Source organism: Halosimplex rubrum, assembly GCF_013415885.1.
Classification (GTDB): domain Archaea; phylum Halobacteriota; class Halobacteria; order Halobacteriales; family Haloarculaceae; genus Halosimplex; species Halosimplex rubrum.
The window spans coordinates 2,622,288-2,677,588 of record NZ_CP058910.1; the positions used below are offsets into that span (position 1 = coordinate 2,622,288).

The window sequence follows — 55,301 nt, forward strand, 5'->3', positions numbered from 1 at the left end:
CGTCAGGCGGGCGCTCGTCTCCGGGCTGCTCGCGCGCGGGTGGCTCGACCGCGAGCGGTCGCTGCTCGTCGTCCGCGGGCTGTCGTACGCGCTCCTGTTCGCGGCGCTGTTCGGGCTGTACCTGTCGGTCAGGTTCGGCGGGATCGCGCTCGAACGCCGGTTCGTCGACATCTCGCCGAAGGTCATCGCCGCGGTACTGTACCCGGTTCTGGCGCTCGGACTCCCCGCGGTCGCCCACGTGTTCGGCCGAGACCTGAACCCGGTCCGGAGCTTCGCGGTCGCGGCCCTCGGTATCGGGGCGGCCATCGTCGTCGACTACCAGTCGCTCGGCGTCACGGTGCTGTCGCTCGACGTGGTGCTCCACCGGGTCGGCGTCGTCGTCGCGATCGGGCTCCTCGCGGCGGGCGCGGTCAGCCCGCGCGCGCCGACCGAGACGATCAACCCCCTCGTCGCCGCGGGCACCCTCCTGTGGGTCGTCCTGCTGCTCGCGCCGCTGGTCGGCTGGCTGTGAACGGAGCGAGGGCCTCGAGCACGCGCCCGAACGGTCACGCCGAGTCGGGCGACCGGGCGGTCACGGCGACCCAGTCGTCCTCGGCGGCGGTACCGCCCCCCTCGGTGTCGGCGTCGGTCCCGTCCGTCGCGACCGAGACGACCTCGAAGCCCGCAGTCTCGAACAGGTCGCGGGCGCGGCCGGGGTCGTAGCGCTCGAAGTGGCGGCGGTCGTCGTCGTACGGGCTCGCGTCGACGCTCTCGCCCGGACGGCCCGCGGCCTTGAGCGAGACGAGCGTGGTCCCGCCGTCGGCGAGCACCCGCTCGAACTCGGCGAGGGTGGCGGGGACTTCGCGCTCGGGGACGTGCAACAGCGACGCGCAGGCCCACAGGCCGTCGAAGCCGTCGTCGGCGACCGGGAGCGCGCGCATGTCCCCGCGGACGGGGGCCGCGTCGGGCACGCGTTCGCGGGCCCGGTCGAGGAACGACCGCGTCAGGTCGAACGGCACAGTATCGAAGCCCGCGTCGTCGAAGGCCGCGGACTCCCAGCCCGGGCCACAACCCACGTCCAGGACGCGGGGCGGATCGGTCGGATCCGTTTGGCCGCCGCGGGTTCGCCGGCGGTCGCCGGTTCGGTCGACCGCGGTCACGAACTCCTCGACGATGCCGGCGACGACCGAGCGGTCGCCGTGACGGTCGGCGTAGTCGTCCGCGACGCGCTCGTAGGTCTCGACCGTGCGTCGGACGCGTTCGTCCATACGAGCGGGCCGTCGGCCGGCGGTGTGGTAAGCCCACCGACGACTCCGCGGGTGGGAGTAGGCGAACCCCGGGCCGCATCCGCCGACGAGAACGACACTATAAAGCGGCGGTGCGCCGAAGCCGGCGGTATGAACCCGAAGATCCTGATTCTCGGTCCGCCAGGTGCCGGCAAAGGAACGCAGAGCGAGCGCCTCGCCGACGAATTCGGCGTCGAGCACGTCACGACGGGCGACGCGCTGCGGGCGAACAAGGAGATGGACATCAGCGACATGGACACCGAATACGACACGCCCGGCGAGTACATGGACCGGGGCGACCTGGTCCCGGACGTGGTCGTCGACGCGATGGTCGGCGAGGCGCTCTCGGACGTCGCGGGGTTCGTCCTCGACGGCTACCCGCGCAACGGCGACCAGGCCGAGGCCCTGCGCGAGATGACCGACCTCGATGTCGTGCTCGTCCTCGACGTACCCGAGGCGGAACTGGTCGACCGGCTCACCGGTCGCCGAGTCTGCGAGGACTGCGGCACCAACTACCACGTCGAGTTCAACCAGCCCGAGGAGGCGGGCGTCTGCGACGAGTGCGGCGGCGACCTCTACCAGCGCGAGGACGACGACGAGGAGTCCGTGCGCAACCGGCTGTCGGTGTATCACGAGAACACCGAGCCCGTGCTGGAGATCTACGCCGACCACGACGGCTACGTCGATATCGACGGCGACCAGACCCCCGATCAGGTCTGGGAAGACGTGCGAGCGGCCGTCGAGGCCGAGGCGTGACCCCCGAAGGCGACCGATCGGGAGAATTAAAGGTTGATAACGACCGAGGACGGAGATAGATAGCAATGGCACGGACGGCAGAAAAGGCGGCGTCGCTGGCCGACGAGAGCCAGTCGATGGCCGACGCGATGGCGCGCGTGCTCGCGGTCGCCGACGACCGGGGCACCGTCCAGTGGAGCGATGTCAGCGACGACATCACCAGCGGCGAATGGGGCCGGCTCATCGAGCAGGGCATCCTCGTCGACGTCGACGGCGAGGGGTTCGTCGTCGACGACCCCGAGGGCGTCCGCGACGCGCTCGGTGACGACGCGCCCGACGACATCGGCTCCTCCGGCACGTCGACCGGCGGTTCGACCTCGGGCGGCTCCGGATCGACGAGTTCGTCGGGCGGGTCTACCGCGGACGACGACGAGGGCGGGTGGTCCCGCTGGGACAAGATGGCGGCGGTCGCGACGATCGCCCTGTTCCTGGGCTACTCGCAGGCGCCGATCCGCAACACCGTCGGCGAAGTGATCGACATCGGCCTCGGACCGCTCGCGGACGTGTTGCCCTTCTACATCATGATCCTCGTGCTCGCGACGTTCACCGGCTTCAGCTCGACGGTGCTGCAGGGCAAGCTGATGAACATGGACAAGATGGGCGAGTACCAGGAGCGCATGCAGGAGATCCAGGAGCGCCGCAAGGATGCCAAAGAGCGCGGCGACGACGAGGCCTTAGAGGAGATCCAGGAGGAGCAGATGGAGGCGATGGGCGACCAGCTCGGCATGTTCAAAGAGCAGTTCCGCCCGATGGTGTGGATCATGCTCGTCAACATCCCCGTGTTCCTCTGGATCTACTTCATGGTCCAGACGCCGGAGATGGTCGCGGGCGCCGGCCCGGTGATGGTCCTCCCGCTCATCGGCGAGATCGCCACGTGGGGCGAGCGCATCGGCCCGATGTGGGCGTGGATCGTCTGGTACTTCGTCTGCTCGATGAGCTTCACCCAGATCGTCCGCAAGGCGCTCGACGTCCAGACGACGCCGTCGACCTCCTGAAACCGTCCGTTCTTTCCCTGCCGCCCGTTCTTTCCCTGTTGCCCGTTCAGCGGTCCACGTCGACCTGTGCGGGGTCGGGGTCCATCTTGAAGACGACGCTGGGCTCCCACAGCAGGCGGTGTTCCTTGTAGGTACCCTTCCCCATGCCGCCGTGTTCTTGGTTGGACTCGGTGACTTCGAGGAAGGCGAGTTCGCTGAGCAGCCCGCGGATGGAGTCGGTGGTCAGGTCGTCGGCGCCCTCCGCTTCACAGACCTTCTGGTAGACGTCGTAGATGACGGTCGTCCGGAACCAGTCCTCCTCGGGGCCGGTGTTGGCGGTGAGGTTCGCCAGCGCGTAGAGGACGTACTTGCTGTGGGGCGGCAGCCCGGCGATGAGCTCCTTGAGCCGCTCGACCTCGGCCTGCTCCTGGGCGCGTTCGAGGTGGTCCTCGGTCACCTCGTCTAACCCGTTGTTCTTGGCGTAGTCGCCGGCGTGTCGGAGGAGTCGGATGGCCTTGCGGGCGTCGCCGTGGCGCTGGGCGGCCAGCGCCGCGGTCTTCGGGATGACGCCCGCGTCGAGCACGTCGTCACAGAAGGCGTCGCGCCGGTTCTCGAGGATCTGGCGGAGCTGTTCGCCGTCGTAGGGGTCGAAGATGAACTCGTTGTGACCGAGACTGCTCTTGACGCGCTCGGTCATCTGCTCGCGGAAGTTCACCTTGTTCGAGATGGAGATGATGCCGATGGGCACGTCGACCTTCCCGGCCTCGCGGGCCCGGGAGAGGAGCATGAGGACGTTGTCGTCGTCGAGTCGGTCGACCTCGTCGAGGGTGATGAGCGCGGCGTCGTACTCGCGGTCAAGGATCTCCCAGAGGCGATTGTAGTACTCGTTGGTCGAGATGCCCCGCGTCGGGATGTCGACGCCGGTTCCGGGCGAGTTGATCCCGGTCGCGATGGTCTGGACGGCGTCGGCCTCGCCCTTGGCCTGGGCGCAGTCGACCGTGACGGTCGCCAGGCGGTTGGAGCGCCGCTGAGACTCCGTCCGCGCCCGTTCCATGACGTGGTTGGCGACGAGGGACTTGCCCGAGCCGGTCTTCCCGTAGAGGATCACCGAGTTGGGCGGCGACCCCGTCACCGCGGGGCCGACCTCGTTGGCGAGGTCGCGGATATGTTCGTCGCGGCCGACGATCCGCGCCTCGTCGGGGACGTGGTCGATGTTGAGCAGCTCGCGGTTCGCGAAGATGGAGTCGCCGCCGCCCTCCTCGACCGCCTGGAACAGCTCGTCACCCGTCTCCGCCGACCCGTCGCCGTGCTCCTGCATGGCTTGTCCGTTCGCGTCCCCGTGGAAAAGCGTTTCCACTGCACTCCGAGTTAGTTGTGGCCCACCAGCCGCTAGATACCGGTCCTGGGACGGTCTATCGTAACTCCGAACGGGGTCGACCCCACTCGATTCCGAGTTATCGGCCGCACCTCGCCGCCGGTCTCCGGTGTGCGGTGAGGAGCTGCCGTCAGCGAGCGGGAAGCTGCGTTCGCAACGATTCCGTTTCGGTGTGACACACCTGATTCCGAGTTAGTTCGCCGGTGGCCATCGAGCGTTCGACCGGACGTTCGATGGTAGGTCCGACCCGCGTCGGTTCACCGTTCGAGTACCGCGTCGAACCGCCCCGATCGCGGCGAACGATGGGCTCGTCTCGCCTCGCGCGAGCGTGTCGACGGCCGGAACCCCGCCGGGACACCTAATTCCGAGTTAGTTCCCGGCGGCGTGGGTCGATCCGCGAACGACGGCGGGGGACACCGGATTCCGAGTTAGTGGGGAGGCGGGTGATTCAGTGGCACACACACCCGATTCCGAGTTAGTCGGCGGGTGAGACCGTTCCGTCGAGACCGCACGTGAACCGTCCGCACTCTTCCGATTCTGCGGCACGTCGAACGGACGATCGGCGTGGCCGACCGCCGCTCTCGAACCCGTCTGTTCGCCTTCTCATTCTCTCTCGTCTCTCGTCGTTCGTTTTCGTTCGTTTTCGTTCTAGAACCTAGTAACTAGACTAGACACACCCGATTCCGAGTTAATTCGGGGGGCGTAGCGACGACCTCTGGCCTCTGGCCCCCCACTAACTCGGAATCGGGTGTGTGTCTCCCCTGAGAAATGATCCCCTGGTGAGACCGGTCCCGAACGCGTGAACTCGCGGGGGCGAAACGGGCGGTTCCGCAACCTCTATTTACGGACCGAACGGAATCGAGGTATGTTGATAACCGTTTCCGGCCCAGCCGGGAGTGGCAAGAGCACGTTCGCCGCCGCGCTGGCGAACGCGCTCGAGGTGGACCACGTCAGCGGCGGCGACATCTTCCGCGAGATGGCCGACGAGCGGGACATGTCGCTGGTCGCGTTCAACGAACTCGCCGAGGAGGACGACCAGGTCGACCGCGATCTCGACCGGCGGCTCCGCGAGATCGCCGACGAGAACGACGACCTCGTCCTCGAATCCCGGCTCGCCGGCTGGATGGCCGGCGACCACGCCGACCTGCGGATCTGGCTCGACGCGCCGATGGGCGTCCGCGCCGAGCGTATCGCCGACCGCGAGGACAAGTCCGTCGAGACCGCCCGCGAAGAGACCACCGCCCGCGCCGAGAGCGAGGCCAAACGCTACGCCGAGTACTACGACATCGAGATCGACGACCGCTCGATCTACGACCTCGTGCTCAACACCTCCCGGTGGAGCCCCGCCGCGGAGCTGGAGATCGTCCTCGCCGCCGTCGAGTCCTACGACCCCGCTGAGGACGAGGGTCGCGCGCCGGTCACCGGCGTGGACTACGATTTCTGATGTCCCTTCGCGGCCCGCCCGACGACCGGTCAGTCGACGATCTGCTGGAGTTCGGGGTCGTCAACCTCGACAAGCCCCCCGGCCCCTCGGCCCACCAGGTCGCCGCCTGGGTCCGGGACATGGCCGGCGTCGACCGCGCCGCCCACGCCGGCACCCTCGACCCGAAGGTCACCGGCTGTCTCCCGATGCTGCTCGGCGACGCGACCCGGATGGCCCAGGTGTTCGACGACAGCGTCAAGGAGTACGTCGCCGTCCTCGAACTCCACGGCCCCGCGCCCGCCGATCTCGAATCCGTCCTCGCGGAGTTCGAGGGCGATATCTACCAGAAGCCGCCCAAGAAGAGCGCCGTCGTCCGACGGCTGCGATCGCGGGAGATCTACGCCCTCGACGCCCTCGAAATCGAAGACCGCCAGGCGCTCCTGCGGGTTCGCTGCGAGAGCGGGACCTACATTCGGAAGCTCTGTCACGACCTGGGGCTGGCGCTCGGGACCGGCGCGCACATGGGCCACCTCCGCCGGACGACGACGGGTTCGTTCGACGATCGGGAGCTGGTGTCGCTGCACGACCTCGTCGACGCGCTCGCGTGGGCCGACGGCGGCGATTCGGACCCGCTTCGCGAGGTCGTCCAGCCCGCCGAGCGGGCGCTCACGGACCTGCCGAGCGCGACCATCGCCGAGAGCGCCGCCCGGGAGGTCGCCGAGGGCGCGCCCGTCTACGCGCCGGGACTGCTCGCCGTCGACGACGTGTTCCGCGGCGACCTGGTCGCCTGCTACACCCCCGACGAGGCGGCGGTCTGTCTCGCGACGCTCGCGGGCGACCCCGAGGCCGACGAGGGTGTGGTACTCGATCTCGAACGCGTGCTCGTCTGACCGACCGAAAGCGAAGGGCTTAATCCGGGTAGGCTCGTCTCCCGATACGCGGGACCGTGGGGTAGCGGTATCCTCGGCGCATGGGGTGCGTCGGACCTGAGTTCGAATCTCGGCGGTCCCACTTCATTAACTGGCTAGCGGCTTCTCTGCGGTCGTTTCGACGGTTCGGCGTCGGAGCTGCGAGTAGCGCGCCCGAGCGCGGCGTCGGGAGCGATCCCCTCGCTCTAAATGGCTCGATAAATTCGGCACTCTACCCGTTTTTGCCGCCACGATAGACAGGAAAACCGGGTGCCGAGACACCTACGACTTCGGCCACTCTCCGCTAGGAATCTCGAAGTCCCGTTTCCGCACACTCCCGTTCCCACGCCGTTCTAGCGCCACCAACTCCTCCTCGGTCTCGACCATCACGGCCTCCCCACCTTCTCCCTCCAGGTTCGCGCGGATCACGTTCTCACAGACGACGTTGCCCTTCTGCACGATCTCCTCTTGGCGCGTGTGGCCCACGATCTGGAGCGGCGCGTCGTCGCTCAGGAACTTGAAGTCGAGCCAGGCGATGCCGGCGCCGAAGGCGCGGCCGCCGCCGCGGCCGATACCGAGCACTTCCCGGTAGTCGTCGACGAGGCGCTTCTGGGTCGGTTCGTCGTCGTCGGTGCCGATCGCGTCGCGGAGCTCTCCGGCGGCCTCGGCGAAGCGGTCGTTCAGTCGGGCGGCGTCGTAGTCGCTGACGCGGCCGGCGTGGGCGTAGGTGAACGCGTAGCCGTCGTAGGCGGCGACGAGGTGGCCGTCTTCGATTATCTCGCAGAGCCGCCTGCGAGCGTCGTCGGACCGACTGCCGGAGAACCAGGCGTCCCAATCGACCAGATCCCGGAAGAGAGCGCCCCACTCGTGGTTGCCGAGCGTGACGCGGACGTGGCCGGGCGGGGCCTCGCGGGCGAGGCGCTCGACGAGTTCGACGACGGCGGCGTTGTCGGGGCCGCGGTCGACGAGGTCGCCGTTGAACACCAGCACCGACTCGTCGTCGCCGGCCCAGTGGAGCCGTCCGTCCGCGTCGGCGTCGACGACCGGGTCGAAGTCGGGGTGGTCGCCGACGGCCGTGAGCGCGGACCAGGCGGCGTCGAGATAGCCGTGGATGTCGCTGATGCTGACGATGCGTGGGCCGTCGGCGTCGAGGGCGCCGACGCCGTCGCGAGCGGCGCGGGGCATCGAGTCGTCGTGGTCGGGAGTGAGATCTATCATGGCGGACGGTGCGGACGGTCTGTCAGCCGAGGGATACACCGCAGGGCATCAAAACGGCTTCGGAGGGATCTCCCGCTCACACTAAACACAAAACTCATAGCGCGGGGCTGAAAGAATATAGACAGATGGACAGAGTGCGGCAGTGGGCGCGCGGTGCGTACGAGCGGGTGCTCGAACTGGAGCTGTCGGGGACGCCCAGTCACGTCGCCGTCATCCAGGACGGAAATCGGCGATACGCGCGACAGCAGGGCGACGACGCCTCCGACGGCCACCGCGCGGGCGCGGAGACGACCGAGCAAGTGCTGGAGTGGTCGCAGGAGGCCGGCGTCGACGAACTGACGCTGTACACCTTCTCGACGGAGAACTTCGATCGTCCGGAGGAGGAGAACGAGGCGCTGTTCGATCTGCTGTGCGAGAAGCTCCGCGAGTTCGCCGACGCCGACCGCGTCCACGATTCGGAGGTCCGCATCCGCGCGATCGGCGAAACGCAGAAGCTGCCCGAGCGAGTGCGCGACGCCGTCGACTACGCCGAGCGCCGCACGGCCGACTACGACGAACTCTACCTGAACATCGCTCTCGCCTACGGCGGTCGCGCCGAGTTGCTCTCGGCTGCCCGCGATGTCGCACGCGAGGTTGAGGACGGCGAACTCGGTACCGAAGATATCGACGTCGAGTCGGTCGAGGAGCGCCTCTACAGGGGACCGACTCGCGATGTCGACCTGATCGTCCGCCCCGGCGGCGACGAGCGCACGTCGAACTTCCTGCCGTGGCACGCCAACGGCAACGAGGCGGCCGTCTACTTCTGCACGCCCTACTGGCCGGAGTTCCGGAAGGTGGACTTCTTGCGGGCGATCCGGACCTACGAACACCGCGAGGAGTCCTGGCGGACGACTCGCGCCCAGCGGGCGCTCGCGCTCGTCCGCGCGCTCGGCGGCGCCGAGGTCAACGACGCCCGGCGCGTCCTCCAGCGGTTCAAGGACGCGCTCCCGAGCGGCGAACGCGAGGCGCTCGAATCCGAGACCGACGCCGAGTTCGAACGCACGGCCGACTGAGAACCCCGTTCCCGCGCTTCGGCCCCGATTCTGGTGACTCGATGGTCCGATAGCCGAGCGTCGCCCTCGACTGCGTGCCACTTGCACCCACGTGACGATACGTTTAAGTAGAGCAGGCGTGTGGCATCATCTATCATGGCACATTCGGGGTCGGACGCCGACGCCTTCGTGACGCACGGCAGGCGGCCGCGCAGCGTGGCGCGGGCGAGTCGCCGGCTGGGACTCGCGCTCCTCGGTGCGGCGGGACCGGCGGTCGTGACGGCGTTTCTGGTCGCGCTGACCCGGCGGGGGACGGGCGGTCCGCTCGCCTGGGTGGGCGAGGCGATGGCGACGCCGCTGGTCGGTGGGAGCGGCCTCACCTGGGCGTTCCACGTCGCCGCGGTCACCGCCCTCGCGGGCGTGTGGGTCGTCGGCTTCGCGCTCGTCGTCGAAGGGTACTTCGGCGTCGAGTAGGTCCCGGAGCGGTCGACGGCGGCGGGAGCGCCGAGCCCCCGGTCAGTCGTTCCCGCGCGCTTCCGCTTCGCCGGCGTTGGCGGCCGGCCCGTCACGGTCGTGGACATGGAAGCCGCCGGCCTCGGCGCGGCCGGTGAGTTCCCGCTGGGGGAAGGGGATCTTGATCCCCTCGTCCTCGAAGGCCGACTTGACGGAGGTGACGACGGCGGAGACGGCCTTCCACTTGCGCGGCGGGGTGGGGTGGTCGATCCAGAAGCGCATCTCGAGGACGACCGCCGAGTCGCCGAACTCCTTGGGGAACACCTGTGGCGGCGGGGCGTCGACGACTTCGCTGCAGTTCGAGATGGCTTCGATGGCGACCTGTTTGGCGCGGTCGGGGTCGGTCTCGTAGTCGACGCTCACGTCGGCGCGGATGCGCAACAGCCCCTTTTGGCTCCGGTTCGTGATCGGCCGGTCGGAGACGCGGTCGTTGGGGATGATGACGAACTCGCCGTCGAAGTTCTCCAGGCGGGTGTGGAAGATGGTGATGTCGGTGACGATGCCCTCCTCGCCGCCGATCTCCACCCAGTCGCCGATGGTGAACGGGCGGGAGAACATCAGGACGAACCCGGCGATGAGCGAGCCCAGCGTCTGTCGGGCGGCGAAGCCGACGACGATGCCGAGGAACCCGGCGCCGACGAGGAGGCCGCCGAGGTTGGTGTCCCAGATCCCCAGGATGACGACCCCGGCGAACCCGAACAGGAACAGCTGGGCGGTCCGCAGGAGGATCTCCTCCTGGTGGTCGGTCAGCCAGTCGGCGTGACGGCTCAGGTTGGCGACGGCGTTCGAGAGGTACCGGGCGACCGCGTACGCGGCGAAGAAGACGACTACCGAACCCAGCGTCCGCCCGAGCGTTTGGAGTTCCGAGTCGTTGGTGACCTCTTCGGAGATGGTCGCCAGCGTCGGCCCGAACCCCCAGAGATACAGCAGCGAGAGGCCGCCGCCGACGAGCAGCAAGAGCTGGGCGGCACGCAGGATCGCACCGCTGACGGCCCACTGCAGCGCGGAGTCCTGGATCCCCTCTACGAGCCGCGGGAGGACCAGCCAGCCGAAGCTCGCGACGACGAGGAGCAGCAACGCGGTGACGCCGATCCGGGCCCCGAGCGTGTCGAACCCGGTGAGGAACGACCGGGCGGCGTCGACCGGCGTCGCCTGTAACATACGTCGGGATTCGTGAGTCGACAGTCTTGGGCGTTGCGCTTGTCGGCCCGACCGGCGCCCCGACGGCGCGGTCGCCGCTCGACGGCGGCCGGCCGACATCGCCCCGTTCGACAGCGAACTTACAAATGCGGTCGAGCCGTCGGGGCCGATATGAGCGACACGAGCGACTCCGGGGCGAGAGCGGGTGGGAGCGGCCGCTCGTCGTCGGCGCCGTCTACGGCACGACGGCGTTCGCGTACACGGCCGCGTACGTGACGTTCGTGAGCCCGTACGGGCTGTTTCTGATCTCCGCCGGGATGCTCGTCGGCTCGGCGACCGTCGCGGCCGTTCTCTCGGGGGTGCTGGTCCAGCGGCTCGCCGACGCGGTGGATCCGGCGTCGCGCGTGCGAAACGACGCGTTCTCGGGGATGTTCGTCGGCTGGCTGACGCTGGTGATCGCCCCGCCGCTAGCCGTGTTCGGGATGATGGCCCCGATGGATCTGGGGTCGCTGGACGTCTCGCTCATCACGCCGCTGCTGATCGCGGCCTACCTCCTCGGGGTCGTCGGCTACGGGCTGATCGGAACGCTGATCGCGCTCGTCGCCACGCTCGGGACGCCGATCCTCGTCGCGGGTGCGGTCGGTGTCGGACTCGGACATCTCCGCCGTCGGTCGGGTTCCGCGTCCGTCGCACCGCCGGACAGCTCCGGGGGCTGACAGGCGCGCCGCTCCCGGTTCGGAAGCTGACAGACCCACCGCTCTCGGTTGGGAACGCGGAGAGAGAGAGAGAGAGAGAGAACTGAAACCGGCCGGTGCTCAGACGCCGCGGCCCTGCATCTTCTCTTCTTCGGGCAGGTCGACGTTGGCGTCGCCCTTCATGCCGGCGCCGATGTTCGAGGTGATCTCGACGAGGGTCTCGGGGTCGTCCCAGTTGTTGACGGCCTCGACGATGGCGGTGCCCATCGCCTCGGGGTCCTCGGCGCCGAAGATACCGGAGCCGACGAAGATGCCGTCGCAGCCGTGGTGCATCATCAGCGCCGCGTCGGCGGGCGTCGCGATGCCGCCGGCGGCGAAGTTGACGACCGGCAGCCGGCCCATCTCGGCGGTCTCGTGGACGAGTTCGGCGGGCGCCTCGTGCTCGCGGGCCCACTTCTCGCGCTCCTCGTGGCTCGCACCTTCCAGTTTCCGGATGGCGCCCTTAATCGACCGCTGGTGGTGGACGGCCTGGTTCACGTCGCCGGTGCCGGCCTCGCCCTTCGTCCGGATCATCGCCGCGCCCTCGTCGATGCGGCGCAGCGCCTCGCCGAGGTTGCGGGCGCCGCAGACGAACGGCGCGGTGAAGTCGCGCTTGTCGATGTGGTACTTGTCGTCGGCGGGGGTGAGCACTTCGCTCTCGTCGACCATGTCGGCGCCGGCGGCCTCGAGGATCTGGGCCTCCTTGGTGTGGCCGATGCGGGCCTTGCCCATGACGGGGATGGAGACTTCGTCGATGACGCCCTCGAGCGAGGCGGGGTCGGCCATGCGGGCGACGCCGCCGCGCTTGCGGATGTCGGCGGGGACGGCTTCGAGGTTCATCACCGCGACGGCGCCCACGTCCTCGGCGATGCGGGCCTGCTCGCGGTTCACGACGTCCATGATGACGCCGCCCTTCTGCATCTTCGCGAACCCGCGCTTGACCAGGTCGGTCCCGCGGCGGAGTTCCTCTAGGTCCGTTTCGTCGGTCATACCCCAGGCTTGGCGACGGACTCACTTAACGAGTATCGTTCGCCCTCGCGACTCCCGTATCCGGGAGCGCGCCGGCGCGCCGACGGCGCCGTGTGTCAACACTCTTGGCGGGGCCGCCCCTCGCCGAACGCATGACCGACGCACAGCCGACGGACGACCCGTTCGCGGCCGAGGTGACGGTCGACACCGGTGACCGGAGCGACTGGACGGTCTCCCCCCGGATCTTCGGCGCCTACGTCGAACACTACGGGCGGGAGATCTACCCCGGTATCTACGCGGAACACGCGACCAACAACTCCTTCGAGCCGTGGCACTTCGACCGGAAGACCGCCGAGCGGAGCCGGCTCGCCTACGACGAAGACGACCTCCCCGAACACGAGGGGGTCGCCTACCCGTGGCAGCCGGTCGGCGACGCGGACTACGAGACGCCCGCCGGCGGCGTCCACGGCGGCGACAGCCGCCGGTTCCAGCGAATCGCGGTCGCCGGCGACGGCACCGCGGGCGGCGTCTCCCAGCGCGTCCCCCTGCCGGACTACCGCACGACCGAGTACGACCTCTCGGTCTCGGTCCGCGGCGAGGGCGTCGACGCCGTCGAGGCGCGACTGACCGACTTCGACGGCGAGACGGTCGCCTCGGAGTCGCTCCCCGTCACCGGCGAGTGGGTCCGCCACGAGGACCGCCGACTCGAACTCGCCGGCGAGAGCGACGTCCGGTATCCCGCCGAAGGGACCGACGGCAACTTCCGCGACATCTCCGCCCCGCACGGCGAGTACCGCCTCCAGTTCGTCGCCGCCGGCGACGGGCACGTCGACCTCGACTGGGTGATGCTCGTGTCCGGCGACGCCGTCGACGGGAGGTGGAACCCCGAGATGCTGGACCGGATGGAAGCGCTTGACGTCCAGTCGATCAAGTGGCCTGGCGGCAACTTCGCGAGCCACTACCGCTGGCGCGACGGCGTCGCCCCGCTCGAAGACCGCCCCGTCAGCGAGGCGCCCGGCTGGAGCGGTCTCGACCCGAACTTCCTCGGGACCGCCGAGTACGTCGAACTCTGCCGGAAGATCGGCGTCGAACCGATGATCACGGTCGGCTGGTGGGAGGAGATCGGCCCCGAGGAGGCCGCCGACTGGGTGGCGTACTGTAACGGCGACCCCGAGGAGACCGAGATGGGGGCGCTTCGGGCCGAACACGGCTACGAGGACCCCTTCGACGTGCGCTACTGGGAGATCGGCAACGAGGTCTGGGGCGACTGGCAGTTCGGTCACACGTCCGACCCCTGGGAGTTCGCGAGCGGGTCCGACGACCGCGCGGGCGCCGACGCCTACTACGACGCGATGACCGCAGTCGACCCGGATATCACGGTCTTTGCCGATCTGCTCGATCCCGGATACACGCGCTTCGAGGCGGACGCCGACGAGTGGGCGGAGGCGCTGTTCGCGGAGGTCGGCGACCGCATCGACGGCGTCGACACCCACCACTACAACTTCGGTATCCGTCGCAGCGACGACGACAGCCCCGAAGAGTGGGTCGCGGAGCACGACGCCGAGCCGCTGGATTACGTCGAGACGCTGGTCGCGTACCCGACGCAGTACGAGGGGCTGTTGGCGGGACTGGCCGCGGACGCCGAGGCGGCGGGCGTCGACCCGTTCGTCGTCAACGTCGGCGAGTGGGGCCTGTACGCCCACCTCGGTGAGGACTGGCCGGACCTCGGGATGGGGACGACCGCCAGCGCCGCCTACACCTCGGGGATGTTCGGCGCGTTCGTCCGGCAGGGCGGGGCCGTCCGCCGCGCCTCCCACACCCACATGCCGGTCAAGCAGTTCCCCGACACCGGCGGGACGAACGCCACGCCGCTGTCCCCCGTCGCGCGGGTCCAGCAGCTCTACGCCGAGGTGATCGCCGACGGCCGCTCGTGGCGCGCCCTCGGCGTCGACGTCGGCGGACCGACGCGGACGCTCCCCGAACTGGGCACCCGGATCGAGCGCATGGAGGGCGTCCCGTACGTCGACGCGACCGCCGTCGTCGACGACGCCGGCGACGAACTCGCGGTCTTCCTGACGAACCGCGACCTCTCACGCGAGGGGACGGTGACCGTCGACCTCGGCGCCGACGCGGCCGGCCGCTCGGTCACCGTCGAGGTGCTGGAGCCGACGGGGAGCCCTCACGACGGCCAGGAGTCCCGGTCGGAACCCGACGCCTACCGGATCGACCGCTCGGCCGAGACGGTGACCGACGACGGAACCGTGGACGTCGCGCTCGCTCCCTCGGCGGTGGCGCGGCTGCGGATCGACTGACGCTCTCCGGACGCGACCGCTCGCCCGCGCGGACCACTACCGTTTTTGCCCGACGGGGCCGTTCCATCCCGCATGTCCGCCTCCGACGGTGTCGGCCGGCGCGTCGAGCAGGTCGTCGCCCGCTACTTCGACGCGCCGCTCCCCGACGGCGAGGGGCTCCCGGCCTCCGTCGCGCCGCTCCCCGACTGGCTGGAGGACTTGGGTCTCCGACTCGCGTGGCCCATCGCGCTGGTCAACCTCGTCGGCACGCTGTTCGGTTTCTGGTACTACGCCGGGCAACCCGTCGACCTCGCGCCGCCGCTCCTCGGGGGCCAACTGGGCGCCGCGCCCCTGGCCGCCTACCCGCTCATCCCCGATTCGCCGGTCGCGACGCTGTTCATCGGCCTCTCGCTGGTCGCCTGGAAGCTCGATATCGACGCCGGGCCGCTGCACATGCTCGCCTTCTTCGGCTGTATCAAGCTCGGCCTGTGGACGCCGTTCGTCCAGCTCGTCCTCAACGGCCCCGGCGGCATCGCCGCCTGGCTCTACTGGTTCCTCATCCTCAGCCACCTCGCGATGGCCGTCGAGGCGTTCCTGATCCACCGCTACGCCGCGTTCTCGGTGGGGTCGGTCGCCGTCGCGCTCGCGTGGTACGGGTTCAACGACGTGGTCGACTACTTCTGGCCGATTCTGGAGGGGCCACACCACACCTGGCTGCGCGCCGAGCCGTTCGTCGCGGCCGGACTCCCCGACCACAGCGTCGCCGCCCACGACCTGGCCGCGGCCTGGGCGGTCGTGCTCACGCTCGTCGCGACCTTCCTCGCGCTGGCGACCCGCGTCGAGAAGGTGAAACGCGGCGCGTCGTGAGGCCGGTATCCCCACCGGCCGGTCGTCGAGAACTCCGGGAAGGAGCTTCCGCGGTCCGAAGCTATACCCCCGGGTCGGCCATGGATGGGGTATGGTATCGTTCAGCGATTCCGAACGCAGGGCGTTCGCGCGCAACGGCTTTCTCGTGCGCGAGGACCTGCTGTCGCCCGGGCTCGTCGACGACGCTCGCGCCGCGGTCGTCGACGCGATGGACGCCGACCCGGACGACCCCGAGGCCCTGATCGGCGCCGGGTACGAGGTGGCGCTGGAGGGCGTCGAGCAGGCGCCGCTGACCGCGATCGCGGAGGCGCTGTTCCCGGCCGCCGAGGCCCTCGTCGGCGAGGGCGTCCTCGCGCCGCCGGGCGCGGGGATGCAGGTCGCCCTGGAGTTCCCCGACGGTGACGCCGCCGACCCGGCCCACGGGCCGAAGACCGTCGACGGCCACCTCGACGGCTACGCCGCCTTCGACGAGAACCCGGAGGTGACGACCTTTCAGCTCGGCGCCGCGGTCTACTTCGACGACGTGCCCCCTCGCGGCGGCGGCTTCACCGTCTGGCCGGGCTCTCACCGGGTCGCCGCCGAGTACTTCGGCGACCACGCGCTCGAATCGGTCGGCGGGAAGCCGACCAACTCGGAGCTCCCGGCGACCGGTGAGGCCCCCGACGAGTGGGACTACGACCGCCGCCTGCACGACCAGCGGGACCCCTACGAGGTCGCGGGGTCGGCGGGCACGGTCGTCCTCTGGCACGGCCTGCTCACCCACGCCGCCGGGATCAACACCGGCGAGCGCGTCCGCATGGCCGGGATCGAGCGATTCGCCCGCGAGGATATCGACGACGTTCGTCGGGACGCCGCTTCCAATCTCTTCGAGTACTGGCCGGCGATGGCCGGCGTCCCCTTCGTCGAGGGCGGCGAGCCGATCGTTTCGGAGTGAGTCGTGGGTGGCCCAGTAACCGGGGAGTTCGTCGAACGTCAGCCGGTTCGTGGTTCGCGTCGGCGTAGGTGGTCGCTCAGATTTCGGTCGCGCACGAGTGTGTGGAGCGCCGTGGCGGTCGTATTGTCGGCCATGCAGTCGACGTAGCCCCAGCGAATGCCGAGACTCTCGCGCTCCAGTTGGGAGAGGACGTACTTCGCGATCGTCGTCTTCCCGGCGCCGTTCGGACCGAAGATTGTGATATTTTCAGCGTGGTCGAACTGGATGGGGGCTAAGACGGACGAGAGATGGTCGATCTGCCCCTCTCGGTGGTGTAGATCTCCCGGGACGAATTCCGGGCGGAGAGCACGAGCGTCAGTTATCACAGCAGATGACTATTATTTACTTTCTTTTAGCTATTAGCCATCCAGAGAGAAAGCTGAATTCGACTGTTCCATAATTGATATATAGTCAACATCCTCTTCGCGCGTATACTTGCTCTCAGTTTTCTCGTTGGGCGCCCTATTAATATCTGGCTCGGTGTTTTCGTGTCAGAGCTCCGCATTACTGCGGCAGTATCAGTTATAGTTTTCTGGGTAACGTTGTATCCGTTCGGACAACGGAGTCGCTGGCTCTCCTCCTGCGTTATAGTCTATAACTTCTTGACCGGCATTGGTGAGTTTGTGATGAGATATAAAATACCTACTCTGAGATTTTCAAGTATAGTGAAACTCCGAGCTGGGGAACAGGATATAAACGTAGAAGGCTTGCAAATACTCAGTAAGTGATCTTCTATCGAGATGCCTGTTTCCCGAGTGAATAAACAAATAGCGCAATCAAGAAGGAGCCAATAAACGATTCAAAAGAGGCAAGCCCCTTGCTAAACCAATTTGATGGCTGTAAGTCAGCGTATCCCAAAGTAGTGAATGTTATTGAGCTGAAATAGACTGATTCTAGTATTACTTCGGCTAGTTCTAATAATACCTGACGAAGATCCCCGCTACCCAAAATACTGCTGTAATCAATCATTTCGCTATTGGAATTAGATAGAGAGATTCCACCGATTCGTGGAAGGGGATACAAAAAGGAGCATCCAAGAATTGTCCCAATTGATAATCCTACGATACGAATTGGTTCCTCACCATATCTAGATGTAGTGTCAAGTAGATAGTTTGTGAGGACATCTACTACACTGTTATGTCTCGTTGTATTCGAACTCCTTATTTTACGAATTTTGTGTTTACGTAGCCATCTCATCTCATTAATAAGAAATCTAGACGCTCCCTCTTGATCTCCGATTTCATCAGATGCATTCTTGGCTCTCATATAAATCAAGGATTTATCGAGATCATCTAGTCTTTCTAACTCTTCAGAATCTCTCACTAATTCACTCTCCACTGTGGACTTTGTCCTAAAGTGATCGAGCACAAACGAATGGAGGTCCCAACCATCATTAGAAAGCTCTTCTCGATATTTTGCAAAGTTCGTCCCCTGAAATTCTGTATTATTAAATCGAAAATGACGGAGTAAAGGATACAGAGAGGAACTACCTAGATCTAAATCCCCGAAAGTAGCATTATCGCAGACATACGCAAAGTAGCCATTGTCATTTGATTCTGGTAGTCTTCCAGAAGATATGTTAGATTTCCTTAGATCAACCACGTGTTTTCCCATAGATTTTGGCCGGAAATCAAAACGATCGTATTTACATTCATAAAATGAATTTTGAGCAGGCAATTCTGAATCTTCCATTATTACTTCCTCAAATTCTGACTCTCTTTGAGAATGTCTCTCTTCCACAACTGTCTGAACACAAGATAGTAACGATCCAGTACAATTTAAAATTGAAAGAGAACTTAGCTCCATATCTGCTAATACAGTCAATCGTCCGAATGTGCAATTATAAAATCCAAGCGAGAGAGATTCAGTTCGGTTCATGTGGACCTTTTTTCGAAACACGCATCCGTTGAAAATCGCTTTTTCCTGAATAACGGAATCTAACATCCTAAAATTATCATCGAACTCTGTGTTTTTGCACTTTATTTTATTTATAGATGCGCTTGAAAATTTTACTTGCCCATTCATTTGCCCGTTCGAAATATCGACCTCATCAATATCAGCCCCAAGAAATGAGATCTCATTCTGTACATTAGAGTCTGTGATTTCAACTTTCCCATCAATCTCGCAAAAGTCAAAATTAAGGAAAGGATCTGACGGTATCTTGTGAGCAAAGAACTGGAATCTTAGCTCGGGTAGTTTTGATCCGAGGAATACGAATCCTCTTTTGTCCTCTGATCTTATTATATTGATTAACTCTTCATAGATATCGCCCGGCTGAATCCCATTGGCCGACTTCTTCTCCAGAGACATATGAAATATACAATATTCAGACGATTCATGAGGTGTATGTTCACAGCTCCACTGTGTACCCTCAATTTCATCGGGAATGTCTCTTTGGTGAGAGTCTGGGAATTGATATTTGCAGACCATAGCTTTAGCCTATTTCGTCAATATCATTAATTCTTCGACATTCCGCAAGATATTCTGGTCTCTCATTGGTCGTTAAAATCATTCACCCTCTTGCAGTTCTATATTTGGATAGAAATGTGAAACGCAGGGCGGGTGGTGATTACGAGGCAACCAGATCTCGACACCTCGGGAACGGTCGACCAACCGGAATAAATTTCGATTACACGTCTCTCACGAGAAACGCGAAACCCGACCGTCAGCCGACGATCAGGATCGCCGACTCCGTCTCGATCATCTCGCCGTCGCCCGAATACGTTCGCGCCTCTTCGATCTCGTACATCTCCGAATCCAGCTCGACGCCGGCGACGTGCAACTCGCCGTCGACTTCCTCGAACTCACCGCTCTCGATGGCGGCGTCGATGTCGCCGACCTGACTCCCGTACTCGGGGCCGACCAGCGAGTAGTCGAGGTCGACGCCGGTGACTTCGGTGGTGACCTCGGGCGCCTCGTCGAGCGTCTCCAGATCCGCGACGTGCATCGCTTCGGCGACGGCGTCCTCGAAGCCGGCGACGTTGCCGTAGACCTGAACCTGACCCAGATCGGCGTTGAGCGCCAGCCCGTTGTCGGTCTTGTAGCGCCGCAGCGCGGCGATGACTTCCATCGCCGTCTCGCCGGCTTCCAGATCCGCCTCGTAGCCGCGGGTCTCCGGCCAGTCGACGGTGTGGACGGAGTCCAGTTCCGCACCGCCCTCGGCGTAGAGGCGCTGCCACAGTTCCTCGGTGACGTGCGGGAGGAACGGTGCGAACAGCTTCAGGAACGTCCGGTGGGCGGTCAGGAGCGCGTACTCCGTCGAGCGTGCGTCCGCGCCGCCGTCGGCGTCGTCCAGTCGCTGTTTCGCGATCTCCAGGTAGTCGTCGCAGAAGGAGTTCCAGAAAAAGGAGCGCAGTTCGTTGCGGGCCTTCGAGTACTCGTGGGCCTCGAACTGCTCGGTGAGCGACTCGACGGCGTCGTCGAGTTCGGCGAGCATCCAGCGGTCGACGGCGGCCAGATCGTCTTCGTCGGGCTCCTCGACCGCGTCGGGCTCGGGGGTCAGCTGGTCGATGAGTCGCGAAGCGTTCCAGAGCTTCTGGAGCAGGCGCTCGCCGGCTTCGAGGTCGCCCTCCTTGTAGGGGAAGTCGTCGCCGACGGAGGCGCTGGCCGACCAGAAGCGGATGGCGTCGACGGGGTACTCCGCCATCACTTCCTCGGGCAGGACGACGTTGCCCCGCGAGGAGGACATCTTCTCGCGGTTCTCGTCCAAGACGTGCCCGTTGATCATGACGCTCTCGAAGGGCACCTCGCCGGTGTGCTCGTAGCACTTGACGACGGTGTGGAACAGCCAGAACGAGATGATGTCGTGGCCCTGCGGTCGCAGGTCGAACTGGTACAGCTCCGGCCGCTCCATCGTGAACTCCTCGCGCTCCGCGTCCCAGTCCCAGCCCGCGTTGATGAGCGGGGTCAGCGACGAGGTGGCCCAGGTGTCGAAGACATCCTCCTCGGGGCGAAGCTCGTCGCCGCCGCACTCCGGACAGCTATCGACCGGCGGGTCGTCGGCCAGCGGGTCGACCGGGAGGTCTTCCTTCGCGGCCATGACCGTCTCGCCGCAGTCGTCGCAGTACCAGACGGGGATCGGAATCCCGGAGTCGCGTTGGCGGGAGATACACCAGTCCCACTCCAGCCCCTCGATCCAGTGCTGGTAGCGGGTGAACATCTTCTCGGGGTACCAGTCCATCTCCTCGCCGGCCGCGAGGTAGTCGTCGGTCCGGTCGAGCATCTCGACGTACCACTGCTCGGTGACGAGGTACTCGACCTCGGTGTCGCAGCGCTCGTGGACCTGAACGGTGTGGTCGTGGTCGCGGCTCTCGACGAGCGCGCCCGCGTCGTCCAGATCCTCGATGATGGCCTCGCGGGCCGCCTCGGTGGTCATCCCCTCGTAGTCGCCGGCGAGGTCGGTCATGGTGCCCGACTCGTCGATGGCGATGCGCAGCGGCAGGTCGTGGGCCTGGTACCACTCGATGTCGGTCTGGTCGCCGAAGGTACAGCACATGACGATGCCGCTGCCGGTCTCCAGGTCGACGCGCTCGTCCTCGATGATGGGGACCTCCTGGCCGAAGATGGGGACCCGCGCGGTGCCGCCGACGAGGTCGGCGTTGTCCTCGTCGTCGGGGTGGACGAACACGGAGACGCAGGCCGGCAGGAGTTCCGGCCGGGTCGTCGAGATGGTGAAGGCGGCGTCGTCGTCGGCCTCGCCCGAACCGGTCTCGATGAGGTCGAAGTCGATGTCGTTGAACTTCGTGTGTTTGTCCAGGTCCTCCTGTTCGACCTGGGAGATGGCCGTCTCGCAGTCGGGACACCAGATGGTCGGGGCGCGCTGGCGGTACTCCCGGCCCTGCTCGTACAGGTCGATAAAGGAGAGCTGGGAGATGCGCTGGACGCGCGGCTCGATGGTCTTGTAGGTGTTCGTCCAGTCGATGGACATCGCCAGCGACTGCATCTGGTCGGTGAACTCGGACTCGTAGTCCTGGCAGACCTCGCGGCACTTCTCCTGGAACTCCCGACGGGTGTAGTCCTGGTGGCGGATGCCCAGTTCCTGCTCGGTGAGTCGCTCGGAGGCGATGCCGTTGTCGTCGTAGCCGAAGGGGAAGAACGTGTGCCCGCGGGCCATCCGGTGGTAGCGCGCGGCGAAGTCCTGCAGGGTGTGGGCGTAGAGGTGGCCCATGTGCAGGCTCCCCGAGACGGTCGGCGGCGGCGTGTCGATGGAGTAGACGAGGTTCGGGTCGACCTCCCCGTCGGGGTCGTACTCGTAGGTGCCCGCCTCGACCCAGCGGTCCTGCCACTCGGGCTCGACCACCTCGGGGTCGTACTCGCCGGGGAGCGCCGCCTCGGTGCGGTCGTCGGTCTCGGCCGATCCCGTGCCGTCGTCGCCGTCGGCGCTCATCGCGACTCACTCCCTGCGGACGAGTGCGCTCGTGCCCCGAGCGCGGCGGGTATCGGGCGGTGCGTGCTGGCTGTGAGTGTCGTGTCGTACATCGGTCTGTCTGGCGGATAGTCGTCGAGCGGTGCGAACGCGGTCAGAATGGAGGTGTGTCGGGGCTAGGGGGCCCCTACACGTACGGCGGTCGCTACTGCGGACGGCCGGGGCTCGTTCGCGGCGCGAGCGTCGGTTCCGTCGAACGGCCCTGTCATCGGTAGAGAGTGGTCGAGGGGCGGAAATAACTCTTACGTCATCGCGACACGCCGTCGCGTCGACACGAACTCCGGGTCGCGCCGGTCAGTCCCCCTCGCTCACCGGCCGTTCGTCGGTGTGTTGCCCCCAGAAGCCGGGGAACTTCTCGACGACCAGATCGCCCTCGACGCGGGTCTGACAGGCGAGTCGGAGCCCGGACCCGGCATCGTGGGGCGGGAAGTCGAGGCGCCAGCGTTCCCGGGCCGTGGGGTCGCTGATCGGGCCGTCGACCGCCACAGCGCAGGTGCCGCAGGTTCCGTGTCCGCGGCAGTTGGCTCGCGTCGCGGCGCCGTTGTGGGGCACGATACCGGCGTCGAGCAACACGTCACGGAGGACCGCTCCGCGCTCGCAGTCGACCTCCCGGTCGCCGTATCGGACCGTAGGCATGGATCGGCGTTGGGGAGCGACCGGCTTACGCGTTCGGACCGGAGCGTCGCGTTCGAACGGCACGTCGGCGCCTCCCGTTCACTTCCGATCAGCCGCCGAAGGGTCGCTCGTCCGCGAGGTCGAACAGGTGGACGATATCCTCGCGGCCGTAGTGGTCGAGCAGCTCGCGAAGCGACCGGAAGGTGAGGGTCTCGGTCGCGCCGGCGTCCGCGAGCGCCAGATATCGCTCGCCAAACACCGGAATATCCTTGTTAGTCACTGCTTCGAGCCCCTGGAACTTCCGCGGCCGCAGTTCGTCCAGGTCGATCCCGTGGTCGTAGTCGGCCCAGGGGGTGTCGGCAGTCTCGATGGCGACCTCGGTGCATGCTTCTTCGAGGCTGGTGTACTCCCCGAACTCGGCCTGGGCCGACGGCTGGATGTCGTCGTGGGTCAGATCCTCCTCCAGCAGCGTGGTGATTCGCTTGTACGGGCCCGTTCGTTCGGGGCGTTCGCTCATCGCGGCTTCGGCACGGCCGACGAGATGGACGAAGTCGAAGCGTTCCCCGCCGTAGGTGAGGCAGACCTCACCGGGGCGGTCAGCGATCCACTCGCACGTTCGGTCGACGAGGTCGAGTTCACCGTCGGGGTCGCCGGTCTCCCGGTACAGCATCTCGGTCTCCCGCTCGCCGTCGGGGCTCTCGTACCCGAGCACGACTGCGAGCAGTTCGAAGTACGCGGAGTCCTGAAAATCGGGCGGTCGCTCGTAGTGGTCGAGCGACGGACTGACCGTCTCGATGTCGAGGGCGAATCTGCCGGTCACGTGCCGATCGAATCCGTTCGACTGTCAAAAGGATACGGATGGTCACGTCGACCCGACTCGCTCCGTCGAAGCCCCGACGCGGACCGCGGCGGTCACCGCCACCCGCGACGGATCGACTACGCCGAATCGAGGAACGACTCGTAGGCCCGATTCACGCGCTCCTCGTCGGGCGTTCCCGAGTGGACCCACAGGCCCCACGTCCACGACTCGGACTCGCCCGCTTCGAGCGTCTCGACGGTGCCCCAGGTCGGGTTCGCGGCGAGGAAGCCGAACGGCTCGTCCATGACGAACCAGTTGACCGGCTCCTCGCCGTTGTCGGGGTGGTCGAACATCGCGACCCCGGCCGACCACGGCTCGCCGACCGCGGCCGCGCCCGGCCGTCCGTCCAGCGGTCCCGAGTAGTCACACCACCGCGCCGCGGGACCGCTCGCCGCCCGCGGCGGGGACGTTTCCCCAGGATTCTGCCCGTCGGGAAGCAACACGCGCCCCTCGCGCAGGCTCCGGGCGAACCGCAGGCTCAGTCCGCTGTAGTGGCCGTGCAGCGTCTCGCTGGAGAGATGGCGCCGCTGCCCCAGCGCGGTCACCTCCTGCTCCCAGGTCAGGAGATACCCCTCGTCGTCGGGTTCGCCGATACGGACCGTCCGGGTGTCGCCGAGCAGCTCCTCGCCGGCCTCGGTCCGCCAGGTCGCGTCCTGTTCGAGGACTGCGCCGCCGTCGTTACTCTCCCGCACCTCGAACTCACCGGCCTCGGCGAACCCGTGAGGCTTCCCAGCGGCGGCGTTGGGTTCGGACTCCCAGCAGTTGATCCCGTCGACGAGCTTCTGACAGAAGAACAGTCCGAAGTGCCAGGGATGGTCGTGGGGCGAGGAGACGACGAGGTTTTCCCCCGGCTTCGTATCCGCGCCGGGCGGCAGCGCCAGCGTGTCGAAGCCCGGCTTGCTCCCCGCCGGGTCGGCGTCGTAGCGCGCCAGCAGCGTCCCGTCGGCGGTGACCGACACCGCGCCGTCCGCGACGGCGGTTTCGAGCGTCATCGCGCGGCCTCCCGTGCATCCGCGAGCACCTCGTCGGTCGTCACGCGCTCGCCGTCACGGGCCGCACTCTCGTAGATCGCTCGAATCGCGGCCATCGTCCCGAGGTTGTCGCGCCCGCTCGTCAGCGGCTCCGCGCCCGAGTCGACGCAGTCGACGAAGTGCAGGATCTCGTTGACGAACGCGTCCGAGGTGGGCAGGTCGGTACTGCCGCCCTCGACTGCCTCGAACTCTTTCCGGTGGTCGGGGTCGTCGCGGGTGTTGATCCGCGGCGTCGGCGAGCCGACGTAGCCCTCCCCTTGCTGCCCGTCGGGCAGCGTGTGGACCACGCCGTCGTCGCCGAGCAGCCAGAACGACTCGGTGTAGGGCATCGCCGGCGCCGAGAGCGCGACCGAGAAGTCGGCGATAGCGCCCGATTCGAACTCCAGCATGCCCGTCGCGTAGTCCTCGGCGTCTTCGAAGGCGTCGTCGACGGTGCGAGTCCACGCCGCCGCTCGCGCAACGTCGCCGAGGTAGTACCGGAGGAGGTCGAGCTTGTGGACGCTGTAGCCGATGACGCCCCCGCCGCCGGCCTTCTCGCCGTCGTAGAGCCAGTGGCCCTTCGGGAACAGGTCGGCCTGGTTGACCAGCGCGTCACAGCGGGCGTGGCGGATCTCCCCCAGTTCGCCCGCGTCGACGCGCTCTTTCAGCGCCCGGTACGGCGGGTGATACCGCTGCATCTGCCCGACCAGCAGCGTCAAGTCGCGCTCGTCGGCCAGCTCGACGAGTTCGACGCAGTCGGCCAGGTGGGGGGCCAGCGGCTTCTCGATCAGGACGTGCTTCCCGGCTTCCAGTGCGGCCTTCGCGACCGGGTAGTGAACGTGGTGGGGCAGCGCGACGTCCACCGCGTCGATATCGGCCTCCGCCAGGAACGTCTCGTGGTCGGTCCAGTACTCGACGCCGAACTCCTCGGCGACTGCTCCGGCTTTCTCCGCGTCCACGTCGCAGACGCCCGCCAGTGTCGCTTCCTCCGAGTGGTTCTCGTAGGCCGGCAAGTGTAACTCCGAGATACCGCCGGCGCCGATCAGTCCGATCCTCGTCATGGATTCGTCTCGGGCGCCAGCGGCCTTTACCCTTGTCGCGCCGGCCGATCTCGCTTGGATCGTACTGACGGGGCCCGGTCAGTCGTCCGAGTGCGCGCGGACCCACAGCTCGCCGATGCGCGACAGCCGCGTCCGATACGACTTCCCCTGTTCCTCCTGTTCGATGTAGCCCTTGCCGCCGGGGCCGAGCCGGTCGACGTTGTAGATGACCTTCGAGCGGAAGCTGTCGGTGTACTCCTCGCCGAGTTCGCGGGCCAGTTCTTGAGCCAGCTCGGAGACGGACTCGAACTCGCCGTGCTCGCCGAGCGTGAAGAGGATGAGTTCCTCGAAGGGCTTGACGTTCGAAAAGGACGCGACGGGGAGTTCGAGGATGTGCTGGCCGTCGAACTCCTTGGCGCCGATGGTGGTCCCGCGCTCGTCGAACTCCGAGAGCAGTTCCTCGGCGGCGGCCAGCCGCTCGTCGACGCGCTCGGCGAGATCGGGGTCGTCGACGCTCTCCTCCAGGTCCGAGAGGAGGTCGATGCCGCGGTGGAGTTCCTCGGCGAGTTCCGTTTCGAGGTACTTCTCGGGGACGGTGTAGTAGGTGTGGATGCGCTGGCGGTCCTCCTCGCGCTCGACCATGATGGAGTGGGCGGCGGTGGCGAAGGCGAAGGAGACGGTGCGGGGCATCGCGGAGATGTTGACCCAGACGTTGGCGTCGGCTTCGCGGTCGAGCTCGGCGTTGATGAGTTCGAACGCCTGCTCGAAGGCCTCGTCGTAGTCGTAGACGTCCTCGACGACGAAGCGCTCGGTGGTCGCCCCGAGGAGGTTGCGGTAGTCTTTCTCCAGTTTGGCGGCGAGGTTCCGGGAGTACTCGACGTTGGCCTCGCTGCCGACCGCGCCCTCCAGCAGGACGACGCGGTCCACGTCGAGCCTGTCGCGCACCAGCGGCGCGATGAGCCGGTCGTAGTCGAACCCGACCGGGACGATGTGCGTTTGCATACTCGGAAGGTGGCCCCCGCGGCGTATAAAGTCCGTAGACTCTCCGGGGCGGCCCCGTCAGTCCGCGCCGGTGGCGTAGACGGAGGCGTCCTCGCCGAGGCAGTGACTGGTGACGAGCGAGACGCTGACGGTCAGCACCAACCCGATTACCATCCCGGCCACCGAGAACGACCAGCCGCCGAGGACGGTCCCGGGAACGACGTCGGTGAAGACGCTCAACAGGTACAGCAGTTGGCTCCCGCCGATGCCGACGTACATGCCCCACCGCGTCGTATCCGCCCAGTACAGCGCCACGCCGACCGGCAGCGCCAGCTGCGCGAACCCGCCGAATGCGGTGTCGCCGATCTGCAGCAGCGACGCCGGCTGGAACAGGCTGGCGACGAACGCGAGGGTGGCGAAGACGGCGACGCCGACGCGGCCGAGGAAGGCCTCGCGCTCCTCGGTGGCCTCCGCGACGAGCGGGCGGTAGATGTCGCGGGTGAAATACGAGGAGCCCGACAGCAGCATCGAGTCGCTGGAGGACATCATCGCGGCCATCGCGCCCGCGATCACGAGCGCCGCGAACCACGCGGGGGTGTACTCGGCGAGGAGGAGGGGGAGGACGTTCTCGTTGGCGCCGACCTGGACGCCCAGGCCTCGCGCCCACGACCCCATCATGAACGCGGGGACGAACAGCAGGACGACGAGGACGGGCCACAGCGGGAGCGTGCGCTTGATGACGGCCTTCGACTCGGCGACGAAGAACCGTTGATTGACCTGCGGGAACATCGTGACGCCGAAGGCGATGGAGATGGCCGTCGAGAGGACGTACTCGGGCGTGTAGGTGCCGCCGCCGAGCGCGAGGAAGTTCCCGTCGACGTCGCCGAGCGTGGCGGTCGCCGCGCCGACGCCGCCGACGGCGCTGGCGACCCAGGCGAACGCGGCCCAGACGATCACGAGCATGAACGCGCCCTGGAGGGTGTCCGTCCAGGCGACGCCGCGCATCCCCGACAGGGCGACGTAGCCGATCATGAACAGCGTGATCCCGCCCGCGCCGGCCCAGTAGGGGACCGCGCCGCCGGTCAGCGCCTCGATGGCCGTGCCGGCGCCCTGCTGCTGGAGCATCACGTAGGGGAACAGCCAGAAGATGCTCACGCCGGCGACGAGCAGGCGCAGGCGGAGCGACCCGAAGCGGTCGCCGAGCATCTCCCCGAGCGTGAGATAGCCGTTCGCCTTCCCGACGAGCCACTGCTTGTAGCCCAGGACGTACCAGAGGATCCCGAAGATGACGCCGTCCATCAGCCCCATGACGAGGATCCACTCCGGGCCGGCGCCGTAGCTGATGTTCGGGCCGGCGAAGAAGGTAAAGGCCGACAGCAGCGTCGCGAACGTCGTGAAGAGGAGGACGACGGTCCCCAGGGTCCGGGAGGCGAGGTAGTAGTCCTCGGCGGTCCGCTCGGTCAGGCGGTAGGCGACGACGCCGATGGCCAGCGCGACGAGCATGTACCCGACGATGATCCCGACCTGCAGGGCGGTGTCAGCCATCGCGGCTCACCCCTTCGACGCCGAGACCCCACGCCCGCCGGGTGAACACCCAGAAGACGACGGCGACCAGGCAGAGCCAGCCGACGTGATAGACTACCCACACCGGTAGCCCCGCGACGACGCCGTCGGCGCCCCAGAGGAACCACGGGACCGACAGCGCCGCCAGCGCGACCGCAATCGCCGCCCAGCCGACCAGCCGCGTGGACTCGTTCATACGCGACCGTTCGGCTACACGCTCCTTAACCTTTCGTCGATCGCCTACGGAGGGACACATCGAAGAGGATTTCTCTTCGATACGTGCGGGAGACAGCTGCGTCGGTTCGGGTCCCGGAGACATCCGAGGCATCGGCAGATATTACAGTCGTCGAGTGACAAGTTACGGCTTGTTCCATGAGGTCGTTCATGGACGGCGATTCACCGTCACCCACAGCACGCCCCGAACCGGGGCAGTTCACCAATGTACGATTCAGCCAAGTATCTGATCCACGCGGACATCAGGACCAGCGGGGTGGTCGAGCGGAGTGACGTGGTCGGTGCGGTCTTCGGGCAGACCGAAGGCCTCCTCGGCGACGAGCTCGACCTGCGGGACCTCCAGGAGTCGGGAAAGCTCGGCCGCATCGACGTGGAGGTCGACTCCAAGCGCGGGAGTTCCTTCGGCGAGGTCACCATCGCAAGCGGGCTCGACCGCGTCGAGACGGCGATCCTCGCGGCCGCCCTGGAGAGCATCGAGCGCGTCGGCCCGTCGACGGCCGACGTCGAGATTCGCGACATCGAGGACGTGCGCTCGGCCAAGCGCCGGCGCGTCGTCGAGCGCGCCAAGGAGCTGCTCGCGGAGTTCGACGCGACCGCCATGTCCAGCGAGGACCTCGTCGACGAGGTCCGCCGGAGCGCCCGCGTCGAGGACATCACCGAGTTCGCCGGCCTGCCCGCCGGCCCCCGCGTCGCCGACAGCGACGCGATCATCGTCGTCGAGGGCCGCGCCGACGTGCTCCAGTTGCTCAAGTACGGCATCAAGAACGCCATCGCAGTCGAGGGGACGGACGTGCCCGACGCCGTCGCCGAGCTGACCGAGGATCGGACCGTCACCGCGTTCCTCGACGGCGACCGCGGCGGGGACCTCATCCTGAAGGAGCTGTCGCAAGTGGGCGACGTGGACCACGTCGCGCTCGCGCCCACCGGCCAGTCCGTCGAGGACCTCTCGCGGAGCGCCGTCATGGACGCACTGCGCGACAAGGTGCCCTTCGAGACGGTTTCGGCCGCCGACGCCGAGGCCAGCGACGCCCACGGCCTCGCCGCGACCGACGGGAGCGCCCAGCCCTCCCCGCCCGACGACTCGGCGACGACCGACCCCGAGACGCCCGTCGAACCCGGCCGGTCGACCGAACCGGTCGACTCCGACGGCGGGGCCGCGGTCGCGGAGTCGTCACCCCGAGCGACCGCGGACCCGGTCGCCGAGTCGTCACCCCGAGCGACCGCGGACCCGGTCGCCGAGGTCGAAGCCGACGAAGCCCCGTCCGGGGCGGAAGCGAGCGCCGACGAGGCGACCGACCCGGCGGCCCCGACCGGTTCCGAACCGGACGAGCGAGAGTCGGACGAATTGGAGGGGGGCGAGTCCGACCCGGAGACCGAGGAGACGGGGGACCGTCCGGCCGAACCGGAGACGCTCGGCAGTCACGTCGAGGCGGTCGTGGGCGCGTCGACCGGGACCGTCCGACTCCTCGACGGGGAGTACGACACGCTCGCCGAGGGGCCGGCCGACGAGACGTTCGACCTCCTGGAGACCGCGGAGACGGTCCCGGAGACGGTCGTCCTCGACGGCGAACTGTCACAGCGTGTCCTCGACGTGGCCGCCCAGCGGGGCGTCGCCCTCGTCGTCGCCCGCGAGGAGGGCGAGTACGTCAAACAACCCGTCTCGCCGCGCGTGCTCACGGCCGACGAGGTCTGAGCGTCCCCCTTCTCACTCGCCCAGCTCGCGCACGAGCAGGAACCCGTCCCCGCGCTCGTAGCGGTCCGGGAGCCGCTCGCGGCGCTCGAAGCCGCGCTCGCGGTAGAACGCCCGGGCCGCCTCGTCGACCTCGCGGACGGTCACGCGGAGCTTCCCGACGCCCGACTCGCGGAGCCGCGCGACGAGCGCGTCCAGCAGCGCCGACCCGTGGCCCTCACCCTGGCGGTCGGGCGCGACCGCGAGTTCGGCGAGGTAGCCCGCGTCGTCGTCGCCGTCGGTGACCGCGAGCGCGTAGCCGACGGGGGACGGTCCAGCGCCGGCCCCGGCGTCGGGACTCGCGGGCGTCGCGACCAGCAGTAGCGGTGGCCCGTCGGCGGCGACGGTCAGCAGTTCCTCCCAGGGTTCGGCGAGGACGGCGGCCTGGATCGCCCGAAGCGCCGCCAGGTCGGCGGACCGACCCTCGCGGACGCGAGTCCCGTCGGTCATAGGACGGCGATCGGGACCGCGACGGCGGCGACGCCGGCGGCGGCGATCCCGGCGGCCAGCGTCGCGAAGAAGTTGACGCCCTCGTTCTCCAGGAAGACGCCTTCGACGGTCGCGCCCAGCAGGCTGTCGACGGTCATGCCGACGACGCCGCCGAAGACGACGATGCCGGCGCCCAGCGCGTCCACGCGGCCGAACGCGCCGAGCGCGATGGCGGCGATGAGACAGGCGCCGGCGAGGCCGGCCACCTCGCCCTGCCAGGTGACGGCGCCGTCGGTCCCCGGTTCGACGCGCTCGAAGGAGGTGATCAGCCGCGGGTTATCGAAGACGCCGCCGATCTCGCTGGAGAGGGTGTCGCTCATCGCGGCGGCGATCGAGCCCGCGAACGCGAACAGGAAGAGATCCGCGGGGATGCCGGTCAGCGTCGGGCTCGCCGACCACCCGAGGACGGCCAGCAGGCCCACGAGCGAGTTGGCGAGGACGTTCCCGCTGCCGCGGGCGCCCTCGTTCTCCTCGGCGATGCCGCGGCGTTCCTTCTCCTCGTAGCGGAACTTCGTCGAGAGGCCGCCGACGCCGAAGAAGGTGACCAGCAGGACGAACCACCCGAAGTCGCCGAGGACGATCGTCTGCAGGCAGAGGAAGACGCCGGTGATCATCCCCGGGAGCGACGCCGTCTCCAGCGCGTAGGCGAGGTAGCCGAACAGGAACGCCAGTGCCAGCGCGATCGCGACGCCCGTGGGGTCGATCGACAGCGGCAGGTCGGCGAACAGCCACAGCAGCAGGCCGATCGAGACCATCACGAGCGGGTCGTCGCGCTCGAACAGCACGGCGCGCAACAGCGCGCCGAGCAGGGCGCCGCTGGCGGCGAGGAACGCGACGAGCGGCCACTCGACCGTGGTCCCGACCAGGCGGGCGGCGGCGTACTGGCCGACGCTGCCGGCGAGGAAGCCCGCGAGGACGAACCCGGCGGTCGCGACGAACGGCTCGTCGCGGACCGTCCGGACGAGGTGGCCGCCGAAGTTGCCCCACGCGAGCAGGAAGACGGTCCCGACGAACACCGTCGGGGGGAGAGCGAACCGCACGGCCAGGAGCGCCAGCGCCGCGGCGGCCAGCGCGAAGCCGGCGAGTCCGTACAGCCGGCCGTCGCGGCGGTCGCCCGGCCGGGCGAACAGTTCGAACACCGCCCCCTCGTCGACGACGTACAGCGCCAGCGCGGCGACGAGGAGGAAGGGCCCGGGCGCGGCGACGGTCGCGAGCGCCCGACTCGTTCGGCTGGCGATCGGCGGGACGGCGAGCGCCAGCGTCCCGACGAGGGCGAACGCGCCCGCACGCCGGACTGTCGTTGTCACGCTATGTCCGGTATCCCCGGTGAGCTACTTACCGTTTCCGAACCACTTCGCCCCCTGGCGACGGCGTGACACGTTCGCCCTCGTCGGCCCGGCGCCGGTCCGCGGTTGCCGGTCGACTCGCGGCCGCCACGGCTGCCGAGCGTGAGATTTAGGGCGCCTCCGGGAAAAGCGGGGGCGTGGGACTGTACGACCGCTATCTCGCCCGCCGCCTGCGCTCCAGCGACGCCGACCTCCCCGAGACGGTCGCGGTCATCGTCACCGAGCGGGACCTGCTCGAAGCCGGCGCCTACGAGACGCTGGAGACCTGCTTCGAGTGGGCCTTCGAGTTCGGCGCCGAGCGCGTCGTCGTCTACGTCAGCGTCCTCGACACCGAGGTCGTCGACACCATCCGCCGGGAGCTCGCCGACGTGGACGCCCCCCGCGAGCTCGCCGTCCGCGGCCCGGAAGACGACGAACAGGCCGACGCGCCGATCCAAATCGGGATCGGCCTGGGGGGCAAACACGAGTTCGCCGCCGCCGTCCGGAGCCTCGCCGAAGCGGTCGACGCCGGCGAGCTGGCCCCCGAGGATATCGACGAGGCCGAGATCGAGGGGGAGCTCGTCTTCCCGGTCCAACCGGATCTGGTCGTCAAGACCGGCGCCGAGCGGCTCTCCGATTTCATGATCTGGCAGTCCGTCTACTCCGAGCTGTACTTCACCGACGTGAACTGGCGGGACTTCCGCCGGCGGGACTACCTGCGCGCGCTCCGGGACTATCAGAACCGACAGCGGCGGTTCGGCCGGTAGACCGCTCGCGTGGTCGACCGAGAACCGCCGCTCAGAACCCGAACACCGGGACGAACCGGAAGGTGAGGTACGCGCCGGCGGTGGCGATGGCCGGCACGACGTTCTGCATCAGGACGACGCGAGCGGTCGTCGCGGGGTTGAACAGGTCACCGGGTTCCGGGATGTCTTCGGAGTCCTCCTCGCCGATGGGCGGCAACTCGTCGCCGGGCTCGTCCGCGGCCAGCGCGTCGACGCTGACCGGCGGGGCGTCGTCGGCGGAGACGGCCTCGGGGACGGTCATCGGCCGGGTCGCCCGGCCCCACCCCAGGCCGACGATGCTCATCGTCGCGATGATGACGAAGCTCGCGGGGATCCCCAGCGCCGAGAGGAAGACGACCAGGGTGGAACTGACCGCGGCGACGACGATAGCGGCCGTCAGCGGCAGCTCGGTGATCTCGCTACCCATCGTCTCCAGGGTCCGTCGAGCGATCGTGAACGCGCCGATGGCGACGCCGATACCGCCCAGGATGATCGCCGGGTTCATCGCCAGTTCGTCGCTGCCGACCAGCGGGGCGACGGCGTTGGCGATGTTCGACGTGCCGGAGCTAAAGGCCATCAGACAGCCGATAGCGACGACCGTGACCACGCCAGCCAGTTCCCGGCGGTTGGTCGTCTGGTGGACGCTCACGTCCGGAATCGCCCCCGATCGGTCCACGTCGAACAGCGGGCCGGTGCTGCGCTCCATCGCGACCAGCCGGTTGAGCCGCGCGTAGAAGTACCGGCCGATGACGAGCGAGACCCAGAAGCCGATGATCGGCGAGACGACCCACCAGGTGACGATCTCTCCCATGACGGCGAGGTCTAGCGCCCCGCCCGCGAGCCCGAGCCCCGCGATCGCGCCGACCGCGGTCATCGAGGTCGAGGCCGGCACCCCGAAGAGGTTGCCCATCAGCAGCGCGACGCCGATGAAAAACAGGACGACGATCGACGTCTCCAGCGTGAACACGCCGGCGTCGGTGACCAGCTCCGACCCGAGCTTCGTCACGACGTTCCGGCCGATGGTCCAGGCGCCGACGAAGAAGAACACGCCCATCAGCGCCGCGGCGGTCGTCTTCGAGATCGCGTCCGCGCCGACGGCCGGACCGAACGCCGGCCCCGTCGTCGACCCGCCGATGTTGTACGCGACGAACATCGAGACGAGGACGCCGACGACGAGCAGGAGTTCGACCATTATCGCTCCCCGTCGTCGGTCGACCGCTCCGACTCCGCGTCGGATCCCTCGCCGTCGCCCTCGGCCGCCTCGAGTTGCTCCTCCAGGGTCTCTTCGACCGTCTCCTCGACGGTGTCGCTGACCGTCTTCTCGACGGTTTCCTCGACGGTCTCTTCGACGGTCTCGCCGACTTTCTCTTCGACCGTTTCCTCGACGGTCTCTTCGACGGTCTCCTCGACCGTTTCACCGACCGTTTCCTCGACGGTCTCTTCGACGGTCTCTTCGACGGTCTCGCCGACTTTCTCCTCGACCGTTTCACCAACTTTGGCCTCCACGGTTTCTTCGACGGTGTCGCCGACGGTTTCTTCGACGGTGTCGCCGACGGTTTCTTCGACGGTGTCGCCGACAGTCTCCTCGACGGTTTCTTCGACGGTCTCGCCGACTTTGGCCTCGACGGTCTCGTCGACAGTCTCCTCGACGGTGTCGCTGACCGTCTCCTCGACGGTTTTCTCGACGGTTTCGTCGACGGCGCTGCCGACGGTCTCGTCGACAGTCTCCTCGACGGTTTCTTCGACGGTCTCGCCGACTTTGGCCTCGACGGTCTCGTCGACGGTCTCCTCGACCGTCTCCTTGACCGCGGTGGTCATCCAGTCGGGGTCGAAGCGGGCCATCTTCCAGACCACGTGGATGAGATACGACAGTAGGACACCGAATCCGAACGCGATACCGATGTCGTTGTCGACGACGACGATGAGCCCCACCGACAGCGCGATCAACAGCCCGTAGGACAGATCGACGATCGAGTCGACGCGGCTCGGATTCATGGTTTACCGGCCGCGTCGCGGGGCCGCGGTGATGGGAGAGCGATACGCTGTCGGCGAGATGGGAAAGAAGACACGCGTATCAGTACAGAGTGACTCTCGGGTCAAGTAGTTTGGCAAAGGCGCGCGGTTTCGACGGTCGCGCGGTCGCTCAGTGGAAGGTTGCGCCCTCGCCGATCTCCGTCTGGTAGACGCGGGCCTCGACGCCCCGCTCGTCGAAGGCGTCGACCATGGCGGAGGCGATGACTCGGCGGTCGGTCTCGTAGCAGGCGGCGATGACGCTCGGTCCGGCGCCGCTGATGGTGACGCCGGTGGCGCCGGCGTCGAAGGCGGCCTGCCGCACCTCCGCGTACCCGTCGATGAGCTCGGCGCGGGCGGGGGTGACGACCGAGTCCTCCATGCCGCGACCGACGAGTTCGGGGTCCGAGCGGTGCATGCCCGTCGTCAGGGTCGCGGCGTTGCCGACCGTCTCGACCATGTCGGCGACGCGGGCGCCGTCGGGGACGACCTCGCGGGCGTCGCGCGTCGAGACGACGATGTCCGGGAGACAGGTCACGAGCGAGATGTCGGCGTCGACCTTCGCGATGCCGTCGGGGGTGGCGATCGTGAACCCGCCGAGGATCGCGGGGGCGACGTTGTCGTCGTGGGCGTCGCCGGAGACGACGGCCTCGCCTTCCGCGGCGATGGGCACGAGTTCCTTCCGCGTGAGCCCGCGGTCGTAGAGCTCGTTGAGCGCGACCGCGGCGGCCGCGGCGGAGGCGGCCGAGGAGCCCAGGCCCGAGGCGGGACGGACGCCCTTGTCGATCTCGATGTGCGCGGGGGCGTCGAGCGCCTCCGCGACGGCGCCGACGGTGTTGTCCGCCGGGTCCTCGGGGATGAACTGGCTCCCGGCCCCGGTCACGTCGATGGTGGTCTCGGAGGCCTGCCGGACCCGGACCACGTCGGCCGGTCTGTCCAGGGCCACACCGAACACGTCGAAGCCACTCCCCAGGTTCGCGCTCGTCGCCGGCGCCCGCACCGTCACCATATCGTGCGATTTCCTCGACTGCGGGCAAAAAGGTAGCGGAGTGCGGGGGCCGACGCGCGTGGCTCGGTCCGCGGGGCCCGGTCCGGCGTTGTCCCGAACGATAATGCGACCCAACGTATAATACGGACAAGTTGAAACTACGGGTTCGTGAACGCGTCAGATGGCTAGTGAGGCGTTCGTTGCGGTGGTCGCCGCGACGGCTGTCGGGGGTGTCGTCGAGCTCGCGCTCGCGGCGGTGGCCTACCGGCGCCGAGAGCAGCCGGGCGCGCGGGCGTTCGGCTGGCTGTCGCTCGCGGCCGGCGGCTGGGCGCTCCTGCAGGGCGTGGTCCTGCTGGCGCCGTCGGCGGAGGCCGCGAGGGGCGCGCACCTCCTCGCCGGCGCGGTCGCCTCGCAGATCCCGATGCTGTGGGTGGTGTTCGCCGTCGTCTACGCCGGCCAACGCGAGTGGCTGACGACGGGCCGGCTGGTCGCGCTGTGGACGCCGCTGACGGCGTACTCGCTCGTCCGGCTGACCGCTCCGGTCCACGGGGTCGCGCTCGCTCCGGTCCGGATCGTCACCGAGAACGGGGTCACCGCGCCCGCATCGGCCGAGTCGCTCCCGTTCGCGGCGTACTCGCTGGTCGCCTACGCTCTGGTACTCGCCGGCTACCTCTTCCTCGTCGCCTTCCTGCTGGACTCGCGGAACGTCTACCGGGCCGAGGCGGGCGCGCTCGTCCTCGGGGGGCTGTTCCCGACCGCGGGGACCGTCGTGGTCTCCGTCGCGGGGGGTGTCCACCCCGGGATCTCGGTCGCACCGGCGATGTTCGCCGTCCACGGGGTCGTCGCGGGACTCGTCCTCTTCCGATACGACTTCCAGGGGGTCGCGCCCGTCGCGACGGACCTGCTCGCCGAGGAGCTCGACGACCCGGTGGTGATCCTCGACGACGACGACGTGGTGATAGACCACAACCCGGCCGCCGAGCGCCTCGTCGACGACGGCGACCTCTCGGGGCGCCGCGCCGACGCGGTCGCCGACGGGTTCGCAGAGCGGCTGGCCGACGGTGCGCAGGTCACCGTCGACGCGCCGGGCTACGACCGGGCGGTGTCGTCGTTCTCGCTCGGGGTGACCGCCGTCGAGGACCAGTACGGGGTCGCGAAGGGCCGCCTCGTCCACCTGCGGGACGTGTCCGACCAGCAGCGCCGACTCGACCAGCTGACGGCGATGCAGGCGGCCACCCAGCGGTTCATCGGCGCACGGACCGCGGCCGAGGTCGCCGACATCGCGGTCCGGTTCGCCAGCGATGTCCACGACCAGGCCTACGCGGCGCTGTTCCGGTACGACGGGGCGACGGACGCGCTCGTCTCGGAGGCGGTCACCGACCGGCTGGCGGCGGAACTCAGCGTCGAGCCGGACGAGTCGATCCGGGTCGCGCGGGAGTCGGGGCCGCTCTGGACGGCCTTCGAGAGCGGCGAACTCGCGGCCGTCGAGGGGGAGCGCGACCTCGTGATCGGGCCCTACGCGTTCGGCTCGGCGTCGGCGCTGTTCCTCCCGCTGGGCGACCACGGCGTCCTCGTCATCGGGACCGACGAGGGCGAGGGGTACACCGAGACCGACGAACAGCTGGGACAGATCCTCGCGCGGACCACCGAGACGGCGCTGACACGCGTCGAGTACGAGGAGGAACTGCGTGCCAGCCGGGTCACCGTCGAGCGACGCAACAAGCAGATCGAGTTCTTCAACGGCGTCCTCCGGCACAACATCCGCAACGCCATGCTGGTCATCGACGGCCAAGCCCAGCACCTGCAGTCCCGGGTGGCCGACGAGGACGCCGGGAAACTGGGGACGATCCGGACGTGGTGTTCGGATCTGACGGACATGACCGAGAAGATCCGCGCGGTCAACGACACCGTGACCGCCAGCGAGGACGAGCGCCTCGAACGGGTCGACCTCTCGCGGGTCCTCCACGAGGAGGTCCGCGCGCTCTCCGAGCGCTACGACGTGGCCGTCGAGTTCGACGCGGCCGACGACCTGACCGTCGCCGCCAACGACCTCGTGGCCGACGTAGTGGAGGGGGTCCTCTCGAACGCGGTCGAACACAACGACAGCCCCCAGCCGCGGGTCCGAGTCGCGACCGAGCCGATGGGCGAGTGGGTACAGGTCCGGATCGCCGACGACGGCCCGGGGCTCTCCGAGGAGATGCAGACGCAGGTCTTCCAGCGCGAGATGGCGACCAGCCAGACCGCCCACGGGTTCGGCCTCTACTTCGTCTCGGTGATGATGGACCTGTACAACGGCAACGTCTGGTTCGAGGACGGCGGGGGCCTGGCCCCCTCGATCGACTCGGACGAGTCCCGCGAGGAGTCCCGCGGGACCGTCGTCGTGCTGGAGTTCCAGCTCGCGGAGGAGGCGCCCGAGCTGTCGTCGGACGCGTGACTGGCCGCCCCCACCGCTCGCCCCCACCGTCTGCCCCTACCGTCTGCCCTCACCGTCCGCCGGGGAGCGACGGCGTCCGGTCCGTCCGGTGGGGGCGACCGAGCGAAAGGGCTTTTCCGATCACGGCGGAACGGGACGTATGATCGGAGTCGTCGGCGGCGGCGTCGCCGGCCTCGCGGCCGCGTATCGCCTCCAGCAACGCGGTCGCGAGGTCCAGGTGTTCGAGGCGAGCGACGACGTGGGCGGGCTGGCCGCCGTCTACGAGACCGCGGGCGACCCCATCGAGAAGTTCTACCACCACCTCTCGGCGTCCGAGGGGACCATCGTCGAGCTGATCGAGGAGCTGGGCCTCGGCGGGGACCTGGAGTGGCGCTACAAGACCGATTCGTACTACGTCGACGGGGTCGTCCACCCCATGGAGAAGGCCTGGGAGATCCTCGCCTACCCCCACCTCTCCATCTACGACAAGTTCCGCCTCGCGATGCTCGTCAAGGAGATCGACGTGCGCGGCGGGATCCCCAGGTTCGACACCTACGACGACATCACCGACTTCGAGGACGTGCCCATCAAGGAGTTCCTGCTCGACCACACCACCCGTCACGTCTACGAGTCCTTTTGGGAGCCGCTGCTGGACGCCAAGTTCGGCTCGCGCAAGGAGGACGTGTCGGCGGCGTGGCTGCTCGGTCGCGTGAAGTTCCGCGGGGAGCGGGACGTGATCCGCGGCGAGCAACTGGGGTATCTGGAGGGCGGGTTCGGCGTCCTGCTCGACGAACTCTACGAGGCCGTCGGCACGGAGAACGTCACGACCGGCGCGCGCGTGACCGGGATCGGGACGGGCACCGGCGCGGCGGCTGACGGCGGTTCTGCGGTGGCCGACGCCGCGGCGGCCGGCGGCGGCGGCCCGTCGGTCGAGTCGATCACCGTCGAGCGCGACGAGGAGACCGAGACGCACGACGTGGACGCCGTCGTCGTCGCGGCGATGCCGAACGTCCTCGAAGACCTGACGGGCTACCCCTGCGAGATCGACTTCCAGGGCACGGTCTGCTCGGTCTGGAGCACGGACCAGTCGCTGTCGGACACCTACTGGCTGAACATCAAGGACGAGGCGCCCTTTGGCGTGTTCATCGAGCACACGAACTTCGTGCCGCCGGAACGGTACGGCGGCGAACACCTCTACTACACGGCCAGTTACATCCAGAGTCCCGAGGAGGACCTCTGGGAGATGTCCGACGCGGAGGTCGAGGAGTACTGGGCCGACGGGATCGAGGACATGTTCCCGGGCTTCGACCCCGCCAGCGTCAACTGGGTGCAGACGGCGCGCAACCCCCGGACGGCGCCCATCTACGAGCGGGGCTATCTCGACATGGTCGTCCCCTACGACCTGAGCGAGGAGGTAGCGGAAGGGATCTACTACGCGGGGATGGCCTCGAAGGCGCAGTACCCCGAGCGCTCGCTCGACGGCGGTATCGAGGCGGGCTACGCCTGCGCGGACCTGATCACGGGCGACCGGTAGGACGGGACGACGGGACCGCTCGGGTCGTCACGCCTCGGTGTCTTCGGCGTCGACGCCGGGCGCCTCCTCGACGGACACGTCCTCGGGTTCCTCCCCGCCGCCGACCACCAACTCGCCGTCGGCGGTCTCGACGTACACGTCGTCGGCGAACCCGCCCTCGGCGTAGGGGTGTTCGGGGTCGTCGAGTTTCTCGGGCGTCGAGGGGGCCTCCGCGACGCCATCGGCGGGAGCGAACGCACCGAGGGGGTCGTCGATGGCGATGTCGTAGCGCTCGAAGAAGTCGCTGTAGCGGTCGTAGTGGTCGTCGAGCTCGTCGCTCGGGAACTCCATCATCTCGGTCCAGCCGTGGTTGTAGAAGTCGAAGTTGGCCTGGACGTGGGTGATCTCGCGGGCCTCGGCCTCGGTGTAGCCGTCCTCGAGCGCGGCGACGTAGGTGTCCATCGTCGCGTCGAAGAAGTCGTCGAGGTGGGCGCGGCGTTCCTCCCGGCGGTCGGGCTCGGCCTTCTCGGCGAAGATGTCCGTGTGCATCCCGACCAGCCGGTCGTTGACCTTCTCCCCGACGACCGGGAGCGTCAGCGCCTGCTTGGCGGCGAAGTGACGGACGTTCTGGCGGATCTTCATCGTTGTACGGGGGTTCGGACGCGACCGTATTCAACGTCTCGGGTGCGCACCGACCGACGGCGCGCCCGAACGCCGACCGGATCGGCGATCCGCTACCGGTTTCGGTTCCCGCGAACGTTCGACACGACGGAACGATCAACTATTTCGTTCGAGGGAATGTGTTTGCCAATCATCCGCATAGAGAGATAGCAATCCGTATTAACCACGCTTGCGAACACCCTGGCCATGAGCGCATCCCACGTCATCATCGGTGATGGCATCGCGGGGAGTTCGGCAGCGGAGACGATTCGCGAGGAGGACCCCGACGCCGATATCACCGTCATCACCGACGAGGGCGAGGCACTGTACAACCGGATCCTGATCAAGGAGTTCGCCAAGGGCAAACTGCCCGAGGCGCCCATCTCGATCCACGAGCCCGAGTGGTACGACGAGCGGGACATCGACCTCCAGCTCAACACCCACGTCACGACGATCGACACGGAGGCCAACGAGATCCACACCCACGAGGGAACCGTCTACGAGTACGACAAGCTGCTCGTGGCGACGGGTGGGACGCCGGCCAGCCTCGCCTCGTTCGGCATCGACAACGCCGACGCCGACGGGATCGACCACTTCTGGACGTTTCAGGACGCCCGCTCGATCAAGGAGAACGTCGAGGCGGCCGACCGGGGCATCATCGTCGGTGCCGGCCTGCTGGGCATCGACCTGGCGGCCATCTGCGGCGCCCAGGACCTCGAGGCCAACTACCTGATGCGCGGCGAGTGCTGGTGGCGCTACGCGCTGAACGAGGAGGGCGCGGAGATCCTCCACGACGCCATGCGCGAGCGCGGCGTCACTCCCGTCTTCGATTCGGGCGTCTCCGAGTTCGAGACCGACGACGACGGGCGGGTCGAGGCGGCCGTCGACCCCAACGGCGAGCGCTTCGAGGGCGACTGGGCCGGCGTCGCCATCGGCCTGAGCTTCAACACCGAGTTCCTCCAGGACACGTCCGTCGAGACCAACGACGACGGCGTCGTCACTGACGAGTACATGCGCACGAACGTCGACGACGTGTACGCCGCGGGCGACCTGACCTGGTTCTACGACACCATCCTCGGCGAGATGGGCCAGAACGGCTCGTGGGGCTCGGCGAAGGAACAGGGTTCGATCGCCGGCCAGAACATGGTCGAGGACCTCGAGGCCGGCGGCGAGACCGACGACCCCGAGGAGTTCCGCTGGGTCTCCTCGTACTCGATCACCCACTTCGACTTCCCGTTCCTCTCCTTTGGCCACCCGACCATCGGCGACGACGACGCCGCCCGCAAGTACAGCGACACCGAGTGGCGCCGCCTCGCGTTCAACGACGGCAAGATCGTCGGCGGCGTCCTCATCGGTGACCTGTCCCAGCAGTCCAAGTTCAAGCGGCTCATGCGCGAGGAGCGCGAGGTCGCCCAGCACAAGGACCTCCTGCTCGAAGAGGACGTGGACATGGACAAGCTCGAAGAAGCCACTCCCAAGCCCGAGTAACGCCGTCCGGCGCCCCTGACCGGCGCCCCTGACCGGCGATCGTCGCGAGCGCTCCGCGGATCCGCTTCTTTCGACTCAGCTCGGCCAGACCCGCCGACTATCTCGCTGGCTGACATGGAATAGTTTAAGTAAGAGAGCCTACCACTCCGCCCCATGACAGTATCGGTGGGTGACACGCTGGAGGACGCGGTCGAGCGGCTGGTGACGGTACCGGGGCTGTTCGTGCTGGCCCTGTTCCTGGCGTTCAGGCTGACGAATCCGACGGTGTACCGGACGTTCTTCGCCCGGGGGGCGGAGTTCGCGCTGCGGGAGGCGGGCGGCTACACGCTTCGGGACGTGGAGATGGAACTGATCGAGCGGGGGTACGCGGACCTGCTGCCGCTGCTGGACCTCGTCAGGCAAAACGGGATGGACGTGTCCTTCCCGGTCGCGGTGGCGATGCTGGCGGCGCTGCCGTTCGTCGCGGAGCTGTTGCACGTCGTCGGCGTGCGTGCGCTCGCGGCGCGGGACCCCAACAGCGTCCCCGTCTCGGAGATCACGTCGGGGCTGGTCGGGGCGTACGTGAAGTCGCTGGTCGCGAACGCCATCGCGCTGGTGCTGATCGTCCTCGGGACGCTGCTGTTCCTCGTCCCGGGCATCGCGCTGACGGTGCTGTTTTTCTTCGTCCGCCAGCGGATCGTCCTGGCGGGCGACGGGATCTTCGAGGCGATCTCTGAGAGCTACGCGCTGGTCGTGGAGAACGCCGTCCCGATGGTCGTCCTCGGCGTCGTCTTCTGGCTGACGTGGGCGGTCGTGACCTTCGTCGTCGGGACGGTCCCGCTCGGCGACCTGAGCGGGGCGGCCGGTCGGGTCGCCGGGACGGTCGTGGTCGTGTTCGGGATCTCGATGCTGACGAGCGCGTACCTGCAGGCGGTCGGCGGCGTCGGCGGCGACACCGCGTCGACGCCGGCGGGCCAGAGCGACGCGCTCGGGGCCTGATCGAAGCCGTTTTCCCCGGGCCAGTACCCCTATCGAGTATGGACAGCGGCGGCAGCAGCGACATGACCCTCGCCTTCGACCTGGACGCGCTGAAGGCCCTGGCGTACCCCGACCGGGTGTTCCAGGACGCGCGCAAGTGGAGCGAGTACGTCGGCGTCGTCTCCGAGCAGCCGACCTACGTGGTGACGAACTTCACGCGCAAACACCGCATCCGCCAGGACTTCTTCTCCGGACCGCGCAGTCGGGCGGAGAGCCTCGAAAACGTCGCCCAGCAGTTCGGGACCGAACGACACGTCTTCGTCGGGGCCGACGACGAGGACGCCGAGCTGGCCGAGGAGGTCGGCTGGGAGTACCTGGCCGTCACCGACGCGGCGGCGGCCGCCGAGTGGGAACTGGGCGAGCCCGAGACGCCCGCGGAAGACGCCGGCGACGACGAGCGCGACGACTGGCCCTGACCGTTTCGCGGCGCTCGCTCGCCCGGTACCGCGCCTTTTAACCGGCTGACGGCGGTAGAACGGGTAATGGCAGAACCGCGCGTCCCCGGGAGCCAGGGGGCAGACGTCGAGTTGCCCTGCGGGGAGACCGTCGCCGTCCACGACCTCGACATGGGTCTGCGGGAGTACGACTGCGCCTGCGGCGACGCGCACGCGGTCGTGATGGACGTGCATCCGCTCGGCCGCTTCGTCCCCGAGTTCCTCGTGGAAGTGCTGACCGAGAGCATCGAGACCGCCGACGAGTTCCCCGAGTTCACGACCGCTCACGTCATGGGTATCGTGATGGAGGAGTTCCCCGAGGCCGTGGTCAGCGAGGACCTCTCCGAACAGGGCGAGGTCGGCTACTCATTGCTGTGGCTGACGGACTTCGACGCCCGTCGGCTCCACGAGGTCGTCGTCGAACTCGTCGTCGAGTTGATGGACCACGCCGTCAGCCACGCCGACGACGAGGCGGCCACCGCGCAGTTCGAGGAGTGGCTCCACGAGTTCGACGTGAGCGAGTTCGTCGACCAGTACCGCGACGAACGCGAGTTCGAGACCGAACACGACTCCGCGGTCTGAGCGCGCCCCGCGTCGGCCGCGGGGTCGCCGTCGTCCGGATCCCGACCATCCGCCGAGCGAACGGCCGTCCGACGATATCGAACACCGTCGGGGATGTTTCCGTTTGGTTGTACGTAGTAGCGGGGTGCGTATGACAGTCGACGACGTATCCGGCGGGTCGCCGTCCTGCGATTACCGGAGATCGGCCGTCTGACGGCTGTCTGACGCCGTTTAATGGTGGTGGAGGGTATACCGTTGTGTATGCGCGTACGGCAGCGCGACTTCGAACGCATCCGCTCGGTGCTGGAGGAGGCCGACGCGGAGGAGCCGCTGACGGCCAGGGAGATCCTGGACCTCCTCGACGACCACGGCGAGGAGTTCGACAGCGCCCACCGCGTGGCGACCGTCCTCGGGCGTCACGCCCAGTCCGGGGAGGTCGAGGTCATCCGCGACCAGCCTTACCGCTACGAGTTCACCGACCGTAGCAACTGAGGCCGTACCGTCTGGGGCGGCGGCTGCGCCGCCGCCAGCCGCCGCCGTATCGCCGTCCATTTACGTCCCCTCGTCGTGACTCCGATAGACGCCCGGCCGTCGTCGATGCGGCGGCGTCCGGCCGGTTCGGCCCGTCCGTTCCGGCGCGTTCGCCGCGATCCGCCGGCGAAGCGCGACGCGGACGGACGGATACGATTTTCGAAACTGCGTTTCGATTTCCGCATTCTTTCGCCGGGTTTATTACGACGAACGGACTCCCCCCGAGTAATGACACAGGACGAGGACCGTACCATTCTGCTGATCGGGAGCGGGCCGATCAAGATCGGACAGGCGGCCGAGTTCGACTACTCGGGCGCGCAGGCGTGTCGCGCGCTCCAGGAGGAGGGCGCCCGCGTCGTGCTCGTCAACTCGAACCCGGCGACGATCATGACCGACCCGGAGATGGCCGACGCCGTCTACATCGAGCCCATCAACACGGAGGCCATCTCGGAGATCATCCGGAAGGAGAACCCCGACGGAGTCATCGCCGGCCTGGGGGGACAGACGGGCCTGAACGTCACCGCCGAACTCGCCGAGGAGGGCGTCCTCGAGGAGCACGACGTCGAGGTCATGGGCACGCCGCTGGACACCATCTACGCCACCGAGGACCGCGACCAGTTCCGCCAGCGCATGGAGTCCATCGACGAGCCGGTCCCCGAGTCGATCACCATCGAGGCCATGGACGAGGTCGAAGAGGCCGTCGAGGCCGTCGGCGGCCTCCCGGTCATCATGCGCACGACCTACACCCTCGGCGGGGCCGGGTCGGGCGTCATCGACGACATGGACGAACTCAAGAAAGCCGTCCACAAGGGCCTGCGCCTCTCGCGCGACGACCGCGTGATGATCACCGAGTCCATCGACGGCTGGATCGAGCTGGAGTACGAGGTGATGCGCGACGCCGACGACTCGTGTATCATCATCTGCAACATGGAGAACCTCGACCCGATGGGCATCCACACGGGCGAGTCCACGGTCGTCACGCCCAGCCAGGTCATCCCCGACGAGGGCCACCAGGTCATGCGCGACACTGCCCTCGACGTCATCCGCGAACTCGGCATTCAAGGCGGGTGTAACATCCAGTTCGCGTGGCGCGACGACGGCACGCCCGGCGGCGAGTACCGCGTCGTCGAGGTGAACCCGCGCGTCTCCCGTTCGTCCGCGCTGGCCTCGAAGGCGACGGGCTACCCCATCGCTCGCGTCACCGCGAAGGTCGCGCTCGGCAAGCGACTCCACGAGATCGAAAACGAGATCACCGGCCAGACCACCGCCGCCTTCGAGCCGGCCATCGACTACGTGGTCACGAAGGTGCCCCGGTGGCCCAAAGACAAGTTCACCGACGTGGAGTTCGAGCTCGGCCCGGCGATGAAATCGACCGGGGAAGCGATGTCGATCGGCCGCACCTTCGAGGAATCCCTCTTGAAAGCGCTGCGCTCCTCGGAGTACGACCCGGCCGTCGACTTCTCGACGGTGTTCAACGACGAGCTGGAGGAGTACTACCTCGAACGCCCCTCGCCGGACCGTCCCTACGCCATCTTCGAGGCGTTCTCGCGGGGATACACCGTCGAGGAGATCAACGAGATCACGGAGATCCGCGAGTGGTACCTCGAACGCTTCCAGCGCATCGCCGACGCGGCCGAGGCGGCCGCCGAGGGCGACTACCAGGCCGCCGCGGACGTGGGCTTCACCGACCAGGAGATCACCGCCCTCGCCGGCGGTGAGTTCAACGACACGCACGTCTCCTGGCTCCCGGTCGTCGAGGGCCCGGACGCCCCCGACGACGACACGGCGATGGCCGACGGCGGAGCCGACACCGAGTCCGCCGAGGCAGCGAGTTCGCCCGGTCCCGACGTGACCGTCGACGAGGTCGAGAGCCACACCACGGACCGCGACTTCAAGCTCGTCGACACCTGCGCCGGCGAGTTCGCGGCGACGACGCCGTACTACTACTCCTCGCGGGACCCCATCTCGGGGCTGGGCCGCAACGAGGTCCAGGTCGACCGCGACGCCGAGAGCGTCGTGGTCGTCGGCGGCGGCCCGATCCGTATCGGGCAGGGCGTCGAGTTCGACTACTGCTCGGTCCACGCGGTCCGCGCGCTGGAGGAACTGGGCATCGACGCCACCGTCGTCAACAACAACCCCGAGACGGTCTCGACGGACTACGACACCTCCGACGGCCTCTTCTTCGAGCCCATCACGGCCGAGGAGGTCGCCGACGTGGTCGAGGAGACCGGCGCCGACGGCGTGATGGTCCAGTTCGGCGGCCAGACCTCCGTCGACATCGGCCACCCGCTCGAAGCGGAGATCGACCGCCGCGGCCTCGACTGCGATATCATGGGCACCGCCGTCGACGCCATGGACCTCGCGGAGGACCGCGACCGCTTCAACCGCCTGATGGACGACCTCGACATCGCCCAGCCCCAGGGCGGCTCCGCGACGAGCGAACAGGAAGCGCTCGACCTCGCCCACGACATCGGCTATCCCGTCCTCGTGCGTCCGTCCTACGTTCTGGGCGGCCGCGCGATGGACATCGTCTACAGCGACGAGGACCTCAAGGAGTACATCGAGGAGGCCGTCCGCGTCAGCCCGGACAAGCCGATCCTCGTGGACGAGTTCCTCGAGGGCGCCGTCGAACTGGACGTCGACGCCGTCTCCGACGGCGAGGACGTGCTCATCGGCGGCATCATGGAGCACGTCGAGTCCGCCGGCGTCCACTCCGGGGACTCCGCCTGCATGATCCCGCCGCGCTCGCTCGGCCGCGACGTGAACCGCAAGGTCCGTCAGGTCACCGAGGACATCGCCCGCGCGCTCGACACGGTCGGGCTGATGAACGTCCAGCTGGCCGTCAAGGACGGCGAGGTGTACGTCCTCGAAGCGAACCCCCGTTCCTCGCGCACCGTGCCCTACGTCTCGAAGGCGACCGGCGTCCCGATCGCCAAGATCGCGGCGAAGGTCATGGCCGGCGAGACACTCGAGAGCCTCGACGTGACCGAGCAGGTGCCCGAGCAGGTCTCCGTGAAGGAGGTCGTCCTGCCGTTCGACCGCCTGCCGGGCTCGGACCCGCGCCTCGGCCCGGAGATGAAATCGACCGGTGAGGTCATGGGCACCGCCGACAGCTTCGGCAAGGCCTACCAGAAGGCACAGATGTCCGTCGGCAAGGCCATCCCGCTCGAAGGCACCGCCGTCGTCGACCTCTCCGAGAGCGAGTTCCCCGGTCGCGAGACCGAGGCCGGCGAGGAACTGATCGACGGCTACGCGGAGCACTTCGACCTCGTCACCTTCGACAGCGAGGACGAGTTCGTCGAGGCCATCGAGAACGGTGAGGTCGACATCATCGTCTCGCGCCAGCGCAAGCCCCTGCAGTCGGCCGTCGAGGAGGAGATCACCTACTTCTCGACGCTCGCCTCGGCCCGCGCGGCGCTGGAGGCCATCGAGGCCGCCGACGAGCCGCTGGACGTCCAGCCCGTCGGCGACCGCGTCAAGCGCGACGAGTACTGGGGCCAGCCCAAAGAGAACTGAGTCGGCGCCCGGACGGCGACGGCGTCGGCCCGGCCGGACGGCGGCCACTTCGCTCCGGCAGCAAGTTTCTTGCGACGTCCGCTTCTCCGTGTTCCCGTGTCCGCCGAAAGCGACCGCTGGGCCGCCGGGAGCGACGCGGAGGGCCGTTCGTAACGAGCGCCGTTCCGTCGGTCGTCTCGACCGGCGTCTTCAACGGCACGGCCCTCGGCGTGGTCCTCTTCGTCGACGCGCTGGCGCTGTTGCACGGCCCGCTCGGCGTCGACGTCGAAGGCCGCACCGTCGGCGCCCTGCTCGTCTTCAACCTCGTGTGGGGGGCGGGGTCGGTGCGCTGCTCGGCTTGCACCTCGCCGCGAGCTTCGGCCTGCTCGGGTGACCGGATACCTTTCAGTTCGGACCACCAACGGATCGCATGGCCTACCGCACCACCCTCGGCTGGTCCCTGATCACCTCGGGCATCGTCACGCTGCTGCTCGGCGTCCTTCCCGGCGGCGACCTGCTGTGGGGGATCCTCCTCCTGCTGGCCGGGACCGCGACGCTGCTGTACCGCCAGACCTGACTCGCTCGTTCCGACGGCCGCGACTCACGACGCGCCGCTTGCGGTGAGGTTCAGGCCGACGATGCCGACCACGATGAGGCCGACGAACGCGACGCGAGCGGCGGAGAGCGGCTCGTCGAAGAGGGCGATCCCCAGCGCCGCGGTGCCGACGGCGCCGATGCCGGTCCAGACGGCGTAGGCGGTGCCGACCGGCAGTTGCTCGACGGCCTTCGCCAGCAGGACGACGCTGATCAGCATCGCGACGCCGGTCGCGGCGGTCGGGACCGGGCGGGTGAGCCCGTCGGAGTACTCCAGCCCGATGGCCCACGCGATCTCGAACAGGCCGGCGACGAAGAGGAGATACCACGCCATGAGACTCCTTTCGGGAGGGGTCGCCTGGGAGTTGCGGTTCGGATCGCTCGACGGACGAACCGTGACGATGCGAAGCGTTTTCGCTTGACCGCTCTGCCGGGACCGCCGGTGTTTATACGCCCGATACGTGTAGTAGTGTCTATGGAAGACATCTTCGTCGCGCGGTTGATGAGTTCGGACTTGGAGACGGTCGGCCCCGACACGCTCGTCGAGGACGCCGCCGAGCAGATGCGGGACAACGGGGTCGGGTCGCTGGTCGTCGTCGACGAGGACAACCGGCTGCTGGGCATCCTCACGACGACGGACTTCGTCGACATCGTCGCCAAGTCCAAGCCGAAGGCCCAGACGACCGTCGAGCGCTACATGACGACCGACGTGGTGACGACGACGGCCCAGACCTCCGTCGTCGACGCGGCCGACCTGATGATCGAACACAGCATCCACCACCTCCCCGTGGTCGACGGCGAGGAGGGCGTCATCGGCATCATCTCGACGACGGACCTGACGGGCTACATCTCCAGCATCCAGACGCCGTCGCCGGCCTGAACGCCGCCTCCTTCTCTCCGGGCATCCCGTCCGCCACTGTCGGCGACCGGACAGCGCGCCGTCGGGCCGCGAGCGGCGCGCCCGGCGGCGGCCGGTCGCGGTGTGCCAGTGGTCTCGAACTCGCAACCCGACCGCGCTATCGGGGTAGCAACCGCACGGCTACCGGCGCGTAGCCGACCGAAAGGTGGCAACTACACTTGTCCCGGGCGCTCCGCATTTCACAGTGTATGGGACAGGAGCCGTTCGACGAGGCTGACGAGACGGGAGAGGAGCTCCCGGGGATCGTGCGAGCACAGATCGAACCGCGGTCGGAGACGGCCGAGAACGAGTTTCTCGAGCTGATCGCACGACTCGAAGGGGTCGACGCGACGGAGTTGCCGTCGCTGTATCGCGAGGTCGACCACAGCGTCGAGAACCTCTTCAAGCGACCGCCGTCGCCCGAGGCGCAGATGGAGGTTGCCTTCTCCTACGCGGGGTACAGGGTCACGATCGACCAGCGGGGACACGTCAGGCTGGTCCGGGTCGGCGACACGGTCCCGTAGCCCGCGAGCGGTCGAACCCGCGCGGCGACCGGTCAACGTATTTCCCGGTCGCCCTCCAACGGGGACACATGGCCCTTCCCAGCTACTCCGAGTACTGGAACGAGATCGAGCCGAGCCTGCTGATCCTGGTCGGATTCGTGCTGTTCGTCTTCCCCGAGCCGGCCACGTCCGTGCTCGGCGCGGGACTCCTGCTGCTCGGCGCGTCGTGGTGGTTCTACGAGTGGGAGCGGTGACCTCCCCGCCGGCTCGGCGCGCCCTCCGCCACCCGATCGAGACGTATTAGGACGTACCCTGTCCACAAGGAATGGTAGGCGTATTCTGATAAGAACTGGGTGACAACGTTCAGGTGATGAGCGCCGAGACGCGCGCGACGCCGCCCGGAGGGAGTCGATGAGCGACGGGACCCCACTCGACAGGGCGATGACACTGGCGGAGATGGCACCCCACGCGTCCGTGACCGTCGGCGTCCTCGCGGGACGCGAGGAGGCGTTCCCCGAGGGACGACTGCACCGTCCCCCCGTCGCGCGCCTCGACGGGACCGAGGCGCCGGCCTACGTCCTGACGAACGAGAAGCGCGGTATCGGCCTGGGGACCAAGCGCAACACGACGAAGCCGGCCGGCGACCGCGGAACCGTTATCGTCGTCACGGACCGTCGCACCCTCTGTCTGGTCGGCGGGGCCGAGGAAGACAGCGTGGTCGAGGTGCCACACGACGCGGTCGTCGCCGCCTCGTACCACACGGGCCTGCTCGCGAATCGATTCGTCCTCCGGACGCCGCGCAAGCAGTACCACTGCTGGGCCAAGCGGTCGACGAACGAATCGCTGCTCGCGGCGGCCGCGGAGTACGTCGAGGAGCGCACGACGGAGGCGCCCGAGGAGATCGAGGCCGACGACGGCGCCAACCAGCTGACCTACCGTGGCCAGCCGATAAGCCGCGAGAACCACCCCGGTGTCCCCGACGAGCCGCCGGCGGAAGACGACGCCCCCGGGGACGGAACGGGTCGGACGGACGGCGCCGAGAGCGACGACGGACGCTCCGACTCGGCGATCCAGTACCGCGGGAAACCGATCGATCGGTCCGGGGAGTGACGCCGCAGACGGATCGGGCGGGCGTCGCCGTCAGTTCGTCGTCGCGACGGACTCCTCGTCGGCCATCGCCAGCACGTCGTCGAAGAAGCTCTTCGAGTCGTTGGGGCCGGGGTTGGCCTCAGGGTGGTACTGGCGGGTGATGATGTCGAGTTCGTCGTTCTCCAGACCCTCGGGGGTGTCGTCGTTGACGTTGATCTGGGTGACTTCGAGGTTGTCGCCGGGGTCGGCGACGGTGTAGCCGTGGTTCTGGGTGGTCATGACCACGCGGTCGGTCCGCAGGTCGCGGACGGGCTGGTTGACGCCGCGGTGGCCGAACTCCATCTTCTCGGTCTCGCCGCCCAGCGCGTTGGCGACGACCTGCTGGCCGAGACAGATGCCCGCGATGGGCTTCTCGCCGACGAAGTCGTCGACGAGTTCGTTGGCCTCCTCGAAGTTCTCCGGGTCGCCCGGGCCGTTCGAGACGAAGAGCACGTCGGGGTCCAGCTCGGCGACCTCCTCCTCGGTGGTGTCGTGGGGCATGAGGTGGACCGTCGCGTCGCGCTCGACGAGCGAGGAGACGATCGAGCCCTTCGCGCCGCAGTCGATGAGCGCCACGTCGGGCCCGTCGCCGTCCTCGTTGTAGACGACGGTCTCGGGCGTGGTGACCTGGTCGCCGATCTCCGTGTGGTCGCTCATGTGCTCGCACTGCTCGAGCTCGTCGAGCGCGTCCTGCTCGGTCACGTCCTCGCCCGCGGCGATGCCGCACTTCATCGCGCCGGAGTCGCGGATCTCCGTCACGAGGTCGCGGGTGTCGAGCTTGTCGACGGCCGGGACGCCCTCCTCCTCGAGCCACTCCACCACGTCCTCGGTCAGGTCGCGGGCGACGACGCCGCGCGGGTGGACCCGGTCGGACTCGAAGCGCTCCTCTCGAACCCCGTAGTTGCCGATCAGCGGATAGGAGAACGTGAGGATCTGCTCCTCGTAGGAGGGGTCGGTGAGACTCTCCTCGTATCCGGTGTAGGCTGTCGTGAAGACCAGTTCCCCGCGAGTCGTGCCCGGAGAGCGCGCGCGCGCCTCGACGACGCGTCCGCCCTCCAGTGCCACGTAGGCGTCCGTCATTACGAGATGCGTATACCACCTCCGTGCATAAGCCTTGCTTTCGAAGCCAGGTTACGAAATTCGTAACGGTCAAGTGGGGTGGTGCGGAAGGTGGAGATATTCGATGGACGACCTCGACCGGGAGATCCTGAACATCCTCCGCAGGGACGCGCGAACGCCGTACACGGAGATCGCCGACGACGTGGGGACCTCCGAGGGGACGGTCCGCAACCGCGTGGAGTCGCTGGTCGACGACGGCGTCATCGAGCGCTTCACCGTGGCGACGCGGACGGGGAACGTCAAGGCGATGATCGAGGTCGGGGTCGACGTGAGCGTCGACACCCACGACATCAGCGACCGCGTCGCCGACTGGACCGAGGTCGACTTCGTCTGGCAGGTCTCCGGCGAGGAGGACATCGTCTTCGTCGTCGACGCCCAAGACACCGAGCGCGTCAACGAGATCATCACGCAGACACGCGAACTGGACGAGGTCGTGAGTACGAAGACGAGACTGATCCTCGACGAGCGCGTCGGGTGAGCGCACCGTCACGCGTCGGGCGATCGGCTGGTCTCCGGCCCGCGGTCGCAACCGACGGCGAGTCGAAGACTGTTTGAACCCGCTCTACCACGTGACTCCCATGAGTACGGACGACGAGGGGGCTCCCGGAGACGGCAGTGGGCCGTCGGCCGACGGAGCCGACGACTACCACGAGAACGCCGAGCAGTCGGTGATCGCCGTCGACGAGAACGACGAGGAACAGGGGCTGATCAACCGCCTCGACGCCCACACCGGCGACGGCACCCGACACCGCGCGTTCACCTCGCTGCTGTTCGACGAGGACGACCGCATCCTGCTCGCCCAGCGCAGCCCGAAGAAACGGCTCTGGGACACCTACTGGGACGGCACCGTCGCCTCCCATCCGATCAAGGGCCAGACGCAGGTCGAGGCGACCCGCCAGCGACTCGAAGAGGAACTCGGCGTCACGCCCGACCAGTACGACAACCTCCGGGTGACCGACCGCTTCGAGTACAAGCGCTACTACATGGACGAGGGCGTCGAACACGAGGTCTGCGCGGTGCTGAAGGCGACGCTGCTGGACACGTCGCTCGACCCCGACCCCGAGGAGGTCGGCGGCTACATGTGGGTGCCCTACGAGCACCTGTACGAGCACCCGCGGTGGTACCGACAACTGCGTCTCTGCCCCTGGTTCGAGATCGCGATGCGCCGGGACTTCGAGTAACGCGGTCCGGCTCGCCCGTTTTCCTGTAGTCAGTCTCCGTCGCCGAGCCGGACGCTCCGTGTTCGGGATTCGGCCGCTCCCGGCGGAGTGCCATCCCCGTCGGCGGGCGTCAATCGTCGGCTTCGAGTTCCGTCCGGTCGCGGTCGTCGGCCGCGGCGGACTCGCCGCCCGAGTCGTCGAGACCGTCGCCGTCGACGGCGTCGGCCCGCTGGAGCCTGAGGACGACGGTGCAGCCGTCGCCGCCGTCGGTGAACTCGGCGGAGCCGCCGCACTCGCGGACGACCCAGTTGACGAGCCAGAGGCCGACGCCGCTGCCGTGTTCGAGCGCCGTCTCGCGGCCCGCCTCGATCACGGTCCGCTCCTGGTCTTCGATCCCCGGACCGTCGTCGGCGACGCGGATCTCGACGAAACCGTCCGGACACTCGGCCGCTCGCACTTCGACGGTCGGGGTTTCGCCGGCGTGCTCGGCGGCGTTCTCCAGCAGTTCCTCGAAGGCCCGCTCCAGACAGGGGCCGCCGACCACGGTCAACCCGTCGGGGAGGTCGACGGTGACGGTCACGCCGTCGTATTCGGTCTCGACGCTGTCGGCGAGGCTGTCGACGCGCTCGGCGGCGGCGAACTCGCGGTCGCACTCCTCGTCGACCATCCGGGAGACGTGGCCGATCTTCTCGCTGCGGGCGACGACGCCGTCGACGGTCTCCTCGATGCGGTCGAGCCGACGGCGCACGTCGTCGGACCCCTCCACGTCCTGCCGGAGCAACTCGGCGTTGCCGGCGACGACGTTCAACTCGTTGCGGAGGTTGTGCCGGAGGACGCGGTTGAGCACGTCGAGACGCTGTTCGTGCTGGCGGCGGTCGGTCACGTCGCGGAAGCTGACGACGCGGCCGGCGACCCCGCCGTAACTGCGGTAGAGCCGCGAGACGCGCACGTCGTAGTAGCGCCGCCCGTCGGCCCCGCCGAGTTCGAGGTCGGCCTGGCCGGCCGACCCCGACTCGATCGCCGACGCGAGACGCGGCGCGGCGGTCCCGATCGGGGTCCCGACGACCGCCTGCGGGTCGACGTCGAGGAGCCGGGCGGCGGCGGGGTTCACGTCGACGACGCGGTCCTCGTCGTCGAGGATGACGATGCGGTCGTCCATCTCGCCGATGACCGCCTCGCGACCGAGCTGTCGGGTCGCCGGCGTGATCGACAGCAGGCGACCGCGGAACAGGGCGGCGGTCATGACGAGGCCGCCGAAGACGAACCCGAAGCCGCCTAGGTCGTACTGCCGGGGCACGAGGCCGAACAGCGAGCTGGCCCACAGCGACGCGGCGACGAACATCGCGGCCAGCAGCGCCGTCCCCTGGCTACGGAAGAAGTCCGTCGTCCGGAAGTTCAGCCGGACGAGTTCGAGCCCGCCGGCCGCGATCAGCAGGTAGGAGTAGCCGACGTGGGCCCACATCCCGAGGCCGAACTCTTCGGTCAGGTACGCGCCCGCGCCGGTCGTCTCGATCCACCGGTCGGCCCAGACGAGGTGGTGGGCGTCGTTGGTCCAGACGAGCGCGGCGAAGGCGAGGGGTTCGACGAGCAACAGCGCCAGCCGTCGGCGGCCGAGCGACCGGTCGCTCTCCGTGTACGCCAGGACCGTCGCCAGCCAGGCGGCCGGGAGGACCACCGAGACCGTCGCGGCGACGCTCGACCACTGGAGCTTCCCGGCCAGCCCCGGCGACGCCAGCGCCATCCCCTGGGCGAGCGCGAACAGGCTCGCCCCGGCGACGAACGCCGACAGCGGCTTTGCGCCCGGCGTGTCGCGGAACACCCACACGAACGCGGCGACGCCGCTCCCGAGGATCGCCGCGAGCAGGACGAAGGGCGTGAACGGCGGCGTCACCATCGATACGAGAGTCGTTTCGCCGTCCCGGAAATAAGTGTATATGGCCCGATATCAGAATTGGATCGGAGCGGTCGCGGGACGACTTCGGTCGGTGTGCCGTCGCGGGGTCGCCGGATCAGGGTCGCCGGATCAGGGCCGCCGGTTCGCGAGCGCCGTCCAGACGCCGAGGGCGCCGAGGAAGACGGCGGGGACGAACGGCAGGACGAGGTAGGCGTCGCGATACCCCAGCGGGAGCGCTTCGAGGAGCCCCTGCGCCTGGGGGATCCCGATGATCGTCCAGGGGATCACGACGAGCGCGACCACCAGCGCGGCGACGAGCCCCCACCCGCGGACGCCGAACTCGCGCGATTCGGGGTCCGGCACG

Annotated in this window: 53 protein-coding genes and 1 tRNA gene (2 of these 54 cut by a window edge); 29 read left to right on the forward strand and 25 right to left on the reverse strand. The window is 67.8% G+C overall.

Going from position 1 to position 55,301, the window contains the following annotated elements:
- Positions 1-511: the final stretch of a hypothetical protein gene (locus tag HZS55_RS13090; RefSeq protein ID WP_179908105.1), read on the forward strand. Its footprint begins 998 nt before the window's first position; only the last 511 of its 1,509 coding nucleotides appear in the window; the start codon falls outside the window, past its left edge; it ends in the stop codon at positions 509-511.
- Positions 512-545: 34 nt separating this feature from the next.
- On the opposite strand, the gene HZS55_RS13095 is transcribed toward HZS55_RS13090, so the two are convergent.
- The gene (locus HZS55_RS13095; protein ID WP_179908106.1) at positions 546-1,247 is read right to left on the reverse strand and encodes a class I SAM-dependent methyltransferase; all 702 of its coding nucleotides are present in this window, start codon (positions 1,245-1,247) and stop codon (positions 546-548) included.
- 129 nt (positions 1,248-1,376) lie between these two features.
- Between HZS55_RS13095 and HZS55_RS13100 the strand changes: the two genes are divergently transcribed.
- Both HZS55_RS13100 and HZS55_RS13105 read left to right on the forward strand, forming a co-directional pair.
- Positions 1,377-2,021, forward strand: coding sequence for an adenylate kinase (locus tag HZS55_RS13100; protein WP_179908107.1), 645 nt, complete (start codon positions 1,377-1,379; stop codon positions 2,019-2,021).
- A gap of 65 nt (positions 2,022-2,086) precedes the next feature.
- Positions 2,087-3,055, forward strand: a complete 969-nt coding sequence (locus HZS55_RS13105; RefSeq protein ID WP_179908108.1) for a DUF106 domain-containing protein — start codon at positions 2,087-2,089, stop codon at positions 3,053-3,055.
- Between the two features lie 46 nt (positions 3,056-3,101).
- Here HZS55_RS13105 and HZS55_RS13110 read toward each other — a convergent pair whose 3' ends face one another.
- Entirely contained in the window at positions 3,102-4,352 is a 1,251-nt protein-coding gene (locus HZS55_RS13110; RefSeq protein WP_179908109.1) for an orc1/cdc6 family replication initiation protein, read from the reverse strand.
- A 922-nt stretch (positions 4,353-5,274) separates the two neighbouring features.
- Here HZS55_RS13110 and cmk point away from each other — a divergent pair.
- From cmk to HZS55_RS13125, 3 genes are all read left to right on the forward strand, one after another.
- Entirely contained in the window at positions 5,275-5,853 is a 579-nt protein-coding gene (cmk, locus tag HZS55_RS13115; protein ID WP_179908110.1) for a (d)CMP kinase, read from the forward strand.
- The gene (locus tag HZS55_RS13120) at positions 5,853-6,722 is read left to right on the forward strand and encodes an RNA-guided pseudouridylation complex pseudouridine synthase subunit Cbf5 (protein WP_179908111.1); all 870 of its coding nucleotides are present in this window, start codon (positions 5,853-5,855) and stop codon (positions 6,720-6,722) included. The genes cmk and HZS55_RS13120 overlap by 1 nt, the downstream gene beginning before the upstream one ends.
- Before the next feature lie 50 nt (positions 6,723-6,772).
- Positions 6,773-6,843, forward strand: a tRNA-Pro gene (locus HZS55_RS13125).
- A gap of 179 nt (positions 6,844-7,022) precedes the next feature.
- Here the strand turns inward: HZS55_RS13125 and HZS55_RS13130 are convergent.
- Entirely contained in the window at positions 7,023-7,958 is a 936-nt protein-coding gene (locus HZS55_RS13130) for a metallophosphoesterase (protein WP_179908112.1), read from the reverse strand.
- A gap of 125 nt (positions 7,959-8,083) precedes the next feature.
- On the opposite strand from HZS55_RS13130, the gene uppS reads away from it, so the two are divergent.
- Positions 8,084-9,010: a polyprenyl diphosphate synthase gene (uppS, locus tag HZS55_RS13135; RefSeq protein ID WP_179908113.1), complete on the forward strand. Its 927-nt coding sequence runs from the start codon at positions 8,084-8,086 to the stop codon at positions 9,008-9,010.
- A 135-nt stretch (positions 9,011-9,145) separates the two neighbouring features.
- Positions 9,146-9,463, forward strand: coding sequence for a hypothetical protein (locus tag HZS55_RS13140; RefSeq protein WP_179908114.1), 318 nt, complete (start codon positions 9,146-9,148; stop codon positions 9,461-9,463).
- Between the two features lie 42 nt (positions 9,464-9,505).
- On the opposite strand, the gene HZS55_RS13145 is transcribed toward HZS55_RS13140, so the two are convergent.
- Positions 9,506-10,663, reverse strand: coding sequence for a mechanosensitive ion channel family protein (locus HZS55_RS13145; RefSeq protein WP_179908115.1), 1,158 nt, complete (start codon positions 10,661-10,663; stop codon positions 9,506-9,508).
- 125 nt (positions 10,664-10,788) lie between these two features.
- Between HZS55_RS13145 and HZS55_RS13150 the strand changes: the two genes are divergently transcribed.
- On the forward strand, positions 10,789-11,358 hold the full coding sequence (locus tag HZS55_RS13150; protein ID WP_179908116.1) for a hypothetical protein: 570 nt from the start codon (positions 10,789-10,791) through the stop codon (positions 11,356-11,358).
- Between the two features lie 99 nt (positions 11,359-11,457).
- Here HZS55_RS13150 and pdxS read toward each other — a convergent pair whose 3' ends face one another.
- Entirely contained in the window at positions 11,458-12,366 is a 909-nt protein-coding gene (gene pdxS / locus HZS55_RS13155; protein ID WP_179908117.1) for a pyridoxal 5'-phosphate synthase lyase subunit PdxS, read from the reverse strand.
- A 131-nt stretch (positions 12,367-12,497) separates the two neighbouring features.
- On the opposite strand from pdxS, the gene HZS55_RS13160 reads away from it, so the two are divergent.
- From HZS55_RS13160 to HZS55_RS13170, 3 genes are all read left to right on the forward strand, one after another.
- Positions 12,498-14,657, forward strand: coding sequence for an alpha-L-arabinofuranosidase (locus HZS55_RS13160; protein WP_179908118.1), 2,160 nt, complete (start codon positions 12,498-12,500; stop codon positions 14,655-14,657).
- 72 nt (positions 14,658-14,729) lie between these two features.
- Entirely contained in the window at positions 14,730-15,503 is a 774-nt protein-coding gene (locus HZS55_RS13165; protein WP_179908119.1) for a DUF1405 domain-containing protein, read from the forward strand.
- A gap of 91 nt (positions 15,504-15,594) precedes the next feature.
- Positions 15,595-16,437, forward strand: a complete 843-nt coding sequence (locus tag HZS55_RS13170) for a phytanoyl-CoA dioxygenase family protein (protein WP_179908120.1) — start codon at positions 15,595-15,597, stop codon at positions 16,435-16,437.
- Between the two features lie 38 nt (positions 16,438-16,475).
- Here HZS55_RS13170 and HZS55_RS13175 read toward each other — a convergent pair whose 3' ends face one another.
- From HZS55_RS13175 to HZS55_RS13220, 10 genes are all read right to left on the reverse strand, one after another.
- On the reverse strand, positions 16,476-16,802 hold the full coding sequence (locus HZS55_RS13175) for an AAA family ATPase (RefSeq protein WP_179908121.1): 327 nt from the start codon (positions 16,800-16,802) through the stop codon (positions 16,476-16,478).
- Between the two features lie 406 nt (positions 16,803-17,208).
- Entirely contained in the window at positions 17,209-18,786 is a 1,578-nt protein-coding gene (locus HZS55_RS13180) for a potassium channel family protein (RefSeq protein ID WP_179908122.1), read from the reverse strand.
- Between the two features lie 355 nt (positions 18,787-19,141).
- Positions 19,142-21,862, reverse strand: a complete 2,721-nt coding sequence (locus tag HZS55_RS13185) for a valine--tRNA ligase (RefSeq protein ID WP_179908123.1) — start codon at positions 21,860-21,862, stop codon at positions 19,142-19,144.
- A gap of 333 nt (positions 21,863-22,195) precedes the next feature.
- The gene (locus HZS55_RS13190; RefSeq protein WP_179908124.1) at positions 22,196-22,537 is read right to left on the reverse strand and encodes a 2Fe-2S iron-sulfur cluster binding domain-containing protein; all 342 of its coding nucleotides are present in this window, start codon (positions 22,535-22,537) and stop codon (positions 22,196-22,198) included.
- Positions 22,538-22,625: 88 nt separating this feature from the next.
- Positions 22,626-23,336, reverse strand: a complete 711-nt coding sequence (locus HZS55_RS13195; protein ID WP_179908125.1) for a hypothetical protein — start codon at positions 23,334-23,336, stop codon at positions 22,626-22,628.
- Between the two features lie 116 nt (positions 23,337-23,452).
- Positions 23,453-24,367: a DUF6807 family protein gene (locus HZS55_RS13200; RefSeq protein ID WP_179908126.1), complete on the reverse strand. Its 915-nt coding sequence runs from the start codon at positions 24,365-24,367 to the stop codon at positions 23,453-23,455.
- The gene (locus HZS55_RS13205; RefSeq protein ID WP_179908127.1) at positions 24,364-25,446 is read right to left on the reverse strand and encodes a Gfo/Idh/MocA family protein; all 1,083 of its coding nucleotides are present in this window, start codon (positions 25,444-25,446) and stop codon (positions 24,364-24,366) included. The genes HZS55_RS13200 and HZS55_RS13205 overlap by 4 nt, the downstream gene beginning before the upstream one ends.
- 78 nt (positions 25,447-25,524) lie before the next feature.
- Entirely contained in the window at positions 25,525-26,427 is a 903-nt protein-coding gene (locus tag HZS55_RS13210; protein ID WP_179908128.1) for an HFX_2341 family transcriptional regulator, read from the reverse strand.
- A gap of 57 nt (positions 26,428-26,484) precedes the next feature.
- The gene (locus HZS55_RS13215; RefSeq protein ID WP_179908129.1) at positions 26,485-27,951 is read right to left on the reverse strand and encodes a sodium:solute symporter family protein; all 1,467 of its coding nucleotides are present in this window, start codon (positions 27,949-27,951) and stop codon (positions 26,485-26,487) included.
- Complete coding sequence (locus HZS55_RS13220; RefSeq protein WP_179908130.1) at positions 27,944-28,165, reverse strand: DUF3311 domain-containing protein; 222 nt, start codon at positions 28,163-28,165, stop codon at positions 27,944-27,946. Before HZS55_RS13220 ends, HZS55_RS13215 begins: the two co-directional genes overlap by 8 nt.
- Before the next feature lie 243 nt (positions 28,166-28,408).
- Here HZS55_RS13220 and dnaG point away from each other — a divergent pair, with 243 nt between their 5' ends.
- Positions 28,409-29,896, forward strand: coding sequence for a DNA primase DnaG (dnaG, locus tag HZS55_RS13225; RefSeq protein WP_179908131.1), 1,488 nt, complete (start codon positions 28,409-28,411; stop codon positions 29,894-29,896).
- Between the two features lie 12 nt (positions 29,897-29,908).
- On the opposite strand, the gene HZS55_RS13230 is transcribed toward dnaG, so the two are convergent.
- Both HZS55_RS13230 and HZS55_RS13235 read right to left on the reverse strand, forming a co-directional pair.
- Complete coding sequence (locus tag HZS55_RS13230; RefSeq protein ID WP_179908132.1) at positions 29,909-30,382, reverse strand: GNAT family N-acetyltransferase; 474 nt, start codon at positions 30,380-30,382, stop codon at positions 29,909-29,911.
- A complete protein-coding gene (locus HZS55_RS13235) occupies positions 30,379-31,728 on the reverse strand; it encodes a DUF92 domain-containing protein (protein WP_179908133.1) in 1,350 nt (449 codons plus the stop codon). Before HZS55_RS13235 ends, HZS55_RS13230 begins: the two co-directional genes overlap by 4 nt.
- Positions 31,729-31,904: 176 nt before the next feature.
- Here HZS55_RS13235 and HZS55_RS13240 point away from each other — a divergent pair, with 176 nt between their 5' ends.
- Positions 31,905-32,513, forward strand: a complete 609-nt coding sequence (locus HZS55_RS13240) for an undecaprenyl diphosphate synthase family protein (RefSeq protein WP_179908134.1) — start codon at positions 31,905-31,907, stop codon at positions 32,511-32,513.
- Positions 32,514-32,544: 31 nt separating this feature from the next.
- Here the strand turns inward: HZS55_RS13240 and HZS55_RS13245 are convergent, their stop codons facing one another.
- From HZS55_RS13245 to HZS55_RS13255, 3 genes are all read right to left on the reverse strand, one after another.
- Complete coding sequence (locus HZS55_RS13245) at positions 32,545-33,723, reverse strand: inorganic phosphate transporter (RefSeq protein ID WP_179908135.1); 1,179 nt, start codon at positions 33,721-33,723, stop codon at positions 32,545-32,547.
- Positions 33,723-34,526 (reverse strand): hypothetical protein, encoded by an 804-nt coding sequence (locus tag HZS55_RS13250; protein ID WP_179908136.1) that lies wholly within the window; start codon positions 34,524-34,526, stop codon positions 33,723-33,725. Before HZS55_RS13250 ends, HZS55_RS13245 begins: the two co-directional genes overlap by 1 nt.
- A gap of 148 nt (positions 34,527-34,674) precedes the next feature.
- Positions 34,675-35,550, reverse strand: a complete 876-nt coding sequence (locus HZS55_RS13255; protein WP_179908137.1) for a homoserine kinase — start codon at positions 35,548-35,550, stop codon at positions 34,675-34,677.
- Positions 35,551-35,710: 160 nt separating this feature from the next.
- Here HZS55_RS13255 and HZS55_RS13260 point away from each other — a divergent pair, with 160 nt between their 5' ends.
- Positions 35,711-37,963 (forward strand): sensor histidine kinase, encoded by a 2,253-nt coding sequence (locus HZS55_RS13260; protein WP_179908138.1) that lies wholly within the window; start codon positions 35,711-35,713, stop codon positions 37,961-37,963.
- A 139-nt stretch (positions 37,964-38,102) separates the two neighbouring features.
- Complete coding sequence (locus HZS55_RS13265; protein WP_179908139.1) at positions 38,103-39,476, forward strand: NAD(P)/FAD-dependent oxidoreductase; 1,374 nt, start codon at positions 38,103-38,105, stop codon at positions 39,474-39,476.
- 27 nt (positions 39,477-39,503) lie between these two features.
- Here the strand turns inward: HZS55_RS13265 and HZS55_RS13270 are convergent, their stop codons facing one another.
- Positions 39,504-40,097, reverse strand: a complete 594-nt coding sequence (locus tag HZS55_RS13270) for a DUF6149 family protein (protein WP_179908140.1) — start codon at positions 40,095-40,097, stop codon at positions 39,504-39,506.
- A gap of 225 nt (positions 40,098-40,322) precedes the next feature.
- Between HZS55_RS13270 and HZS55_RS13275 the strand changes: the two genes are divergently transcribed.
- The 7 genes from HZS55_RS13275 (at position 40,323) to HZS55_RS13305 (ending at position 48,218) form a co-directional block, all read left to right on the forward strand.
- Entirely contained in the window at positions 40,323-41,603 is a 1,281-nt protein-coding gene (locus tag HZS55_RS13275) for an NAD(P)/FAD-dependent oxidoreductase (protein ID WP_179908141.1), read from the forward strand.
- 153 nt (positions 41,604-41,756) lie between these two features.
- Positions 41,757-42,581 (forward strand): hypothetical protein, encoded by an 825-nt coding sequence (locus HZS55_RS13280; RefSeq protein ID WP_179908142.1) that lies wholly within the window; start codon positions 41,757-41,759, stop codon positions 42,579-42,581.
- 38 nt (positions 42,582-42,619) lie between these two features.
- The gene (locus HZS55_RS13285) at positions 42,620-43,036 is read left to right on the forward strand and encodes a DUF7124 domain-containing protein (protein ID WP_179908143.1); all 417 of its coding nucleotides are present in this window, start codon (positions 42,620-42,622) and stop codon (positions 43,034-43,036) included.
- Positions 43,037-43,102: 66 nt separating this feature from the next.
- Entirely contained in the window at positions 43,103-43,636 is a 534-nt protein-coding gene (locus tag HZS55_RS13290) for a DUF5815 family protein (protein ID WP_179908144.1), read from the forward strand.
- Positions 43,637-43,876: 240 nt separating this feature from the next.
- Entirely contained in the window at positions 43,877-44,107 is a 231-nt protein-coding gene (locus tag HZS55_RS13295; RefSeq protein WP_179908145.1) for a hypothetical protein, read from the forward strand.
- 267 nt (positions 44,108-44,374) lie between these two features.
- The gene (gene carB / locus HZS55_RS13300; protein WP_179908146.1) at positions 44,375-47,662 is read left to right on the forward strand and encodes a carbamoyl-phosphate synthase large subunit; all 3,288 of its coding nucleotides are present in this window, start codon (positions 44,375-44,377) and stop codon (positions 47,660-47,662) included.
- Between the two features lie 409 nt (positions 47,663-48,071).
- Positions 48,072-48,218 (forward strand): hypothetical protein, encoded by a 147-nt coding sequence (locus tag HZS55_RS13305; RefSeq protein ID WP_179908147.1) that lies wholly within the window; start codon positions 48,072-48,074, stop codon positions 48,216-48,218.
- A gap of 24 nt (positions 48,219-48,242) precedes the next feature.
- Here the strand turns inward: HZS55_RS13305 and HZS55_RS13310 are convergent, their stop codons facing one another.
- On the reverse strand, positions 48,243-48,569 hold the full coding sequence (locus HZS55_RS13310) for a DMT family transporter (protein WP_179908148.1): 327 nt from the start codon (positions 48,567-48,569) through the stop codon (positions 48,243-48,245).
- A gap of 141 nt (positions 48,570-48,710) precedes the next feature.
- On the opposite strand from HZS55_RS13310, the gene HZS55_RS13315 reads away from it, so the two are divergent.
- The 4 genes from HZS55_RS13315 to HZS55_RS13330 all read left to right on the forward strand — a co-directional run bounded on the left by HZS55_RS13315 (position 48,711) and on the right by HZS55_RS13330 (position 50,746).
- Positions 48,711-49,115, forward strand: a complete 405-nt coding sequence (locus HZS55_RS13315; RefSeq protein ID WP_179908149.1) for a CBS domain-containing protein — start codon at positions 48,711-48,713, stop codon at positions 49,113-49,115.
- Positions 49,116-49,342: 227 nt separating this feature from the next.
- Positions 49,343-49,657 carry a HalOD1 output domain-containing protein gene (locus HZS55_RS13320; protein ID WP_179908150.1) on the forward strand — a complete coding sequence of 105 codons (315 nt, stop codon included), beginning with the start codon at positions 49,343-49,345 and terminating at the stop codon, positions 49,655-49,657.
- A 68-nt stretch (positions 49,658-49,725) separates the two neighbouring features.
- On the forward strand, positions 49,726-49,890 hold the full coding sequence (locus HZS55_RS13325; RefSeq protein WP_179908151.1) for a hypothetical protein: 165 nt from the start codon (positions 49,726-49,728) through the stop codon (positions 49,888-49,890).
- Between the two features lie 157 nt (positions 49,891-50,047).
- Entirely contained in the window at positions 50,048-50,746 is a 699-nt protein-coding gene (locus tag HZS55_RS13330) for a PH domain-containing protein (RefSeq protein ID WP_246308254.1), read from the forward strand.
- A 30-nt stretch (positions 50,747-50,776) separates the two neighbouring features.
- Here the strand turns inward: HZS55_RS13330 and carA are convergent, their stop codons facing one another.
- Positions 50,777-51,844 (reverse strand): glutamine-hydrolyzing carbamoyl-phosphate synthase small subunit, encoded by a 1,068-nt coding sequence (gene carA, locus HZS55_RS13335; RefSeq protein ID WP_179908152.1) that lies wholly within the window; start codon positions 51,842-51,844, stop codon positions 50,777-50,779.
- Positions 51,845-51,947: 103 nt separating this feature from the next.
- On the opposite strand from carA, the gene HZS55_RS13340 reads away from it, so the two are divergent.
- Together HZS55_RS13340 and HZS55_RS13345 are read left to right on the forward strand one after the other, a co-directional pair.
- On the forward strand, positions 51,948-52,361 hold the full coding sequence (locus HZS55_RS13340; protein ID WP_179908153.1) for an Lrp/AsnC family transcriptional regulator: 414 nt from the start codon (positions 51,948-51,950) through the stop codon (positions 52,359-52,361).
- Between the two features lie 100 nt (positions 52,362-52,461).
- Positions 52,462-53,064 carry an NUDIX hydrolase gene (locus HZS55_RS13345; protein WP_179908154.1) on the forward strand — a complete coding sequence of 201 codons (603 nt, stop codon included), beginning with the start codon at positions 52,462-52,464 and terminating at the stop codon, positions 53,062-53,064.
- 109 nt (positions 53,065-53,173) lie between these two features.
- On the opposite strand, the gene HZS55_RS13350 is transcribed toward HZS55_RS13345, so the two are convergent.
- Both HZS55_RS13350 and HZS55_RS13355 read right to left on the reverse strand, forming a co-directional pair.
- Positions 53,174-54,937, reverse strand: coding sequence for a histidine kinase N-terminal 7TM domain-containing protein (locus HZS55_RS13350; RefSeq protein WP_179908155.1), 1,764 nt, complete (start codon positions 54,935-54,937; stop codon positions 53,174-53,176).
- A 129-nt stretch (positions 54,938-55,066) separates the two neighbouring features.
- On the reverse strand, positions 55,067-55,301 hold the 3' portion of the coding sequence (locus HZS55_RS13355; RefSeq protein ID WP_246308255.1) for a hypothetical protein. It continues 95 nt past the right edge of the window; 235 of the gene's 330 nt are visible here — the last part of the coding sequence; its start codon lies beyond the right edge, outside the window; its stop codon occupies positions 55,067-55,069.

What these genes read in the sequence shown, in the direction of transcription:
- HZS55_RS13305 (WP_179908147.1), top strand. Translation starts at nt 48,072, where the DNA reads ATGGCCTACCGCACCACCCTCGGCTGGTCCCTGATCACCTCGGGCATC.
- HZS55_RS13145 (WP_179908115.1), bottom strand. Translation starts at nt 10,663, where the DNA reads ATGTTACAGGCGACGCCGGTCGACGCCGCCCGGTCGTTCCTCACCGGG.
- HZS55_RS13330 (WP_246308254.1), top strand. Translation starts at nt 50,048, where the DNA reads ATGAGCGACGGGACCCCACTCGACAGGGCGATGACACTGGCGGAGATG.
- HZS55_RS13295 (WP_179908145.1), top strand. Translation starts at nt 43,877, where the DNA reads ATGCGCGTACGGCAGCGCGACTTCGAACGCATCCGCTCGGTGCTGGAG.
- HZS55_RS13280 (WP_179908142.1), top strand. Translation starts at nt 41,757, where the DNA reads ATGACAGTATCGGTGGGTGACACGCTGGAGGACGCGGTCGAGCGGCTG.
- HZS55_RS13200 (WP_179908126.1), bottom strand. Translation starts at nt 24,367, where the DNA reads ATGACGCTCGAAACCGCCGTCGCGGACGGCGCGGTGTCGGTCACCGCC.
- HZS55_RS13325 (WP_179908151.1), top strand. Translation starts at nt 49,726, where the DNA reads ATGGCCCTTCCCAGCTACTCCGAGTACTGGAACGAGATCGAGCCGAGC.
- HZS55_RS13210 (WP_179908128.1), bottom strand. Translation starts at nt 26,427, where the DNA reads ATGCAAACGCACATCGTCCCGGTCGGGTTCGACTACGACCGGCTCATC.
- carB (WP_179908146.1), top strand. Translation starts at nt 44,375, where the DNA reads ATGACACAGGACGAGGACCGTACCATTCTGCTGATCGGGAGCGGGCCG.
- HZS55_RS13150 (WP_179908116.1), top strand. Translation starts at nt 10,789, where the DNA reads ATGCGGTCGAGCCGTCGGGGCCGATATGAGCGACACGAGCGACTCCGG.
- HZS55_RS13165 (WP_179908119.1), top strand. Translation starts at nt 14,730, where the DNA reads ATGTCCGCCTCCGACGGTGTCGGCCGGCGCGTCGAGCAGGTCGTCGCC.
- pdxS (WP_179908117.1), bottom strand. Translation starts at nt 12,366, where the DNA reads ATGACCGACGAAACGGACCTAGAGGAACTCCGCCGCGGGACCGACCTG.
- HZS55_RS13205 (WP_179908127.1), bottom strand. Translation starts at nt 25,446, where the DNA reads ATGACGAGGATCGGACTGATCGGCGCCGGCGGTATCTCGGAGTTACAC.
- HZS55_RS13270 (WP_179908140.1), bottom strand. Translation starts at nt 40,097, where the DNA reads ATGAAGATCCGCCAGAACGTCCGTCACTTCGCCGCCAAGCAGGCGCTG.
- HZS55_RS13320 (WP_179908150.1), top strand. Translation starts at nt 49,343, where the DNA reads ATGGGACAGGAGCCGTTCGACGAGGCTGACGAGACGGGAGAGGAGCTC.
- HZS55_RS13310 (WP_179908148.1), bottom strand. Translation starts at nt 48,569, where the DNA reads ATGGCGTGGTATCTCCTCTTCGTCGCCGGCCTGTTCGAGATCGCGTGG.
- HZS55_RS13105 (WP_179908108.1), top strand. Translation starts at nt 2,087, where the DNA reads ATGGCACGGACGGCAGAAAAGGCGGCGTCGCTGGCCGACGAGAGCCAG.
- HZS55_RS13100 (WP_179908107.1), top strand. Translation starts at nt 1,377, where the DNA reads ATGAACCCGAAGATCCTGATTCTCGGTCCGCCAGGTGCCGGCAAAGGA.
- HZS55_RS13290 (WP_179908144.1), top strand. Translation starts at nt 43,103, where the DNA reads ATGGCAGAACCGCGCGTCCCCGGGAGCCAGGGGGCAGACGTCGAGTTG.
- HZS55_RS13255 (WP_179908137.1), bottom strand. Translation starts at nt 35,550, where the DNA reads ATGGTGACGGTGCGGGCGCCGGCGACGAGCGCGAACCTGGGGAGTGGC.
- HZS55_RS13265 (WP_179908139.1), top strand. Translation starts at nt 38,103, where the DNA reads ATGATCGGAGTCGTCGGCGGCGGCGTCGCCGGCCTCGCGGCCGCGTAT.
- HZS55_RS13110 (WP_179908109.1), bottom strand. Translation starts at nt 4,352, where the DNA reads ATGCAGGAGCACGGCGACGGGTCGGCGGAGACGGGTGACGAGCTGTTC.
- HZS55_RS13160 (WP_179908118.1), top strand. Translation starts at nt 12,498, where the DNA reads ATGACCGACGCACAGCCGACGGACGACCCGTTCGCGGCCGAGGTGACG.
- HZS55_RS13140 (WP_179908114.1), top strand. Translation starts at nt 9,146, where the DNA reads ATGGCACATTCGGGGTCGGACGCCGACGCCTTCGTGACGCACGGCAGG.
- HZS55_RS13345 (WP_179908154.1), top strand. Translation starts at nt 52,462, where the DNA reads ATGAGTACGGACGACGAGGGGGCTCCCGGAGACGGCAGTGGGCCGTCG.
- HZS55_RS13230 (WP_179908132.1), bottom strand. Translation starts at nt 30,382, where the DNA reads ATGACCGACGGGACTCGCGTCCGCGAGGGTCGGTCCGCCGACCTGGCG.
- HZS55_RS13185 (WP_179908123.1), bottom strand. Translation starts at nt 21,862, where the DNA reads ATGAGCGCCGACGGCGACGACGGCACGGGATCGGCCGAGACCGACGAC.
- HZS55_RS13180 (WP_179908122.1), bottom strand. Translation starts at nt 18,786, where the DNA reads ATGTCTCTGGAGAAGAAGTCGGCCAATGGGATTCAGCCGGGCGATATC.
- HZS55_RS13245 (WP_179908135.1), bottom strand. Translation starts at nt 33,723, where the DNA reads ATGGTCGAACTCCTGCTCGTCGTCGGCGTCCTCGTCTCGATGTTCGTC.
- HZS55_RS13315 (WP_179908149.1), top strand. Translation starts at nt 48,711, where the DNA reads ATGGAAGACATCTTCGTCGCGCGGTTGATGAGTTCGGACTTGGAGACG.
- HZS55_RS13340 (WP_179908153.1), top strand. Translation starts at nt 51,948, where the DNA reads ATGGACGACCTCGACCGGGAGATCCTGAACATCCTCCGCAGGGACGCG.
- HZS55_RS13260 (WP_179908138.1), top strand. Translation starts at nt 35,711, where the DNA reads ATGGCTAGTGAGGCGTTCGTTGCGGTGGTCGCCGCGACGGCTGTCGGG.
- HZS55_RS13350 (WP_179908155.1), bottom strand. Translation starts at nt 54,937, where the DNA reads ATGGTGACGCCGCCGTTCACGCCCTTCGTCCTGCTCGCGGCGATCCTC.
- uppS (WP_179908113.1), top strand. Translation starts at nt 8,084, where the DNA reads ATGGACAGAGTGCGGCAGTGGGCGCGCGGTGCGTACGAGCGGGTGCTC.
- HZS55_RS13095 (WP_179908106.1), bottom strand. Translation starts at nt 1,247, where the DNA reads ATGGACGAACGCGTCCGACGCACGGTCGAGACCTACGAGCGCGTCGCG.
- HZS55_RS13220 (WP_179908130.1), bottom strand. Translation starts at nt 28,165, where the DNA reads ATGAACGAGTCCACGCGGCTGGTCGGCTGGGCGGCGATTGCGGTCGCG.
- HZS55_RS13120 (WP_179908111.1), top strand. Translation starts at nt 5,853, where the DNA reads ATGTCCCTTCGCGGCCCGCCCGACGACCGGTCAGTCGACGATCTGCTG.
- HZS55_RS13275 (WP_179908141.1), top strand. Translation starts at nt 40,323, where the DNA reads ATGAGCGCATCCCACGTCATCATCGGTGATGGCATCGCGGGGAGTTCG.
- HZS55_RS13285 (WP_179908143.1), top strand. Translation starts at nt 42,620, where the DNA reads ATGGACAGCGGCGGCAGCAGCGACATGACCCTCGCCTTCGACCTGGAC.
- HZS55_RS13215 (WP_179908129.1), bottom strand. Translation starts at nt 27,951, where the DNA reads ATGGCTGACACCGCCCTGCAGGTCGGGATCATCGTCGGGTACATGCTC.
- dnaG (WP_179908131.1), top strand. Translation starts at nt 28,409, where the DNA reads ATGTACGATTCAGCCAAGTATCTGATCCACGCGGACATCAGGACCAGC.
- cmk (WP_179908110.1), top strand. Translation starts at nt 5,275, where the DNA reads ATGTTGATAACCGTTTCCGGCCCAGCCGGGAGTGGCAAGAGCACGTTC.
- HZS55_RS13250 (WP_179908136.1), bottom strand. Translation starts at nt 34,526, where the DNA reads ATGAATCCGAGCCGCGTCGACTCGATCGTCGATCTGTCCTACGGGCTG.
- HZS55_RS13190 (WP_179908124.1), bottom strand. Translation starts at nt 22,537, where the DNA reads ATGCCTACGGTCCGATACGGCGACCGGGAGGTCGACTGCGAGCGCGGA.
- HZS55_RS13170 (WP_179908120.1), top strand. Translation starts at nt 15,595, where the DNA reads ATGGTATCGTTCAGCGATTCCGAACGCAGGGCGTTCGCGCGCAACGGC.
- HZS55_RS13130 (WP_179908112.1), bottom strand. Translation starts at nt 7,958, where the DNA reads ATGATAGATCTCACTCCCGACCACGACGACTCGATGCCCCGCGCCGCT.
- carA (WP_179908152.1), bottom strand. Translation starts at nt 51,844, where the DNA reads ATGACGGACGCCTACGTGGCACTGGAGGGCGGACGCGTCGTCGAGGCG.